The sequence below is a fragment of the Acidimicrobiales bacterium genome, assembly GCA_035547835.1.
GTDB lineage: Bacteria > Actinomycetota > Acidimicrobiia > Acidimicrobiales > Iamiaceae > DASZTW01.
In genome coordinates this window covers 1-57,671 of record DASZTW010000005.1, presented here as the reverse complement: position 1 = coordinate 57,671, position 57,671 = coordinate 1, and the positions used below count along the sequence as shown (strand labels likewise).

At 71.4% G+C, this 57,671-nt stretch carries 53 protein-coding genes (1 of these 53 running past the window's edge); 40 read left to right on the top strand and 13 right to left on the bottom strand.

The features are described from left to right. The 4 genes from coaBC to VHA73_02690 form a co-directional block, all read left to right on the top strand. Window positions 1-1,067: the 3' portion of a bifunctional phosphopantothenoylcysteine decarboxylase/phosphopantothenate--cysteine ligase CoaBC gene (gene coaBC, locus VHA73_02705; GenBank protein HVX16917.1), read on the top strand. The gene continues 178 nt to the left of window position 1, outside the view; only the last 1,067 of its 1,245 coding nucleotides appear in the window; its start codon lies beyond the left edge, outside the window; it ends in the stop codon at window positions 1,065-1,067. Next, the gene (gene metK / locus VHA73_02700; protein ID HVX16916.1) at window positions 1,067-2,260 is read left to right on the top strand and encodes a methionine adenosyltransferase; all 1,194 of its coding nucleotides are present in this window, start codon (window positions 1,067-1,069) and stop codon (window positions 2,258-2,260) included. Before coaBC ends, metK begins: the two co-directional genes overlap by 1 nt. Before the next feature lie 65 nt (window positions 2,261-2,325). Next, on the top strand, window positions 2,326-4,176 hold the full coding sequence (locus VHA73_02695) for a hypothetical protein (protein ID HVX16915.1): 1,851 nt from the start codon (window positions 2,326-2,328) through the stop codon (window positions 4,174-4,176). A 66-nt stretch (window positions 4,177-4,242) separates the two neighbouring features. Next, window positions 4,243-5,286 (top strand): phosphotransferase family protein, encoded by a 1,044-nt coding sequence (locus VHA73_02690; GenBank protein HVX16914.1) that lies wholly within the window; start codon window positions 4,243-4,245, stop codon window positions 5,284-5,286. A gap of 311 nt (window positions 5,287-5,597) precedes the next feature. Here VHA73_02690 and VHA73_02685 read toward each other — a convergent pair whose 3' ends face one another. Genes VHA73_02685 through VHA73_02665 form a run of 5 tightly spaced genes read right to left on the bottom strand, consistent with a single transcriptional unit; the run spans window position 5,598 to window position 9,982 of the window. Then, window positions 5,598-6,896, bottom strand: coding sequence for an alpha/beta hydrolase-fold protein (locus VHA73_02685; protein ID HVX16913.1), 1,299 nt, complete (start codon window positions 6,894-6,896; stop codon window positions 5,598-5,600). 53 nt (window positions 6,897-6,949) lie between these two features. Next, the gene (locus tag VHA73_02680) at window positions 6,950-7,912 is read right to left on the bottom strand and encodes an alpha/beta hydrolase (GenBank protein HVX16912.1); all 963 of its coding nucleotides are present in this window, start codon (window positions 7,910-7,912) and stop codon (window positions 6,950-6,952) included. Then, window positions 7,909-8,727 carry a PhzF family phenazine biosynthesis isomerase gene (locus VHA73_02675; GenBank protein HVX16911.1) on the bottom strand — a complete coding sequence of 273 codons (819 nt, stop codon included), beginning with the start codon at window positions 8,725-8,727 and terminating at the stop codon, window positions 7,909-7,911. The genes VHA73_02680 and VHA73_02675 overlap by 4 nt, the downstream gene beginning before the upstream one ends. Beyond that, on the bottom strand, window positions 8,727-9,290 hold the full coding sequence (locus VHA73_02670; protein HVX16910.1) for a TrmH family RNA methyltransferase: 564 nt from the start codon (window positions 9,288-9,290) through the stop codon (window positions 8,727-8,729). The genes VHA73_02675 and VHA73_02670 overlap by 1 nt, the downstream gene beginning before the upstream one ends. Next, window positions 9,287-9,982: a methyltransferase gene (locus VHA73_02665; GenBank protein ID HVX16909.1), complete on the bottom strand. Its 696-nt coding sequence runs from the start codon at window positions 9,980-9,982 to the stop codon at window positions 9,287-9,289. The genes VHA73_02670 and VHA73_02665 overlap by 4 nt, the downstream gene beginning before the upstream one ends. A 25-nt stretch (window positions 9,983-10,007) precedes the next feature. On the opposite strand from VHA73_02665, the gene def reads away from it, so the two are divergent. The 10 genes from def to VHA73_02615 all read left to right on the top strand — a co-directional run bounded on the left by def (window position 10,008) and on the right by VHA73_02615 (window position 18,087). Then, a complete protein-coding gene (def, locus tag VHA73_02660; GenBank protein ID HVX16908.1) occupies window positions 10,008-10,544 on the top strand; it encodes a peptide deformylase in 537 nt (178 codons plus the stop codon). A gap of 19 nt (window positions 10,545-10,563) precedes the next feature. Further along, a complete protein-coding gene (locus tag VHA73_02655) occupies window positions 10,564-11,454 on the top strand; it encodes a methionyl-tRNA formyltransferase (GenBank protein HVX16907.1) in 891 nt (296 codons plus the stop codon). After that, window positions 11,447-12,679: a transcription antitermination factor NusB gene (locus VHA73_02650; protein ID HVX16906.1), complete on the top strand. Its 1,233-nt coding sequence runs from the start codon at window positions 11,447-11,449 to the stop codon at window positions 12,677-12,679. The genes VHA73_02655 and VHA73_02650 overlap by 8 nt, the downstream gene beginning before the upstream one ends. A gap of 9 nt (window positions 12,680-12,688) precedes the next feature. Beyond that, window positions 12,689-13,162, top strand: coding sequence for a MogA/MoaB family molybdenum cofactor biosynthesis protein (locus tag VHA73_02645; protein HVX16905.1), 474 nt, complete (start codon window positions 12,689-12,691; stop codon window positions 13,160-13,162). Next, entirely contained in the window at window positions 13,150-14,217 is a 1,068-nt protein-coding gene (ribD, locus tag VHA73_02640; protein ID HVX16904.1) for a bifunctional diaminohydroxyphosphoribosylaminopyrimidine deaminase/5-amino-6-(5-phosphoribosylamino)uracil reductase RibD, read from the top strand. Before VHA73_02645 ends, ribD begins: the two co-directional genes overlap by 13 nt. Window positions 14,218-14,373: 156 nt before the next feature. Beyond that, window positions 14,374-14,949: a riboflavin synthase gene (locus VHA73_02635; protein HVX16903.1), complete on the top strand. Its 576-nt coding sequence runs from the start codon at window positions 14,374-14,376 to the stop codon at window positions 14,947-14,949. A 90-nt stretch (window positions 14,950-15,039) separates the two neighbouring features. After that, window positions 15,040-16,365 (top strand): bifunctional 3,4-dihydroxy-2-butanone-4-phosphate synthase/GTP cyclohydrolase II, encoded by a 1,326-nt coding sequence (locus VHA73_02630; GenBank protein HVX16902.1) that lies wholly within the window; start codon window positions 15,040-15,042, stop codon window positions 16,363-16,365. A gap of 21 nt (window positions 16,366-16,386) precedes the next feature. After that, window positions 16,387-16,881: a 6,7-dimethyl-8-ribityllumazine synthase gene (gene ribH / locus VHA73_02625; protein ID HVX16901.1), complete on the top strand. Its 495-nt coding sequence runs from the start codon at window positions 16,387-16,389 to the stop codon at window positions 16,879-16,881. Window positions 16,882-16,945: 64 nt separating this feature from the next. Then, window positions 16,946-17,821, top strand: coding sequence for an ATP phosphoribosyltransferase (gene hisG / locus VHA73_02620; GenBank protein HVX16900.1), 876 nt, complete (start codon window positions 16,946-16,948; stop codon window positions 17,819-17,821). Window positions 17,822-17,832: 11 nt separating this feature from the next. Beyond that, window positions 17,833-18,087 carry a cold shock domain-containing protein gene (locus VHA73_02615; protein HVX16899.1) on the top strand — a complete coding sequence of 85 codons (255 nt, stop codon included), beginning with the start codon at window positions 17,833-17,835 and terminating at the stop codon, window positions 18,085-18,087. A 182-nt stretch (window positions 18,088-18,269) separates the two neighbouring features. Here VHA73_02615 and VHA73_02610 read toward each other — a convergent pair whose 3' ends face one another. Together VHA73_02610 and VHA73_02605 are read right to left on the bottom strand one after the other, a co-directional pair. Continuing rightward, a complete protein-coding gene (locus VHA73_02610) occupies window positions 18,270-20,039 on the bottom strand; it encodes a CocE/NonD family hydrolase (GenBank protein HVX16898.1) in 1,770 nt (589 codons plus the stop codon). Between the two features lie 142 nt (window positions 20,040-20,181). Continuing rightward, window positions 20,182-20,661, bottom strand: a complete 480-nt coding sequence (locus VHA73_02605; protein HVX16897.1) for a hypothetical protein — start codon at window positions 20,659-20,661, stop codon at window positions 20,182-20,184. Between the two features lie 313 nt (window positions 20,662-20,974). Between VHA73_02605 and infC the strand changes: the two genes are divergently transcribed. The 7 genes from infC to pheT all read left to right on the top strand — a co-directional run bounded on the left by infC (window position 20,975) and on the right by pheT (window position 27,743). Next, window positions 20,975-21,634: a translation initiation factor IF-3 gene (gene infC / locus VHA73_02600; GenBank protein ID HVX16896.1), complete on the top strand. Its 660-nt coding sequence runs from the start codon at window positions 20,975-20,977 to the stop codon at window positions 21,632-21,634. 57 nt (window positions 21,635-21,691) lie between these two features. After that, complete coding sequence (gene rpmI / locus VHA73_02595; GenBank protein HVX16895.1) at window positions 21,692-21,886, top strand: 50S ribosomal protein L35; 195 nt, start codon at window positions 21,692-21,694, stop codon at window positions 21,884-21,886. Between the two features lie 90 nt (window positions 21,887-21,976). Beyond that, on the top strand, window positions 21,977-22,342 hold the full coding sequence (rplT, locus tag VHA73_02590; GenBank protein HVX16894.1) for a 50S ribosomal protein L20: 366 nt from the start codon (window positions 21,977-21,979) through the stop codon (window positions 22,340-22,342). A 19-nt stretch (window positions 22,343-22,361) separates the two neighbouring features. Beyond that, window positions 22,362-23,195 carry an RNA methyltransferase gene (locus VHA73_02585; protein ID HVX16893.1) on the top strand — a complete coding sequence of 278 codons (834 nt, stop codon included), beginning with the start codon at window positions 22,362-22,364 and terminating at the stop codon, window positions 23,193-23,195. A gap of 1 nt (window position 23,196) precedes the next feature. Beyond that, window positions 23,197-24,222 (top strand): HAMP domain-containing sensor histidine kinase, encoded by a 1,026-nt coding sequence (locus tag VHA73_02580; GenBank protein ID HVX16892.1) that lies wholly within the window; start codon window positions 23,197-23,199, stop codon window positions 24,220-24,222. 130 nt (window positions 24,223-24,352) lie between these two features. After that, a complete protein-coding gene (pheS, locus tag VHA73_02575) occupies window positions 24,353-25,351 on the top strand; it encodes a phenylalanine--tRNA ligase subunit alpha (GenBank protein ID HVX16891.1) in 999 nt (332 codons plus the stop codon). 16 nt (window positions 25,352-25,367) lie between these two features. Continuing rightward, complete coding sequence (gene pheT / locus VHA73_02570) at window positions 25,368-27,743, top strand: phenylalanine--tRNA ligase subunit beta (GenBank protein ID HVX16890.1); 2,376 nt, start codon at window positions 25,368-25,370, stop codon at window positions 27,741-27,743. Window positions 27,744-27,846: 103 nt separating this feature from the next. On the opposite strand, the gene ilvD is transcribed toward pheT, so the two are convergent. The 5 genes from ilvD to VHA73_02545 form a co-directional block, all read right to left on the bottom strand. After that, window positions 27,847-29,709 (bottom strand): dihydroxy-acid dehydratase, encoded by a 1,863-nt coding sequence (gene ilvD, locus VHA73_02565; protein HVX16889.1) that lies wholly within the window; start codon window positions 29,707-29,709, stop codon window positions 27,847-27,849. A gap of 111 nt (window positions 29,710-29,820) precedes the next feature. After that, a complete protein-coding gene (locus VHA73_02560; GenBank protein HVX16888.1) occupies window positions 29,821-30,975 on the bottom strand; it encodes an S-adenosylmethionine:tRNA ribosyltransferase-isomerase in 1,155 nt (384 codons plus the stop codon). Then, a complete protein-coding gene (locus VHA73_02555; protein ID HVX16887.1) occupies window positions 30,972-31,712 on the bottom strand; it encodes an SDR family oxidoreductase in 741 nt (246 codons plus the stop codon). The genes VHA73_02560 and VHA73_02555 overlap by 4 nt, the downstream gene beginning before the upstream one ends. Window positions 31,713-31,885: 173 nt before the next feature. Then, window positions 31,886-32,533 carry a response regulator transcription factor gene (locus tag VHA73_02550; protein ID HVX16886.1) on the bottom strand — a complete coding sequence of 216 codons (648 nt, stop codon included), beginning with the start codon at window positions 32,531-32,533 and terminating at the stop codon, window positions 31,886-31,888. A 4-nt stretch (window positions 32,534-32,537) separates the two neighbouring features. Beyond that, on the bottom strand, window positions 32,538-33,674 hold the full coding sequence (locus VHA73_02545) for a GAF domain-containing sensor histidine kinase (protein HVX16885.1): 1,137 nt from the start codon (window positions 33,672-33,674) through the stop codon (window positions 32,538-32,540). 127 nt (window positions 33,675-33,801) lie between these two features. Here VHA73_02545 and argC point away from each other — a divergent pair, with 127 nt between their 5' ends. The 12 genes from argC to VHA73_02485 all read left to right on the top strand — a co-directional run bounded on the left by argC (window position 33,802) and on the right by VHA73_02485 (window position 47,062). Then, complete coding sequence (argC, locus tag VHA73_02540; GenBank protein ID HVX16884.1) at window positions 33,802-34,824, top strand: N-acetyl-gamma-glutamyl-phosphate reductase; 1,023 nt, start codon at window positions 33,802-33,804, stop codon at window positions 34,822-34,824. Further along, window positions 34,821-35,990, top strand: coding sequence for a bifunctional glutamate N-acetyltransferase/amino-acid acetyltransferase ArgJ (gene argJ / locus VHA73_02535; protein HVX16883.1), 1,170 nt, complete (start codon window positions 34,821-34,823; stop codon window positions 35,988-35,990). Before argC ends, argJ begins: the two co-directional genes overlap by 4 nt. Continuing rightward, window positions 35,987-36,934 carry an acetylglutamate kinase gene (gene argB / locus VHA73_02530; protein HVX16882.1) on the top strand — a complete coding sequence of 316 codons (948 nt, stop codon included), beginning with the start codon at window positions 35,987-35,989 and terminating at the stop codon, window positions 36,932-36,934. The genes argJ and argB overlap by 4 nt, the downstream gene beginning before the upstream one ends. Continuing rightward, on the top strand, window positions 36,927-38,204 hold the full coding sequence (locus VHA73_02525) for an acetylornithine transaminase (protein ID HVX16881.1): 1,278 nt from the start codon (window positions 36,927-36,929) through the stop codon (window positions 38,202-38,204). The genes argB and VHA73_02525 overlap by 8 nt, the downstream gene beginning before the upstream one ends. Then, on the top strand, window positions 38,204-39,154 hold the full coding sequence (argF, locus tag VHA73_02520; GenBank protein ID HVX16880.1) for an ornithine carbamoyltransferase: 951 nt from the start codon (window positions 38,204-38,206) through the stop codon (window positions 39,152-39,154). The genes VHA73_02525 and argF overlap by 1 nt, the downstream gene beginning before the upstream one ends. Next, entirely contained in the window at window positions 39,154-39,648 is a 495-nt protein-coding gene (gene argR, locus VHA73_02515; protein ID HVX16879.1) for an arginine repressor, read from the top strand. Before argF ends, argR begins: the two co-directional genes overlap by 1 nt. Before the next feature lie 39 nt (window positions 39,649-39,687). Continuing rightward, a complete protein-coding gene (locus tag VHA73_02510; protein ID HVX16878.1) occupies window positions 39,688-40,884 on the top strand; it encodes an argininosuccinate synthase in 1,197 nt (398 codons plus the stop codon). Beyond that, a complete protein-coding gene (gene argH, locus VHA73_02505) occupies window positions 40,881-42,329 on the top strand; it encodes an argininosuccinate lyase (GenBank protein ID HVX16877.1) in 1,449 nt (482 codons plus the stop codon). Before VHA73_02510 ends, argH begins: the two co-directional genes overlap by 4 nt. Then, window positions 42,326-43,108 carry a DNA-3-methyladenine glycosylase gene (locus VHA73_02500; GenBank protein ID HVX16876.1) on the top strand — a complete coding sequence of 261 codons (783 nt, stop codon included), beginning with the start codon at window positions 42,326-42,328 and terminating at the stop codon, window positions 43,106-43,108. Before argH ends, VHA73_02500 begins: the two co-directional genes overlap by 4 nt. Next, on the top strand, window positions 43,105-43,704 hold the full coding sequence (locus VHA73_02495) for an NUDIX hydrolase (GenBank protein ID HVX16875.1): 600 nt from the start codon (window positions 43,105-43,107) through the stop codon (window positions 43,702-43,704). The genes VHA73_02500 and VHA73_02495 overlap by 4 nt, the downstream gene beginning before the upstream one ends. Window positions 43,705-43,868: 164 nt before the next feature. After that, the gene (locus tag VHA73_02490; protein HVX16874.1) at window positions 43,869-45,020 is read left to right on the top strand and encodes an acetyl-CoA C-acetyltransferase; all 1,152 of its coding nucleotides are present in this window, start codon (window positions 43,869-43,871) and stop codon (window positions 45,018-45,020) included. Between the two features lie 143 nt (window positions 45,021-45,163). Beyond that, entirely contained in the window at window positions 45,164-47,062 is a 1,899-nt protein-coding gene (locus tag VHA73_02485) for a DUF4214 domain-containing protein (GenBank protein ID HVX16873.1), read from the top strand. Here VHA73_02485 and VHA73_02480 read toward each other — a convergent pair. Then, the gene (locus VHA73_02480; GenBank protein HVX16872.1) at window positions 47,038-48,009 is read right to left on the bottom strand and encodes an RNA methyltransferase; all 972 of its coding nucleotides are present in this window, start codon (window positions 48,007-48,009) and stop codon (window positions 47,038-47,040) included. The genes VHA73_02485 and VHA73_02480 overlap by 25 nt on opposite strands. Before the next feature lie 110 nt (window positions 48,010-48,119). Here VHA73_02480 and VHA73_02475 point away from each other — a divergent pair, with 110 nt between their 5' ends. The 7 genes from VHA73_02475 to cas1 all read left to right on the top strand — a co-directional run bounded on the left by VHA73_02475 (window position 48,120) and on the right by cas1 (window position 57,222). Further along, window positions 48,120-49,028 (top strand): SDR family oxidoreductase, encoded by a 909-nt coding sequence (locus VHA73_02475; protein ID HVX16871.1) that lies wholly within the window; start codon window positions 48,120-48,122, stop codon window positions 49,026-49,028. 91 nt (window positions 49,029-49,119) lie between these two features. Continuing rightward, window positions 49,120-50,511, top strand: a complete 1,392-nt coding sequence (gene cas7u / locus VHA73_02470) for a type I-U CRISPR-associated RAMP protein Csb1/Cas7u (protein ID HVX16870.1) — start codon at window positions 49,120-49,122, stop codon at window positions 50,509-50,511. Next, window positions 50,511-51,992, top strand: coding sequence for a type I-U CRISPR-associated protein Csb2 (gene csb2 / locus VHA73_02465; GenBank protein ID HVX16869.1), 1,482 nt, complete (start codon window positions 50,511-50,513; stop codon window positions 51,990-51,992). The genes cas7u and csb2 overlap by 1 nt, the downstream gene beginning before the upstream one ends. After that, a complete protein-coding gene (gene cas3u / locus VHA73_02460; GenBank protein HVX16868.1) occupies window positions 51,985-54,759 on the top strand; it encodes a type I-U CRISPR-associated helicase/endonuclease Cas3 in 2,775 nt (924 codons plus the stop codon). Before csb2 ends, cas3u begins: the two co-directional genes overlap by 8 nt. Continuing rightward, window positions 54,759-55,592, top strand: coding sequence for a hypothetical protein (locus VHA73_02455; GenBank protein HVX16867.1), 834 nt, complete (start codon window positions 54,759-54,761; stop codon window positions 55,590-55,592). The genes cas3u and VHA73_02455 overlap by 1 nt, the downstream gene beginning before the upstream one ends. Beyond that, a complete protein-coding gene (gene cas4, locus VHA73_02450) occupies window positions 55,589-56,215 on the top strand; it encodes a CRISPR-associated protein Cas4 (GenBank protein HVX16866.1) in 627 nt (208 codons plus the stop codon). Before VHA73_02455 ends, cas4 begins: the two co-directional genes overlap by 4 nt. Then, entirely contained in the window at window positions 56,203-57,222 is a 1,020-nt protein-coding gene (gene cas1 / locus VHA73_02445; GenBank protein HVX16865.1) for a CRISPR-associated endonuclease Cas1, read from the top strand. Before cas4 ends, cas1 begins: the two co-directional genes overlap by 13 nt. The last annotated feature ends 449 nt before the right edge of the window (window positions 57,223-57,671 follow it).

The window sequence follows — 57,671 nt, the reverse complement described above, 5'->3', positions numbered from 1 at the left end:
CGCTGGCCTCGGAGGCGGCGCAGACGAGCTTGTTCGACGAAGCCGATCCGATTCCGCACACCCGGCTCGGCCAGGCGGCCGACCTGGTGATCGTGGCGCCCGCCACCGCACGGCTGCTCGGTGCGTACACGGCCGGCATCTCCTCTGATCTGCTCACCGCCACGCTGCTCGCCACCCGGGCGCCGGTACTGGTCTGCCCGGCGATGCACACCGAGATGTGGGAGCACCCTGCCGTCCAGCACAACCTCTCGGTGCTGCGCAGCCGTGGTGTCCACGTGGTCGACCCCGAAGCCGGTCGTCTGGCGGGCGGCGACGTCGGCCTGGGGCGGCTCGCGTCGCCGGAGTCGATCATGGCCGCCGCCGAAGCCGTGGTGGGCCCCCGCGACCTCGACGGCGCCTCCGTGCTGGTCACGGCGGGCGGCACCCGAGAGCCCGTCGACCCGGTCCGCTTCCTCGGGAACCGGTCGTCGGGCAAGCAGGGGCACGCGGTGGCGGCCGAAGCAGCGCATCGAGGCGCCAAGGTCGTCCTCGTCACGACGGCACCGTTCGCCGGGCAGCCCCCCGAAGTCGAGGTCGTGCGGGTCGAGACCGCCCAGGAGATGCACGACGCGGTCGTGGCCCGGTCCGCAGCGGCCGATGTGATCGTGATGGCGGCCGCAGTGGCCGACTTCCGGCCCGTCGCCGTGCACCCCGACAAGCTCAAGAAGGCCGACGGCGTCCCAGAGATCCGTCTCGAACCGACGCCCGACATCCTGGCGGCGCTCGGGCAGGCGAAGCAGCCCGGGCAGACCCTCGTCGGCTTCGCTGCCGAGACCACCGATCTGGTCGCCAACGCCGCCGACAAGCTGGCGCGCAAGGGTGCGGACTTCATCGTGGCGAATGATGTGAGCGCACCACAGGTGGGCTTCGAGCACGACACCAACGCAGTCGTCGTGCTCACTGCGAGCGGCGCGCGCCATGATGTGCCGCTGGCGGACAAGCGGTCTGTGGCCCGCACGATCTTGGATCTGGTGGTGGAAGCACGTGCTCCCGCGGCCGGATCCACCGACAACCTCAGGAGTCAGTAGTGACCAGCTGGACCTTCACCTCGGAATCGGTCACCGAGGGCCATCCCGACAAGATGGCCGACCAGATCTCGGATTCGATCCTCGACGCGATCCTCGAACAGGACCCGCAGGCCAGGGTCGCGTGCGAGACGCTGGTGACCACCGGCCTGGCCATGGTCGCGGGCGAGATCACCACCACTGCATATGTGGAGATCCCGTCGATCGTGCGCGAGGCCATCAAGACCATCGGCTATGACCGTGAGTCGGTCGGCTTCGACGGCAACACGTGTGGCGTGCTGACCTCGATCGACCCGCAGTCGCCCGACATCGCCCAAGGTGTCGACACGGCCTTCGAGACCCGCTCGGGCCAATCCGGCGAGGACCTGCTCAACAGCCAGGGCGCCGGCGACCAGGGGATGATGTTCGGTTACGCCTGCGACGAGACCGACGACCTCATGCCGCTGCCGATCTGGCTGGCGCACCGCCTCGCCGAGCGTCTCGCCGAAGTCCGCAAGGCCGGCATCCTCCCGTACCTGCGGCCGGACGGGAAGACCCAGGTCACCCTCGACTACGTCGACGGCGTGCCGACCGCCCTCAAGACGGTGCTCATCTCGACCCAACACGACCCGGGCATCGACGCCGAGACCATGATCAAGCCCGACTTGACCGAGCACGTGATCCGTCCGTTGCTGCCGCCGCAGTTCGCCGACGACGACTTCGACGTCTACGTGAACCCCACCGGCGTGTTCGAGCTCGGCGGCCCCCACGCCGACTGCGGGCTCACCGGCCGCAAGATCATCGTCGACACGTACGGCGGCGCGGCCCGCCACGGTGGCGGGGCGTTCTCGGGCAAGGACCCGTCGAAGGTCGACCGATCGGCGGCGTACGCCACCCGCTGGGTTGCCAAGAACCTCGTGGCTGCCGGCGCCGCCAAGCGCGCCGAGGTGCAGGTCGCGTACGCCATCGGAGTCGCCCACCCCGTGTCGGTCATGGTCGACACGTTCGGCACCGAGACGGTCGACCCCGCCAAGATCACCGCAGCCGTGCGGGACGTGTTCGACCTGCGGCCGGCGGCGATCTTGCGCGACCTCGAGCTGCGACGGCCGATCTACAAGAAGACCGCGGCGTACGGCCACTTCGGTCGTCCCGACAAGGAGTTCAGCTGGGAGCAGACCACGCGGGTCGACGACGTGCGATCCGCGCTCGGGCTCTGAGCGAACAGGCCGAGTCCTCGCCGCCGGACGAGGAGCAGCCGCTGGCCGTCCGGGTCCTGCCCGACGTGCCGGCCATCAACAAGGAGTTCGACTACCTGGTCCCGGGTGACCTCCGGGGCCAGGTGCGCGTCGGGACCCAGGTCCGGCTGGTCCTCAACGGGCGTCCCGTCGGCGGGTGGATCACGGCCGTCGGTGTGGACCCACCTGCTGGCCTCCGCTTGCGGCCGATCACCAAGGTCCGCGGGTGGGGTCCGCCCGCGGAGCTCGTCGAGCTCGCTGGCTGGGCTGCCTGGCGCTGGGCCGGGCGGCGGGCGACGTTCTTGCGCACCGCGTCGCCACCTGTCGCGGTCCGGTCGTTGCCCCCACCGCCGGGACCGGTGGCGCCACTGGTCGCGCCAGGTGGCCCGGCCGACGGGTTGGTGGCCGACGCGCTGTCCGTCGCCGGTGGAGCCGGGGGGCCGCGCCCGGCGGTGGTGCGCTGGCCGCCGGCAAGCGACCCGTATCCGCTGGTGGTCGAAGCGGCGAGCCGTGCGCTGTCGATCGGCGGCCGAGAGCCGGGCGGTGCGGGCCGTCGGCCCACGGCGCTGATCGTCGGCCCCGATGTCGCCGCAGCGCGTCATCTCGGGCTGCGTCTCCGGCGAGGTGGCCTCCCCGTGGCGATCGTCGCCCACGACCGGCCCGGCGCGGCCGCAGGCGGTGAGTGGGCCCGGGCGGCCGCGGGCGGTTGCGTGGTGGTCGGCGCCCGCGCCGCGGCCTGGGCCCCGGCCCCGGACCTGGCGCTCGCGGTCGTGCTCGACGAGCACGACGAGACGTTGCAGGAGGAGCGTGCGCCCACCTGGCACGCGCGCGACGTCGTGGTCGAACGGGCGCGGCGCGCCGGCGCGCCGTGCTTGTTGGTGTCGCCCTGTCCGTCGCTCGAAGCCCGACGAGCCGGCACGGTCCTGGCACCAGGCCGCGCCACGGAGCGAGCAGGTTGGCCGGTGGTCGACGTCGTCGACCGGCGCAGCGACGATCCCACCATCGCCCGTTCGCTGATCTCGCCTCGTCTCGCCGAAGCCGTCGCCAGCGGGGCGCGGGTCGTGTGCATGTTGAACCGCACCGGCCGCTCGCGCTTGTCAGCCTGCGCCGTGTGCGGCGACCTCGCGCGGTGCGAGCACTGCGGCGCGGCAGTGGTCGCCGACGACGATGGCCGCTTCCGGTGCACCCGGTGCGGTACCGCCCGTCCCGAAGTGTGCGCGAGCTGCGGCGCCACCCGCTTCAAGGTCCTGCGACCCGGTGTCACCCGGTTGCGTGAGGAGCTCGAGGCGCTGGCGGGGGAGCCGGTCGTGGAGCTCACCGGCGCCGACTCGGACACGGGTGATCCCGTCACGGCTCGGGTCGTGGTGGGCACGGAGGCCGTGCTGCACCGGGTGGAGTTCGCCGAAGTGGTGGCCTACGTCGACTTCGACCAGGAACTGACCGCGCCGCGCTACCGCGCCGCAGAGCAGGCGCTGGCGTTGCTCGTGCGCGGGGCTCGGCTCGTGGGTGGGCGAGGCGGCGCTGGCCGTGACCCGGCCGGACGACCCGGCCGCCTGCTGGTGCAGACGCGCATCCCCGACCACGTCGCGATCCGCGCCGCGCTGCACGCCGACCCTGACCGGTTGGCGGAGACCGAAGCAGGGCTGCGGGCCGCGTTGCGCTTTCCGCCCGCGGCGGCGCTGGCACTGGTGTCGGGCCCGGCCGCTCCGGCGTTCGCCGAGCGGGCCGCTGCCGCGCTGGCCGGCAGCGTCGATTCGGCGGCCGTGGAGCTGCTCGGTCCCGACGACGGCGCCTGGTTGCTGCGCGCCCCGGACCATCGAGCGTTGTGCGACACCTTGGCCGCGGTGGCCCGCCCGCCCGGCCGGCTGCGCATCGAGGTCAACCCGCCCCGCATCTGAGCGACCGGGCGACAGCGCCGTACAGTCGCGCCTCATGCGCAACGTCGTCTCCCCGAGACCGCCGCGGTGACGGTCAACGACGCGACCGTCGCGGTGGCCGATGCTGGCGCGCTCGCAGCCTGGCTGCGCGCCAACGTCGACGACATCCCCGACGCGCCCGCCGAGCTCGAACTCATCAGCGGGGGGCACTCGAACCTCACCGTCGGCGTGCGGATGGGGGATCGCGACTTGGTCCTGCGCCGGCCGCCGGTCGGCGCGTTCTTGCCTTCTGCCAACGACATGCAGCGCGAGCACACGTTCCTGGCCGCGCTGGCGTCCACTCGGGTACCGACCCCACGCCCGTTCGGCATCTGCGACGACCCGGAGGTGCTCGGCGCGCCGTTCTACGTCATGGAGCGGTTGCACGGCGTGGTGCCGCACGATCCCTCCGCGCTCGCCGGTCTGTCGGAGGTGGACGGGCGGCGCTTGAGCACGAGCATCGCCGACGTGCTGGCCGACCTGCACGCCGTTGACCCGGACGCCGTCGGCCTCGGCGGCGTGGCCAAGCGCACCGGCTACCTGGAGCGCCAGGTCCGGCGTTGGGTCGACCAGTACCGCCGGTCGGTCGACGGCGACCGCGAGCCGGCGATCGAAGAGCTGGCCGCCGTGCTGGAGAAGTCGCTGCCGGCTTCACCGCCGTCGACGATCGTGCACGGCGACTACCGGTTGGGCAACTTGATGGTCGACGTCGCCGACCGGGCGCGCATCATCGGGGTGTTCGACTGGGAGATGGCCACGCTCGGCGACCCGCTCGCCGATGTCGGTTACACGTTGCTGTACTGGGGCAGCCGCGATCGTCCGCTGATCCACCCCAGCCAGGCCTGCGCCGATCTGCCGGGGTTCCTGACCGCCGGTGAGCTCACCGAGAGGTACGCGGCGCAGTCCGGGCGACCGGTCGAGCAGGTCACGTTCTACGTGGTGTTGGCCGCGTTCAAGCTGGCGATCATCGGGCTCGGCCACCGCGCCCTGCAGCGCCGTGCCGGAGGTGGAGCCAGTGGCCCAGAACCCGATTCGCCCAAAGGCCCGTCGCTGCCGGAGTGGGCGTTGGCGCAGTGGCGCGCCGCCCAGTGACCGGGCGGGGTGGTGGTGGCGCCGGAGCGCGACCCACTGACAGGGCGGGCTCGCCGCGTACCGTCGGCTGCAGGCGCGGGCAACCGGCCGTCCGATCGTGATCGCCAGCATCGATCTCGCGTGACGGGCGTCGTTCGCGGGTGGCCACCCCGTCGAGCAGTACGCCCGGTTGCGCGAGCACGATCCGGTCCACTGGCATGCCGAGCCCGACGGATCGGGCTGTTGGGCGGTGGCTGCCGCCGACCTTCATCTCCTGCCCCGAGCACCTCCGGGTTCGCCGTCGCCGAACCTGACCTTCCTTCCGGCGTCGTTCACGACGCGGCGCAGCGGGTGTCGAGCGCGGTGATGGTGACCGGGGTCCGCGCGTGCACGGTGCAGCCACGGGCGGTGCGGATGGTGACCGCGGAGCCCGCGTCGCTGATCGTCAGCGTGGAACCGGATCGCTCGAAGCGCGCGACGCGCGCCGGCGGCCGATCGAACCGGTACGTGAGATCCCACAGCTGCCCGTGGGTGGCGATCGTGTCGTTGTGCCAGCTGGTGGGCTGGGAGGTCACCGGCGCGAACGGCCCCCAGGCGAGCATGGCCCGGATCTCCTCGGCGAACGTCGGGATGTCGTGGCCGCCGAGTTGCTCGCGGTACGTCGAGTGCAGCCCCGCCTGCTCGAGCGCGCGGTGGTAGCTCTGGTTCATCGGGTAGATCACCAGCGACTCCGCGTACGCGCCTGCCCCGCCCTCGCGCGAGCCGCCGTTCAGCATGTCGCGCAGGCCCGGCAAGCTGGTGGCGCCGTAGCCGGTGCTCTGGAAGATGCGGGTGTGGGCGAGGTTCTCCACGAGCTGCGCCGGGCTGTGGCCCTCGAAGTACGGGCTGCCGGGCGGCCCGTCGACGGGTAGCGGGTCATCGTCGCCTTTGAGCGGTGCGAACGCGAGCAGCCCCATGGCCGGCTCGGCGATCGGCGAGAAGTAGCGGAGGTCGACGAAGCCCGAGAGGGTGGAGACGGAGCCGAAGAAGCCGGGCAGCCGCCCGGCCAGGTACACCGCGCCCAAGCCGCCCATCGAGATGCCCATCAGCGCGTGGTAGCGGCGCTGGGGGAGGATCGGGTAGCGGGAGGTGATCGTCGGGAGCACGTCGTCGAGGAAGTACGTCTCCCACGACGGGTTGCCGCGCTGGCCGCCGTTCCACCAGTCGGTGTACCAGCCGCTGCCGCCTTCGGGCATCACGACGATGGCGTTCAGATGCTCGAACTGCTTGACGAGCCCAGTGGCGGTGAACCAGTAGTAGTCGCAGTTCAGCCCGTGCAGGGCGACGAGCAGCGGGTACCGGCGGGACGGGTCGTAACCGGCAGGCAGCATGACCTGGGCGCGCGGCGGGCCCGCGTAGTGCAGCCACTTCGAGTCGACGTGGCCGTGGCGGGCCGGGATCGTGATCGTCACGAGCTTGGGTTTCGCGGTCGTGCCCGTCGCCCGCGTCGCCGCGGCAGCCGCCCGCGGGTGTCCGACCGGCGAAAGGCCGGACAAGGCGCCGAGCATCGCCGCGAGCGCGAGCGCGGCGGTCACGAACATGGCCGCGATGCGGCGCAGCGCGGTTTGGTGCGGTCGACGCGTGAACGACATGAGCGTCAGGTTCGCACCCCGGGCCGCGGTGACCTGCCGGAGGCCCTCGGCCACTACGTCGCCCGGGTCGCGTGGACGAGGTCGCGGATCACGCCGGCCGTGGTCACCGCGCCAGGCTCACCCATGACCACCGTGTAGTGGTTGGTGTGCGGGGCGTCGACCAGCGACGTGTCCGCCCGCGCCGCGAGAAGGGGGTCGACCGCGGCAGGCGGGAGCAGGACTGCGTCGTCGTCGAGCAGCCCACGCGCGGCGCGCACCAGCACGGCCGGGCCCGTGGTTCGCCCCAGTGCGTCGCGCACGTGGTCGTCGACCACCAGCTCGGTGCCGTCGGCCCGGATGGCGTCGGCCACCACGCTGGAGCGCCACGCGAAGCCGGACCCCACCAGGTCGGCCATGAGGCAGGCGCGCTGATCGCGGTCGAGCCCGCCGCGGAAGGCAGGGTGGGCCGCCCATTCGGCGAGGTAGGTGTCGCGGTCGGGGTACGTCTTGGCCAAGCGGGCGAGCGCCGGGCCGAGCACCGCGGTCATGACCTGATCGGGGTCCGCCCCGTGGTCGAACGCCAGCGGGAGCGACACGCCGCCGTCGACCAGCACGAGACCGGCGACCCGTTCGGGCGCGGTTTCGGCGGCGAGCGCCACGACCCACGCGCCCATCGAGTGCCCGACCAGCACGCACCGCTGGACGCCGAGGTGGTCGAGCACGGCGAGCACGTCGGCGGCGTGACGGCGCAGCCCCCACGGCCCGGGAAGCCCGGCGGACAGGACCCGGCCGCGCAGGTCGGGCGCCGCCACGGAGCACGGGCGATCGGTGTCACCCGCGAGCAGGCGGGCGACTTTGGCCCACGACAAGTGGTTGCTCGTGATGCCGTGGACGGCGACCACGGTCGGCGCGCCCGGGTCGGCAGCTCGCCAGATCCCCCCGCGCAGGTCACCGCCGTCGACGGGCAGGGTCAGCGCGTCGGGCTGCGCGACTGCAACCGGGCCCGGTACGTCGTCAGCTCGGCGTGCGGTGGTCATCGCGGATCGACCAGGAAGTCGATCTCCGACACGGTCACCGCTTGGCCGGCCAGGATCACGCGCTCGCCGTCGAGGTGCATGCCGACCAGTCCACCACGCAACGATGCCTGCTCACCGACGAGGTCGACCCGCCCCACCCGCGCGGACCACCACGGCGCCAGCGCGCAGTGGGCCGACCCGGTGACCGGGTCCTCCGGAATGCCGGCACCAGGTGCGAACACCCGCGAGACGCAGTCGATGCCATCGATGTCACCGGCCGCGGTGACCACCAACATGTGGGCGCCGATGCGCTCGATCTCGCGCAGGTCGGGGGCCAGATCGCGCACTTGCTCGGCTGAGCCCAACTCGACCAGCAGGCTGGCACCGTGGCCGAACTCGGCCACCTCGAGGATCTCGCCGCGGCTGATGCCCTCGGTGGGCTCACCCACCCCGAGGGCCACTTCGAGTCCCGCAGGGGCCCGCACGGTACTGGGCCGCGTGGCGGGGAAGTCGAGGGCGATCCAGCCGTCGGCCGAAGGGGTGGCCTCGAGCACTCCGGACCGGGTGTGGAAGCGGGCCGGCACCGCCAGCACGTGCGCCGTGGCGAGCGTGGCGTGACCGCAGAGCGGCACTTCGACGGTAGGGGTGAACCAACGGAGGTCGTAGTCGCCGTCGGCGCGGCGAACCGCGAACGCCGTCTCGGCGAGGTTCATCTCGGCCGCCACGGCACGCATCCACTCGAGGGGCGGTTCCTCGTCGAGCACGCAGACCGCCGCGGGGTTTCCCCTGAAGGGGGTGTCGGTGAAGGCGTCGACCACCCGCAGCACCACACCCATCACGCTTCCTCCACCGGCTCGGCGGCGCCGACCTGGGCGCCGGCCGCCCAACCCTGCCGCCGCACTTCGTACATGCCGATCGCGGCCGCCTGCGCCACGTTGAGCGACCCGACGCGACCCACTTGCGGCACGTACACGACCTGGTCGCAGGCATCGAGCGCGGCGGGCGACAAGCCGCGGTCCTCGTGGCCGATGGCGAGGCACACCGGGCCCGACAGGTCCGTTTCGTGGGCTGGTGTCGCGCCGCCGGCCAGCTCGAGGCCGACCACCAGGTAACCCGCGGACCGGGCGGCCTCGGCGGCCGCCCCGGCGGTGGGGACGCGGTGCCAGTCGAGGTAGCGCTCGGTGCCCAGCGCGATCTTGGCGACTTTCGCCACCTCGGGCCCGGGCGTGTCGGACACGGCCCAGATGTCCTCCACTCGCAAGACGGCGGCGGTGCGGATGATGGAGCCCACGTTGAACGGTTGCTGGAGGCGGTCCAGCACCAGCGCGACCCGCTGGTCAGTGCGGCGCCGCCATGTGCGGTTCAATCGCTTCTGGTCGGTCGAACCGAGTTGCTTCATGTGCTCGATTCTCGCCCGCCCACGGGCCCGGTCGACCGCGGTTTCACGTCGAGCAGCCGGTAGCCGCCCTTTGAGGCGCGCCGGGCGACCTGCCAGCCCTGCTGCGTCAGCCAGCGTGCGAGCGAGTCGGCGCCCAGGTGGCGCTGCACCACCAGGGCCGCGGTTCCGCCGCGCGCCAGCCGACCGAGCCACTGGGTCAGCAGCTCGTGGAGCGCTCGCTTGCCGATCCGGATCGGCGGGTTCGACCACAGCGCCGCCACCTGGAGGTCGGCCGGCACCTCGTCGGGCGCCACCACCCGCACTTGCTTGCTCACCCCCGCCGCGGCGGCGTTCTCGACGCACAGCTCGCGGGCGCGCTCGTTCACTTCGACCGCCCACACCGTGGCCCCGGGCGCCCGCCGCGCCAACGTGACGGCGATCGGGCCGTAACCCGCACCCAGGTCGACCAGGTCGACGGCTCCTTGCGGCAGCGGTGGCCCGTCGAGGAGCAACGCCTTGGTGCCTGCGTCGACCCGTTCGGCTGCGAACACGCCACGATCGGTGACCAGCTCGACGTGAAGGTCGGGAAGCACGAGCCGCACCGTCGACCGGCGCGACCTGGCGGTGGGCGACGCGGTGAAGTAGTGGCTGCCCGCGGCAGCTGGCGGAGGGCCACCTGGGTCTCCGGAGGGGTCGGCAGGTCGGGGCCTCACCGGCCAAACGGTAGCCTTGGAGGTCATGGCACCCCATCAGATTCGCCAGTACGGCGACCCGGTGTTGAAGCAGGTCGCCGCCGAGGTGACCGACATCGACGGCGCGCTCGTCAAGCTGGCCGACGACATGATCGTCACGATGTACGAGGCGCCCGGCCTCGGCCTCGCCGCGCCGCAGGTGGGAGTGCAAAAGCGGATGTTCGTCTACGACACCGGAGACGGCGCGCACACGATCGTGAACCCGCAGATCATCGAGGCAGACGGCGAGTGGGCCTACGAGGAAGGGTGCTTGTCGATCCCCGGTCTGTCGTTCGAGTTGGTGCGGCCCAACCGGGTGCACCTGGTCGGCTACGACCTCGACGGCAACGCGGTGTCGATCGAGGCCGAAGAGCTCGAAGGTCGCTGCTTCCAGCACGAGCTCGACCACCTCGACGGTGTGCTGTTCGTCGACCGCCTCAACGGCGACCAGCGCAAGGAGGCGCGCCGCGCGCTGCGCGAGCTGGTGCTGGCGCGCGACGCAACCCCTGCGGCCGCGCCCTCGCTCGGGCTGCGCCTCGGTTGACCGGTCGCCGGTCGCGCCGGTGACGCTTCCGCTGCCCGATCGGCCGCACCGTCTGGTGTACCTGGGCACGCCGGAGCTCGCCGTGGCGCCGCTCCACGCCCTTGTCGAAGCGGGCTATGAGGTGCCGCTCGTGGTCACCCGCGCGGACAAGCGCCGGGGGCGCCGCGGTGCCGCGGAGCCGAGCCCGGTCAAGGCCGCGGCCGCCGCGCTCGGCTTGGCCAGCACCACCGACGTCGATGAAGCGCTCACCGTGGGCGCCGAGCTCGGGGTCGTCGTGGCGTTCGGTCGGCTGATCAAGCCGCACGTGCTCGCCGCGCTGCCGATGGTCAACCTGCACTTCTCGTTGCTGCCGCGCTGGCGCGGCGCGGCGCCGGTCGAGCGGGCGCTCCTGGCCGGCGACGAGGTGACCGGCGTCTGCTTGATGGACGTGGTCGACGAGCTCGACGCCGGCGACGTGTTCGCCCGCCGCGAGGTGCCCATTGGCCCGCGGTCGACGCTCGAAGAGCTCCGCGTCGAGCTGGTCGACGCCGGCATCTCGCTGCTGCTCGACGGCTTGACCGAGGGCTTCGCCCCACCGGCCCCGCAACGGGGCGAGGTCACGTACGCCGACAAGCTCACTGCCGACGACTTCCACCTCGACTGGCGCCGACCGGCCAACGAGGTCGATCGTGTGGTGCGGGTGGGCAACGCCTGGACGACCGCCGGCGGGCGCCGCTTGAAAGTCCTCGCTGCCCGACCGACCAGCGGGGGAGGCGGGCCGACCCGTCCACCCGGAACCGTGGACGGCACGGTCGTCGCGTGCGGCGACGGTTCTCTGGAGCTCGTGGAGGTGCAGCCCGAAGGGAAGCGCCCGATGGCCGCGGCCGATTGGCGACGCGGCCATCCCGGCGAGGTCGTGCTGGGTGGCTGAGCGCCGCGGTGGCCGTCCGCCCCGACCTCGCCGACCGTCGATCCCCCGGCCCGCACCGAAACCGGCTCGCCGGGACGACGCGCGCCGCGTGGCGCTCACTGCGCTGGCCCGCATCGAGGAAGAGGACGCCTACGCGAACCTCGTGCTCCCGCCGCTGCTGGGCCGCTCGAAGCTCGACCGCCGCGACCGGGCGCTCGTGACCGAGCTGGTGTACGGCACCACGCGCATGCGACGGGCGTGCGACTGGCTGGTCGACCGGTTCGTGCTGCGCGACCTCGATCCCGAAGTGCGCCGCGTGCTGCGACTCGGCGCATACCAACTGCACCACATGGGGGTCCCGCCGCACGCGGCGGTCTCCGCGACGGTCGGGCTGGTCGACGGTCGCGCACGTGGGCTGGTCAACGCAGTGCTGCGACGCGTGGCCGACGACGAAGCCCGCCGCCGCGCCACGGACCCGCCGGCCGCCCTGCCGTGGCCCGACGACGCGACGCGCCTGAGCTATCCCGACCACGTGGTCGAACGGCTGCGCGCCGACCTCGGCGATGCCGACGCGCTCGCCGCCCTCGCACAGATGAACGAGGCGCCGGAAGTGACCACCCGCGCCGACGGCTACGTGCAGGACCTCGCCAGCCAGTGGGTCGTCGACCTGATCGATGCGGGGCCCGGGGACCGGGTGGTCGACGTCTGCGCCGCGCCCGGCGGCAAGGCCACCGGCCTCACCGCGGGGGGCGCATGGGTGGCTGCCACCGACCGCACCGCGAGCCGGGCACGGCTGGTCGCGGCCAACGCCACCCGGCTGGATCTGGCCGGCAAGGTGGGGGTGGCCACCGCCGACGCCTTGCACCCGCCGTTCCCGCCCGCGACGTTCGACCGCGTGCTGCTCGACGCACCCTGCGCGGGCCTCGGTGTCCTGCGCCGCAGGCCCGACGCCCGCTGGCGGGTCGACCCCGAGGCGGTCGACCGCCTCGCCGCGCTGCAACGGCGCCTGCTCGCCGCGGCCGCGCCCCTGGTGCGGCCAGGTGGGGTGCTCGTGTACAGCGTCTGCACGCTGTCGGCCGCCGAGACCACAGGGATCGACGAGTTCGCCGCCGAACAGCTCGACGGCTTCGTGTCCTTGGACCCACCCGCCGCGCCGTGGCGCCCGCACGGCCGCGGCGCCCTGCTGCTGCCGCAGGCCGTGGGCACCGACGGGATGTTCATCTTGCGCCTGCGCCGCGGTCAATAGGCTCCGGCCATGCCCGATCGTTGGCCGGCCAAAGTGATCACGGTGTCCGACAGCGCCGTGGCGGGGGAGCGCGAGGACAAGTCGGGTCCCGCGCTGGTGGCTCGTCTGGGTGAAGCGGGTTACGACGTGGTCGACCACTTGGTGGTGGCCGACGGCGACGAACCGGTCACGGCCGCGCTGCTGGCGGCCACCGAAGGGTTCGCGGGGTTGGTGGTCACGACCGGCGGCACGGGGTTCGGGCCTCGCGACCGCACGCCCGAGGCCACCCGCGCGGTGCTCGAGCGCGACGCGCCTGGGATCGCCGAGGCCATGCGGTTGGTCAACCCGCTCGGGCGCCTGTCGCGAGCGGTCGCCGGCACCCGCGGCGAAGCGTTGATCTGCAACGTGCCCGGATCGACGGCTGGTTCGGTGGAGTGCATCGAGGCGGTGCTCGACATCGTCCCCCACGCGCTGGCGCTCCTGTCCGGCGAATGGCCGCACTGAGGAACGGTGAGCTGGTGACCGGCGCGGGGCGCGACGACACGTCGAGTCGTGGCTCGACGGCCGACGAAAACGGCATGGCCGAGGCGCTCGCCGCGGCCGCCACGGTACGGGCCACGACCAGCCCGAACCCCTGGGTCGGCGCCGTGGTGGTCACAGGCGGCGGATCGCGCTTCGCCGGCGCCACGCAGCCACCCGGTGGCTCGCACGCCGAAGTGGCGGCGCTGCAAGCCGCGCGCGAGGCGGGCGCCGACCCCGCGGGCGCCACCGTGTACGTCACCCTCGAGCCGTGCAGCCACCACGGGCGCACGCCGCCGTGTGTCGACGCGCTGGTCGCCGCCAACGTGGCGCGGGTGGTGGTGGCGGTGGAGGATCCCGATCGGCAGGTATCGGGCGCCGGCATCGCCGCGCTCCGCGCAGCTGGGATCGACGTGACGGTGGGCGTCGGCGCCGATCGCGTCGAGGAGCAGCTGGCCCCCTACCTGGTGCACCGCCGCACCGGCCGTCCCTTCGTGGTGCTGAAGGTCGCCACGACGCTCGACGGCCGCACGGCTGCCCCCGATGGCACCAGCCGGTGGATCACCGGGCCCGAAGCCCGCGCCGACGTGCACCGCCTGCGCGCCGAGTCCGACGCGGTCCTGGTGGGTGCGGGCACCGTGCGGGTCGACGACCCCGCGCTGACGGTCCGCGACGGCGACTGGCCGGGCGGTGACCCGTTGCGGGTGGTGCTCGGCCACGCCCCTGAACGCGCCAAGGTGCACCCTTGCGTCGAGCTGTCGGGGCCCCTCGACGGGGTGCTCGACGAGCTGGGTGGCCGTGGGGTGGTCCAACTGCTGGTCGAGGGGGGCCCGACGGTGGCGGCCGGGTTCCATCGCGCCGGGTTGGTCGACCGCTACGTCTGGTACGTCGCTCCGGCGCTGTTCGGTGGCGACGATGCCCGTCCGGCGTTCATCGGCGCCGGCGCCCCCACCATCGACGCCGTCTGGCGCGGCTCGGTCGCGTCGCTGGATCAGCTCGGCGCCGATGTGCGCGTGGTGATCGACGCGGTGCGCGGCTGAGGCGTTCTGCTGCGGGCGTCGGCGGTCGCGCGACGGTCGCCCGTCCGGCGTTGCGGTGTCGCCGGCCGGGTTCGGGCTGCACGGAGTGGCCGGTGGCCGTCGTCACGGGGCTGCGCAAGTGGGTGATCGACACCGGGAGCCGGTACCGTCAGCGCGGTGTTCACCGGCATCGTCGAGGAGTTGGGCTCGGTCGTCTCGCTCGACGGCGGCCGGCTCCGCGTGGCCGCCCGCAAAGTGCTCGACGGGGTCGCGCTGGGCGACTCGACGGCGGTGAACGGTTGCTGCCTCACCGTCGTGGCCTGGGGTGACGGCTGGTGGGAAGCCGACTTGAGCGAGGAGACGCTTGCCCGGACCGCGCTGGGTGGGCTCGCGCCGGGCGACCCCGTGAACCTCGAGCGTCCGGTGCGCTTGGCCGACCGGCTCGGCGGCCACCTCGTACAGGGCCACGTCGACGGCGTCGGCCAGGTGCGGGTCGCGGCGCCCGATCTCGAGGTCGCGGCGCCGCCCGACATCCTGCGCTACCTCGTGCCGAAGGGATCGATCACCGTCGACGGCATCAGCCTCACGGTGGTCGAGGTCCGCGACGGCAGCTTCACGGTGGCGGTGATCCCGCACACGGCCGAGGTGACCACTTTGGGGGGGAGGGTCCCCGGCGATCCGGTGAACCTCGAGATCGACGTCGTGGCCAAGTACGTGGAGCGACTGGTGGACCCGCATACGACGCCGAGATAAATACGTGACAGTCTGTTACAGAATTGGTACGATCGGGAGGTGCACCTTGCCGTGCACGGACCCGACGACCACGAGCCCAGTGGTGGAACCATGACCGATCCGGTTGACACGCCCACGAACCCCGGCGAGGTGCCCGACGCCAGCCCCGACCACGCGTCTGGCGCCGACGGCGACTCGGGCGCGGCCCGGACGGGCAGCGACTTCGCGTCGATCGACGACGCGGTGGCAGCCATCGCGCGCGGCGAGATCGTGGTGGTCGTCGACGACGAGGACCGCGAGAACGAGGGCGACCTGATCATGGCCGCCGAGCACGCCACCCCCGAGAAGATCGCGTTCTTCCTCCAGCACACCGCTGGCTACATCTGCGCACCGATCACCGCGGAGCGAGCCCGCGAGCTCGACCTGCAGCTCATGGTGGCGAACAACACCGAGGCGCAGCGCACGGCGTTCACGGTCACGGTCGACTACCGCCACGGCACCAGCACCGGGATCTCCGCGTTCGACCGCTGCGCCACCATCCAGTCGATGGTCGACCCCGCCACCCGCCCCGCCGACTTGAGCCGGCCCGGTCACATCAACCCGCTGATCGCACGCGACGGCGGTGTGCTCAAGCGGGCCGGTCACACCGAAGCCGCGGTCGACCTCGCCCGCCTGGCCGGCCTGTACCCGGCGGCGGCCATCTGCGAGATCGTCGACGACAAGAAGATGGGCATGGCGCGGGTGCCCGAGCTCAAGACGTTCGCCCAAGAGCACGACCTGCTGATGATCACGATCGCCGAGATGATCCGCTACCGCCGCCAGAACGAGAAGCTGGTGAAGCGGGTGGCCGAGGCCCGCATCCCCACCCAGTGGGGTGACTTCACGTGTTACGTGTACGAGTCGTTGCTCGACGGCGAGCAGCACCTGGCACTCGTGCGCGGTGCGGTGCAAGGTGAGCACGACGTGCTGGTCCGGGTGCACTCCGAGTGCCTCACCGGCGACGTGTTCGGCTCGCTGCGGTGCGACTGCGGCGTGCAACTCGCGGCGGCCATGCAGCTCATCGCGGAGCGCGGGCTCGGCGCAGTGATCTACCTGCGCGGGCACGAGGGGCGCGGCATCGGCATCGGCCACAAGATGCGCGCGTACCAGTTGCAAGACCACGGCCACGACACGGTCGACGCCAACCTCGAGCTGGGGCTGCCGGTCGACTCGCGCGAGTACGGCATCGGCGCCCAGATCTTGAACGACCTGGGCATCACCACCATGCAGCTCATCACCAACAACCCCGCCAAGTACGGGGGTCTCGAGGGCTACGGGCTGCAGATCACCGGTCGGGTCCCGTCGCTCACCGCGCCGAACCCCGAGAACATCCGCTACTTGCGCACCAAGCGCGAGCGCATGGGTCACCTGATCGAAGGTCTCGACGAGATCCTGTGACCGACGTGCTAGCCAATGGCGATGGCCACCGACGTCGCTGCTGCTGACCGGGAGCAACCCGAGCTCGACGGCACCGGGATGCGCATCGCGATCGTGTGCGGGCGCTTCAACGACCACGTCACCTCACGATTGCTCGACGGCGCGCAGCGGGCGCTGGTGGCGGTGGGAGTCGCAGAGGCCGACGTGAGCGTCACGTGGGTACCGGGCGCGTTCGAGGTTCCGCTGACGGCTCGCACGTGGGCGGTGTCGGGTCGGGTCGACGCGGTGATCGGCCTCGGGGCGGTGATCCGCGGCGAGACCAGCCACTACGACTTCGTGGCCGGCCAGTGCGCGGAGGGCCTCCAGCAAGTGGGGCTCGCCACCGGCATCCCCGCGGTGTTCGGCGTGCTCACCACCGAGAACCTCGACCAGGCGTTGGCACGCTCCGAAGGCCCGGGCGGCCACAACGTCGGCGAGGAGAGCGCCAAGACCGCGGTCGAGATGGTCGCCACGCTGCACGCGATCCGCGACGCGTGAGCTGCACGGCCTCGACCGATTTCGGGTTGGGCAGCGCGCAGCCACGCGCCTACCGTCGACACCCGTGCTGAAGCTCGTCCTCCCGAAGGGATCGCTCGAGAAGGCGACCCTCGAACTGTTCGCCGCTGCCGACCTGCAGGTCAACCGGTCGTCGTCGGTCGACTACAAGGCCACGGTCGACGATCCGCGCATCGACGAAGTGCGCATCCTGCGGCCGCAGGAGATCCCGAGTTACGTGGCCGACGGCCTGTTCGACCTCGGCGTGACCGGACGTGACTGGATCGAGGAGACCTCGAGCAAGGTCGAGTCGCTCAGCGAGCTGCACTACTCCAAGGCCACCGCCCGCCCGATCCGCATGGTGGTGGCAGTCGCCGGCGACTCGCCCGTGCAGCGGGTCGAGGACCTGCCCAACGGCGTGCGGGTGTCCACCGAGTACCCCGACGTCACCCGCCGCTTCTTCGCCGAGCACGGGATCGAGGCCGACATCCGCCTCAGCTACGGCGCCACCGAGGCGAAGATCCCCGACATCGTCGACTGCATCGTCGAGATCACCGAGACCGGCCGCGCGCTGCGGGCGGCCGGGCTGCGCGAGATCGGCCAGATCCTCCAGTCCTACACCGAGCTGATCGCCAACCCGGCCGCGTACGCGGACCCGGTCAAGCGCCACGCGATGCACCAGATCCGTACATTGCTGCTCGGGACGCTCGACGCCCGCGGCCGGGTGCTGGTGAAGCTCAACGTCGGCGACGCCGACCTCGCCGAAGTGATCGACCTGTTGCCGTCGATGCGGTCGCCCACGGTGTCGAAGTTGTACGGCGAGGAGGGCTACGCAGTGGAGACCGTGGTGGCCAAGCGCGAGATCAACACGCTGATCCCGGCGCTGAGCGACGCGGGCGCGTCGGGCATCCTCGAGTTGCCGATCGCCAAGATCGTCCCGTAAGGGGTCACCGCATGGCGGCCACGTACCCCTTCGAGTCCCGCCGCGGCGAGGTCACCGCGTTCGACGGCCACGCCGGGCGCGGCACGGTCACCGACCGCGATGGGCTCGACTGGTTCTTCCACTGCACCCGCATCGCCGATGGTTCGCGGGTGATCAACCTCGGCGCGCTGGTTGCGTTCGACGTGGTGGCCGGCAACCTCGGCGAGTGGGAGGCCGCCAACGTGCGGCCGGCCCCGGCGAGGGGCTCCTCGCCGCGACCCGCCTGAGGACCTGCGCGGGTAGGTCGCGTGGCGGATCGTCGAGTCGGGGGCGTCCGAGGCCAGGACGCAGGACGACGGCCTCCACCAGTGAGCCGAGGACGAGGACGCCGACGCGGGCGTCATCGGCCGGCGAGACGCTGCGCACGCCTGTCCGCGCAGGTCCTGAGTGTGTCGCCCTGCCCGGGCGCTCAGCCGCCGAGCGCGGCGCCCAGGTCGCTGCCCGGCAGCACCGGGAAGCGCAGCACGGCACCCGAGCCGGCGCCGACCTTGACGAGGTTCACGCCAGGGAGGGTGGGGAGCGACGCAGCCGACTCGCCCACGATCTCGAGCCGGATGCGGTGGCCCGCCCGGAACACGTTGCCGATCGGCCAGAACTCCACCTGGTAGCGGCGGAACTGGCCTGGCGTGGCGGGCTGCTTGGTCTCGTAGCGGCCGTACGGCTCCACGATGGCGCCTTGGCCGTCGTGCAGCGACTTGCTCGCGTCGACGCCCGGGAACGACGAGTTCAGCCTTCCCGCCATCAGCGGATGGGCGATGCCATCGGGGCCGACGTCGGAGATGACCGCCCAGATGCCGGTCTCGGGTGAGGTCGAGGCGAGCTGGATGTCCAGCGCGGCCGGCCCGGCGGCCGTGACGTCGCGGCGCAGCGGCGCCGTGGAGTACGTGAGGCCCAACGTGTCGGAGATCTGCATGTCGGTGAGCACCGGGAGCTGCGCGGTGAGGGCGTTGAGCCCCATCGCCCCGACGATGGCGGCGTTGGGCGGGTCGGTGCTGGTGCTCACCGATGGCAGCGAGATGTACGCCTGCGTGGCGGCCGGGCCGGTACGCCCGAGGGTGAGGGTCCCGTCGTTGAGCGAGGTGGCGCTGCCGCTGCGGGTGGGGTCGAGCGAGAGCGCCGCCCACTGGGTGCCGGGCACGGGCCAGTCCGAGGCGTCGAGGCGGGTGTACTGACCGTCGAGGTAGGTCTGGCGGTCGCCTTGCGACAGCAGCATCTGCACGTTCGGCTGGGTGTCGATCCCGTTGTGGACACCGCGCACGTAATGGTCGAGCCAGGCGTTGGCTTCGGGCACGCCGTCGTCGGTGCCGACCGGTGCGCCGTCGTGGCCGCCCACCACGAGCAGGTGCGCGCCGTCGCCCCGCAGCGCCTGGTACGCCTGGAACGCGCCCCGCGACTCGACATCGAAGAAGCCGTCGATCATCAGGATCGGGAGATGGTTGACATCGCCGCGAAAGCCGCGCTGGCGCCACCACGAATCGAGGGTGGGGTGCAAGAAGCCGCCCGAGACGCCGGCGTCGAGCAGGCCCCCGACGACGCCGAGGCCCGAGGCCGGGTTGCGCTGGAGACGATCGGAGGCTTGGGCGAGCGCGGGCGCCCCGATCAGCGCCATGACGCCTGCGCCCGGCACGATGTTGCTGATGCCGCCGGGCACCAGCAGGTCGCGGTACAGCTCGAGCGTGCCGGACCGCAGCACGGCGGCCTTCACGCAGGGGAGCTGGAGGTGCAGCGAGTTGTAGATCGTGATGGCGCTGGCCGAAAAGCCGTTCAGGGCGAGGCTGTGGTCGCTCCAGGGTTGGTTGCACGCCCAGCGCAGGACTTCGGCGACGTCGGCCTGGGTGCGGGGGCCGAGGGCGTCGAACTGCCCGTCGGAGTCGCCGGTGCCGCGGATCTGGACCAGCAGCGAGTTGTAGGCGGAGCCGACCGCGAGGGTGCCGGAGTTGCGGCCATAGGGGCTGAACTCCACGACGGTCGGGCGGGGGACGAGCGGCGCGGCGCCGGTGAGGGTGGTCTGCAGTGTCACGCCGTCGGAGGCCGTGAAGCGCACGTCGCGGCTGGCGGTGCCGGCCGCGGCGCGCTCGGCCGACGCGCTGGCGGGCGCCGGTGGCGCGAGGGCGGTGGTGCCGGCGATCGCGGCCCCGAGCGCGACGAGCGCCGTGACCGCAGCGATGAAGCGACGCATGTGGTGCATTGGACGGAGACCCCCCAGGCGTTCAGGACGCCGCCATATTAGCGAACATCAGTGTTCGTGGATAGCCCGGGCGCCGGTGATCGGGCCGGGTCAGGCGGCCCAAGGGAGCGGGCGCGGTGGACGCTGCGGCCGCTCAGGCTTCGCCGGGCTCGGGTTCCTGGCCCGCCTCGGACTCGCCGTCAGCCGGGGCCTCGGCGGACGGCGCGCTCGCAGCGGTACCGGCGTCGGCCGCGCCGGAGATCTGCACGAAGGCGAGACGGATCTGCGCCAGCGCGTCGCGCAGCACCGCGCCGTCCTCGCCGAGTTGGTCGCCGACCGCGTCGAGCAGCGCCGCGAACGCGTCGATCGCCACGCGCGACTCGGGCAGGTTCGGCGGCTCGGAGCCGAGGTGGATGGCCGCCAGCTCGTACAGCCCCATCGCGTGGTTGGCCACCACGACGGCCGCCGGCACGCTGGCGAGCTGGCGGCGGACCTCGGCCATCTCCTTGGCGATGGCCTCCGCCTGCTCACGCGATTCGGGGTCGAGGGTGGGCGGCGCGTCGGCTCCGGCGCCGCCGCCGTCGGGGCCGTCGTCGCCGACCGGGTGTTCGCCGCCTGGGGTCCACAAGCTCATGAGGGTCGCTTCCGCTCGGGGTCGGGCTGATCAACGTGGCGCCGCCGACGCCGGAGACTTGTGGGGAATCGACGGCGAGTTGCTACCCTAGGCGCGCACAACATGAGGGAAGTGGGGTTGCGCCATGCTCCCCCACCTGGCCACCCCGGTCCTGCGGATCGAGGAGTGCGCCGGGTCGATGCACCGGATCCGCGGCTTGGCCGCGGTTTCGCGGATGTCGGCTTTCCGGCGTCCGCGTGTTTTCGTTTTCGGGCGCCATCAGCCCTGTCCATCACGTCGAGGAGAAGACGTTTCGCATGAAGAGTGACCGGCCATAGCTCCGCCACCCAGCAATGGTGAACCCCGGATCAACGAGCGCATCCGTGCCCGTGAGGTCCGGCTCGTAGGGCCCGACGGATCGCAGATCGGCATCAAGCCCCTGCCCGACGCCCTGACGATCGCCCGCAGCCTCGAGCTCGACCTCGTCGAGGTGGCCGACCAGGCCAACCCGCCGGTGTGTCGGATCATGGACTACGGCAAGTACAAGTACGAAGCGGCGCAGCGAGCCAAGGAATCTCGGAAGAAGGCCACCAACGTGGTGGTCAAGGAGATGAAGTACCGCCCCAAGATCGGTGGCGGCGACTTCGACACCAAGACCCGCAAGGTCGAGAAGTTCCTGGGCGAAGGCCACAAGGTCAAGGTCACCATCATGTTCCGTGGCCGCGAGGTGGCACACCCCGAGCTGGGGCAGCGGATCCTCGACCGGATCGCCGAGGCGGTCGAGCACGTGGGCCGAGTCGAGATCTATCCCCGCCTCGACGGGCGCAACATGACCATGGTGCTGGCCCCCGACCGCAAGGCACAGGCTGCCCACGCCGCCGCCCAGCGACGCGAGGCGGCGGCCAACGGTCGGGCGCCGGAAGGTGACCAGCCAGCGGTCCCGGCCGACGAGGCGACCGGTCCCGCAGAGCCGACCCCCACCGACCCCAACTGATTTCCGGCCCTGGCCGGCACGAACGGCCGGTGACGGCCAGCGACGACGGAGATGTCCATGCCAAAGATGAAGACCCACCGAGGCGCGAAGAAGCGCATCAAGGTGACCGGATCCGGCAAGTTGATGCGCCGCAAGGCCAACTTGAACCACATCCTCGAGAAGAAGGCCCCGAAGCGCAAGCGCCACCTGGGAGAGACCACCGAGCTCGCCCACGGTGACCGCGACCGCATGAAGAAGCTGCTCGGCCTCTGATCCGAAGGCCGCCGGGCGCACCGATCGCCCCGGCTGGCCCTGTCGGCGCAGGCCGGCACCTCCCCTCACGCACGCAAAGGAGCAACAACGATGGCCAGGGTCAAGCGCGCCGTCAACGCCAAGAAGCACCGCAAGGCCGTCCTCGGACGCGCCAAGGGCTACTACGGGAACAAGAGCCGGTCGTACCGTGCCGCGAACGAGCAGGTCATGCACTCGTTGCAGTACGCGTTCCGCGACCGTCGCGCCCGCAAGGGCGAGTTCCGCAAGCTGTGGATCCAGCGCATCAACGCGGCCTGCCGGGCCAACGGGATCAGCTACAGCCGGTTCATCAACGGGCTGCACGTGGCGGGGGTCGAGGTCGACCGCAAGATCCTCGCCGACCTCGCCGTCACCGACCCGAACGCGTTCGCCGCGCTGGTGAAGGTGGCGAGCGAGGCGCAACCCGCCGCGTCGTGAGGTCCCGCTGACCGATCCGGTGGCGCGCCGCCTCGGCTCGCGCAATCCCCGGCTCGCACGCCTGCGCCACCTCTCGCGTCGGCGGCGCCGGCGTGTCGAGGACGGCGCGTTCGTCATCGAGGGCCCGACCCTCGTGCTCGAAGCGCTCGAATCGGGGATCACCCTGGAGGAGGTGTTCGTCGCCTCCGATGTCCTCGCCGGCGACGCCGCCTCGGTGCGTGCCGTCGAGGCGGTCCGGGCGGCCGGGGTCCCGCGGTGGGACGTCGATGCCGGCGTGCTCGCCACGGCGGTCGACGTGGTCACGCCGCGCCCGATCGTGGCGGTGGCACGCATCCCCGAGGGGTCCGCACCGCTGCACGAGGCCGATCTGGTGCTGGTCCTCGACGCGATCGCCGATCCCGGCAACGCAGGAACGCTCGTCCGGCTCGCAGAAGCCTCGGGGGTGGGCGTGGTCGCATTTGGCGGAGACGCGGTCGACCCGTACGGGCCGAAGTGCGTGCGGGCGTCGGCGGGCTCCGTGTTCCGGGTTCCGGTGGCGCAAGGACCGACGGCTCGCTTGCTCGACCAGCTCCGGGCGGCCGGCCACCAGGTGTGGCTCACCGAGGCGAGCGGCGCGACCGTCTACGACCAGGTCGACTTCACGGGCCCCACTGCGTTCGTGCTCGGCAACGAGGCCCATGGGGTACCAGACCAGCTTCGAGCCCACGCCACCGGTAGCGTGTCGCTTCCGATGGAGGGCCATGTGGAGTCGCTGAACGTGGCGGTTGCCGGGTCGATTCTGTGCTTCGAAGCCGCGCGCCAGCGCCGAGCGGCGCGCGCGGGTCGCGGCGAGCCGGACGGGTTGGTCGGTTGACGTGAGCGGCGAGCTGCAGCACGTCTTGTTGCCCGACGCGGTGGTGGTGGTCGACGGTCTCGGTGTGGTCGTCGACGTGAACGACCTCGCCGTCGACCTGTTGGGCCGGGGTCGCGAGCTGCTCATCGGGTCCGAGGCCGCCGTGGTCGTGCCGTTGCAGTCCACGACGGGCCGCTCGGCGTGGACCCGGGGCCCGGTCGACGCCGCCCAGCTGCACTTGCGCACGTTCCTCCTGCATCCGCCCGGCCACGAGGCGTTCCCGGTGCAAGCCGCCGCGATCGCCCGGTCCACCAACAACGGCAACGCCGATGGCGTGATCGTGTCGTTGCGCCGCGAGCGCCAGGCTGCCGATGCCATGGAAGTGGTCGCCACCGTGAGCCACGAGCTCCGGTCGCCGCTCACTGCCGTGAAGGGCTACACCTCGCTGCTGCTCAACCGCTGGGGTCGCCTCGGCGACGACCAGAAGCGGTTCATGCTCGAGCAAGTCCACCACGACGCCGACCGCGTCACCCGCCTGGTGACCGAGCTGCTCGACATCAGCCGGCTGGAGACCGGCCGGCTCACCTTGCACCGCCAGCGGGTCGACCTGGTCGAGCTGGCCCGGTCGGTGGTGGCCAAAGTTCGCCTCGAGTACCCCGACCTCACGTGCACGTTCGAGTTCCCCGACGACTTCCCGCCGGTGTTGTGCGATCCCGACAAGATCGAACAGGTCCTCACCAACCTGGTGGAGAACGCCGTGAAGTACGCCAGTCCCGTGGGTCTCGCCGTACGCGGGAAGGTGGCCGACGGGCACGTGACGGTGTCGGTCGGCGACCACGGCGAGGGGATCCCCGCAGAGGACCTGCCTCGGATCTTCGAGCGGTTCTTCCGGGCGGGCCACAACAAGCCGAGCGGAACCGGACTCGGGCTGTGGATCAGCAGGGGGTTGGTCGAAGCGCACGGGGGGCGGCTCACCGCCGAATCCACGGTCGGGCGGGGCAGCACGTTCCGCTTCGAGCTGCCCATCCGGCCGCCGGCTTCGTCCTGACCTACGCCGGGCGCCGCCCAAATCGATTGGACGCCACCGGGAACGCTCCGACAGGGTTGCCGGCACCATGGGACCGACCAAGCGAGCACGGTATGCGCCTCAATGACCTGAGCCGTGGCGGGGCGAAGCGGTGATCGACGAGATCCGCGCGCTCGGAGCCGCGGCCGGCTCACGCATCGCGGCGGCCACGACGCTCGACGAGCTGCGCGAGCTCGACGCCGAGTACCTCGGCAAAGGCTCCGAGCTCACCCGCGTGAAGCGCGAGATGGGCGGCCTCGAGCCGGAGCAGCGCAAGGCGGTCGGCCAGGCCCGCAACGCGGCCGTCGGCGCGATCGAAGCCGCGCTGGCCGACCGGCGTGCATCGCTCGACGCGGCCGACCGGCAGGCCCGCATCGACGCCGAGCGTCTCGACCTCACCGAGGTCCGCACCCGCCGCCGGGCCGGTCACCTCCACTTGGTGACCCAGGCCATGGAGGACCTCGAGAACGTGTTCGTCGGGCTCGGGTTCACGGTTGCCGAAGGCCCCGAGGTCGAAGACGAGTGGCACAACTTCGGGGCCCTCAACTTCCCACCGGGGCACCCGGCCCGCGACATGTACGACACGCTGTACGTCGACCTCGGCGAGCCGGGCGATGTCGTGCTGCGCACCCACACGTCGCCGGTGCAGATCCGGCTGATGGAGGGCAGCGCGCCGCCGATCTACTCGGTGATGCCCGGCCGGGTGTTCCGCTCCGACACGGCCGACGCCACCCACATGCCCGTCTTCCACCAGATCGAAGGGCTGGTCGTGGACCGGGGCATCACGTTCGCCGATCTCGCCGGAACGATCGACGCGTTCACCAAGGCGTACTTCGGCGGCGACTTCAGCTCGCGGCTGCGGCCGTCGTACTTCCCCTTCACCGAACCGTCTGCCGAGTTCGACATCATCCGGCCCGACGGCAGCTTCCTCGAGCTCGGCGGGTGCGGCATGGTGCACCCCAACGTGTTGCGCAACTGCGGCATCGACCCCGATGAGTACTCCGGCTTCGCGTTCGGCTTCGGCATCGATCGCATGGCCATCACCCGTCACGGCGTCGACGACCTCCGCGACCTGTTCACCAACGACATCCGCTTCCTGGAGCAGTTCTGATGCGGGAGCAGATCTCATGAAGGTGCTCCTGTCCTGGCTGCGCGAGTTCGCGCCGATCGAAGGGTCGCCGGACGAGATCGCCGAGGTGTTGAGCGACCTCGGCCTTGCCGTCGAAGAGCAGCGGGTGGTCGGCGAAGGGCTCGACGGCATCGTCGTGGCCCGCGTCGAAGGCCTCCGGCCGCACCCCAACGCCGACAAGATCCAGCTGGTCGACGTCGACCCGGGGCGCGCGCTGCGTCCCGAGGGCGAAGCCACGCTGCAGATCTGCTGCGGTGCGTTCAACATGGCCGTCGGCGACCTCGTCCCCCTCGCCACCCTCGGCACCACCATGCCGGGCGGCATGAAGATCGAGCGACGCAAGCTGCGCGGCGAGTGGTCGAACGGGATGTTGTGCTCGGCCGCGGAGCTCGACCTCAGCCACGAGGGCGCCGGGATCCTCATCCTGCAGGCGGGCGTCGAGCCCGGCGAGCCGGTCGCCGGCGCGCTGGGTATCGGATCCGACGTGTTGTACGACCTCGAGGTCAACCCGAACCGGCCCGACGCCATGTCGGTGGCAGGTGTGGCACGCGACCTCGCAGCCCGCTTGGGCGTGCCGTTCAACTTGCCCACGCCCGAGGTCCGCGAGACCGCCGCGGGCGATGCCGGCGCGGGCGTCCACGTCGAGATCGTCGACCCCGAAGGGTGCGGTCGCTTCACCGCCAAGATCCTGCGAAACGTCACCGTGGGCCAGTCACCGGCGTGGATGGCCAGCCGCCTGACCCTGCTCGGGATGCGGCCGATCAACGCGCTGGTCGACATCTCGAACTACGTGATGTTGGAGCTCGGCCAGCCCAACCACCCTTACGACCTCGACTTGGTGGCCAACGGCACGTTGCGGGTGCGGCGGGCGGCCGGCGGCGAGCGCCTCACCACGCTCGACGACGTGGAGCGCGAGCTCGACCCCGCCGACTTGTTGATCTGCGACGGTGACGACCGAGCCGTTGGCATCGCCGGGGTCATGGGTGGCGCGTCGTGTGAGATCCACGACGGCACCACCCGGGTGCTGGTGGAGAACGCCTGGTTCTTGCCGATCGCCGTCGCCAAGACCGGTCGCCGGCTCGGGCTGCGGACCGAAGCGTCGGCTCGGTTCGAGAAGGGCACCGATCCCGAGGTCATCGACGTGGCGGCCGCCCGCTTCTGCCAGCTCGCACAGGAGATCTGCGGCGCCGAAGTGGTCGAGGGCATGGTGGACGCCCGCGGTTCGCTCCCGCACCGCCCGCCGGTCGCGGTCCGTCCCGATCGCGTCAACGCGCTGTTGGGCACTGAGCTGTCACCCGATCAGATGAAGGAGCTGCTCGACCCCATCGGGTTCACCACCACGGTGGGGGCCGACGGCCTCACGGTGGAGATCCCGCCGTGGCGTTACGACTCCGAAACCGAGATCGACGTGGTCGAAGAAGTCGCGCGGCTCTACGGCTACAGCCGCATCCCGGCCACGGTGCCGACCGCGGCCCGCTTCGGCGAGCTGACCACGCGGCAGCTCGAGCGGCGCCAAGTCCGCCGGGTGCTCGCCGGGCTCGGCCTCAGCGAAGCCATGCCGTTGTCGTTCCTCGCGCCCGGCGACCTGGTCCGCGCCGGCCTCCCCGACGACGGCATCGCGCTCCTCAACCCACTGGTCGCCGACGAGTCGATCCTGCGTACGAGCTTGCGGCCCGGCCTGCTGAAGGCGGTGGCGCACAACACCAGCCATCGCAACACCGGCGTGGGCCTGTGGGAGATCGGCCACGTCATCGGTACGCCTCCAGCCGGTCAGCTGCTGCCCGACGAGCGCGAGCACTTGGCCGTCGCGCTGTCCGGGCAGGAGGCGCCCGCGGCGGTCGAGGTGTGGCACGTGCTGGCCGAGGCCCTGGCCGTCGGCGAGGTCGACTTGGCCAACACCCCCCTGCCGGGGCTGCACGCAGGCCGCTCCGCCGCGGTGTCCGTCGGGGGAGAGGTGATCGGCGCAGTGGGCGAAGTCGCGCCCGAGGTGCTCGACGCCTTCGAGATCCCCGAGCGAGTGGCGTGGCTCGAAGTCGATTTGGGCCGCTTGCAGGATCTCCCGCACGGCGACCGCACGTACCGGTTGGTGTCGAAGTTCCCGTCGTCCGACCTCGACTTGGCGTTCGAGGTCGCCGACGAGGTGTCGGCGTTGGCCGTGGCTGCCACCATCCGATCGACCGGCGAGCTGGTGCAGTCAGTCGAGCTGTTCGACGTGTTCCGCGGCGCGCAAGTCGGCGAGGGCCGGCGCAGCTTGGCCTACCGCGTCCGGCTGCAAGCCCCGGACCGCACGCTCGACGACCGCGACTTGGCCACCGCCCGCGACCAGCTCGTAGCCGCCGTCGAGCAGACCCACGGCGCCACCCTCCGCGCCTGACCCCCCACCCCCAACCCGACAACACCCGGAGTGGGTGGGGATGTGGTTGCCCGGGCCGGCGGTTCTCCGCCCAGTTGGGGTCGAAGGGGCGATCAGGGGGTGGTCAGCGAGCGGGGTCCGACAAGCGTGAGAGGTCGCGCACGGCGCCCTTGTCGGCGCTGAGCGCCAGGGCGGCGTAGGCGCGCAGCGCCTGGCTCACCACGCGGTCGCGGCCGGTCGGCTGCCAGGGGTGCTCGGACGCCTCCATCTTGCGGCGGCGGTCGGCGAGCTCGTCGTCGCTCACCGCCAAGTTCATGGTGCGGGCATGCACGTCGATCTCGATCGTGTCGCCTTCCTCCACGAGGCCGATCAGGCCGCCGGCCGCCGCTTCGGGCGAGACGTGCCCGATCGACAGGCCCGACGTGCCACCGGAGAAGCGACCGTCGGTGATCAGCGCGCACTCCTTGCCGAGGCCGGCGCCCTTCAAGAACGCGGTCGGATACAGCATCTCCTGCATGCCGGGCCCACCAGAGGGGCCTTCGTAGCGGACCACGATCACGTCGCCGGGTCGCACGTGCTCACCGAGGATCAAGTCGACGGCGGCTTCTTGGCTGTCGACCACCCGCGCCGGGCCGCTGAAGCGGAAGAGCTCCTCGTCGATCCCCGCCGCCTTGATGACCGCACCGTCGGGCGCCAAGTTGCCCCGCAGGATCACCAGGCCGCCTTCTGGGAGGTAGGCGTGGTCGATGTCGCGGATGCAGCCGGTGGTCGCGTCGGTGTCGAGGCTCTTCCAGCGGTTGTCGGTGCTGAACGGTTCAGTGGTGCGCACGCCGCCGGGCGCCGCGTAGAACAGCTCGACGGCCTCGGGCGTCGGGTTGGCGGCGCGGATGTCCCACCGGCCGAGCCAGGTGTCGAGGTCGGGTGCGTGCACTGCGTGGACGTCGCGGTGGAGCTTGCCGCCCCGGTCGAGCTCGCCGAGCAGCGCGGGGATGCCGCCGGCCCGGTGCACGTCTTCCATGTGGTAGTCGGAGCTGGGCGCGACTTTCGACAGGCACGGCACCCGCTGCGACACGGCGTCGATCGCCGCCAGGTCGAAGTCGTGCCCGGCTTCGCGGGCCGCCGCCAAGATGTGCAGCACGGTGTTGGTGGAACCGCCCATGGCGACGTCGAGCGCCATGGCGTTCTCGAACGCCTGCCTGCTGGCGATGTTGCGCGGCAGCGCCGACGCGTCGTCGTGCTCGTACCAGCGGCGGGTGAGGTCCATGACGACCCGGCCGGCTTCCACGAACAGCTGGCGCCGGGCCTCGTGCGTGGCGAGCGTGGACCCGTTGCCGGGCAGCGACAACCCGAGCGCCTCGGTGAGGCAGTTCATCGAGTTGGCAGTGAACATGCCCGAGCACGAGCCGCACGTCGGGCACGCCGACCGCTCGACTTCGCCGAGGCCTTCGTCGTCGACTTCGTGCGACGCGCTGGCGGAGATGGCGGTGATGAGGTCGGTGGCGGCTCGGGCGACGCCGTTGACCACCACGGCTCTGCCCGCCTCCATCGGCCCGCCGGACACGAACACGGTGGGGATGTTGAGCCGTAGCGCGGCGTTGAGCATGCCGGGCGTGATCTTGTCGCAGTTGGAGATGCACACCAGCGCGTCGGCGCAGTGGGCGTTGACCATGTACTCGACCGAGTCGGCGATGATCTCGCGGCTCGGGAGGCTGTACAGCATGCCGCCGTGGCCCATGGCGATGCCGTCGTCGACGGCGATGGTGTGGAACTCCTTGGTGACCCCGCCGTTGGCCCGCACCGACTCGGCCACGATGTCGCCCAAGTTCTTGAGGTGCACATGGCCGGGCACGAACTGCGTGTAGCTGTTGGCGATGGCGACGATGGGCTTGTCGAAGTCAGCGTCGGTCATGCCCGTCGCCCGCCACAACGCGCGGGCCCCGGCCATGTTGCGTCCGTGGGTGGTGGTGCGGGACCGCAGCTCAGGCATGGATCCAGGCTACGGCCCGACTCGCCGAAGCGCCGATTCGGATCTCGCCGGTCCCGCTGCGACGCGCCGCGGCGGTCGCAGCCACCGCGGTGGCCTGGCCGCCGCTGGAGGTCAGGGCAGGACCAGGTGCAGGTCGCCGAACTCGTGCCACAGGTACGGGCCGGCCAGCGCCGCGTCGTAGCTGCGTTGCAGCAGGTCGCGCCCGGTCACCGCCTCCATCAACGCCAGGTGCGAGGCCTCGGGTTCGTGCCAGCCGGAGATGATTCCATCGATGGCCCGCACGCCCCGTTCGGGGGTGATCACCAGCTCGGTCCAACCGCCGCCGGGGTGGACGACCCCGCGGTCGTCAGCCGTGGTCTCGAGGGCTCGGGTGGCGGTGGTGCCGACGGCGACCACGCGGCGACCTTCCCAGTGTGCGTCGTTCACCACTTCGGCGGTGGCCGCCGGCACTTCGTAGCGCTCGGCGTACGGAGGCTCGTGGGCCTCGAGCGACGACACGCCGGTGTGCAAGGTGATCGGTGCGAACCGCACGCCTCGGGCGCGCAACCGCGCGACCAGCTCGGCGGTGAACGGTCGGCTGGCTGACGGCATCTCGGCGGAGCCGGGCACCTCGCCGAACACGGTCTGGTACGCGCGGATCGGCCAGGCGTCGTCGATGCAGCCGTAGCGGATCGGCCGGCCGTTGCGACCGAGGTACTCGGTCAGCGGCGCGCCGAGGTCGAGGTGCGCCACCCACAGCCGGTGCGGCGCGGGGGTGTCGACGGGGTACGTGCTGAGCAGCTCGACCTTGCCGCCGCCGACGAGGTCGATCGTCTCCCCACCTCGCCCATCGAACCAGGGCCGGGAGCCGGCGCCGCACGCGCGGCGGACTTCGACGGTCCACAGACCGCCGGGCAGCTCGGTCGACAAGTGCACGATGCGACCGTCGGTGGTCCGCACGGCCGCGGGGAGCGTCGCCGACCGGTTGACCACGAGCGCGTCGCCTTCGTCGAGCAGGTCGGGCAGGTCGGACACCGTCGCATGCACGATCGTGCCGGTGTCGCGGTGGCTGACCATCATGGGCGTGGCGTCCCGCCGGCCGCCACGGGCTTCCACGGGTGCGGGCGCGATGCGGGCCGGGTCGAGCGTGAAGTCGACGTCCGACCAGCCCTGGGGTCGACCGGCCGCGGCGGCCGCGCGGGAGGACTCCGTCCCCGGCTCGGCGCTCGTCGCGGGGAGGGCGGTCGACGCGGCGGTGGCGGTCGGCGTGGGTGTGGGGGCCGTCATGCCGGCACCTCCTGTCGGTGGTGGGCCGCCTGGTAGCGCCCGCTCGGGAACGCACCGGCGACGAGGTCGACGATGGCGGGAACCCGCACCGCGGGCAGGGGGCGGTCGGAGATGTCCTCGCCGGGGAACGCGGCCTGGTGCATGTCGGTGCGCAGGTCGCCGGGGTCGATCCGCAACACGCGCAGCTCGGGGTGCTCCTCGGCGAGCACGGCGAACAGTTGCTCGAAGGCGGCTTTTGACGCGCCGTACGTGCCCCACCCGGCGTACGCCTCGGCGGCTGCGTCGGACGTGATCGCCACCACGACCGCGCCGGACCGCAGGTGGGGGAGCAGCACCTGGGTCAGCGCCAGCGGCGCCACGACATTGGCCTCGAGCACGTCGCGGACCGCGTCGAGCGCGACTTCGTCGACGGGCGGCAGCGGCGACGGACCCAGCGCACCGGCGTTGTGGACGACGAGGTCGAGGCCGCCCAGCTCGCCTGCCGCCGCGGCCAGGTGCTCGCGATGCCGGGGCGACGTGATGTCGCCGGGTATGGCGCGCACGACGCGGTGCGACGCGAGCTCGGTGGCCGCGGCGTGCAAGGTGGCGGGGTCGCGCCCGTCGATCACCAGGTGCCAGCCATCGGCGGCGAGGCGGCGGGCCAAGGCGAGGCCGAGGCCGCGCGATGCGCCGGTGACCAGTGCTGTGGCGGGGTGCGAAGCCGGGGTGGTGGCGGTGGGTTCCGGGTTGGTGGTCATGCGTCGAACGGTACGGATCGCCATCCGCCCCGCCATCGGCCGCTGGTGGGGACTTTCCTCGGTCGGAGGTCCTAGGACCTCACCCGCCGGGCGCCGGGCGGCGCGCTCGCCGCAGAGCCGCCCCGGCATCGCTGCCGGTGGGTCTCAACCGTCGCCCCGTCAGCACTTGGCGGTCAGCCGTCGCCGGTCAGGCCGTTGCGGACCGCCCACAGCGCAGCTTGCGTGCGGTCGGCCAAGTGGAGTTTCGACAGCACCGAGCTCACATGCGTCTTCACGGTCTTCTCTGACACCACCAGCGCGGCCGCGAGCTCGCGGTTCGACAAGCCGCGACCCAGCAACCCGAGCACTTCTCGCTCGCGCGGGGTCAGCTCGTCGAGCCCGGCGACGGTGTGCGGGCGCGACACTTCGGCCAGCACCGGCTCGGCGACGCCAGGTCCCAGCACGGCGCCGCCGCGGTGGACCGTGCGGATCGCGGCCTCGAGCTCCGCGGGGGCCGCGTCCTTGAGCAGGTAACCCGACGCCCCGGCGCGCATGGCCGGCACCACACGGTCTTGGCCCGCGAAGCTCGTGAGCACCAGCACCCGTGGCGGCGCCGCCAGCGCGTGCAGGCGTTCGATCGTGCTGACGCCGTCGGCCCCGGGCAGCACGAGGTCGACCAGCGCGACGTCAGGGCGCAGCTCGGCGGCTTGCGCGACCGCGGCGTCGGCGTCACCTGCTTCGCCGACGACGTCGATGCCGGGCCGCGTGGCGAGGTACGTCCGCAGGCCTTGGCGCACGATGGGATGGTCGTCGACCACCAGCACCCGGATCACCGCGCTCACCTCGTCACCCACGAGGCACCCGCGCTTCCACGCCGGTGCCGTGGCCGGGCGCGGAGCGGATCGACAACGTGCCGCCGACGGCCTCGGCCCGCTCGCGCATCGAGGTCAGGCCGAGGTGGCGCGCCGCGACGCCGGGTTGATCAGGGTCGAACCCGGCCCCGTCGTCGACCACACGCACCCGCAGCTCTGGGCCGTCGGGCGCCAGCTGGACCTCGACGTTGCTGGCGCTCGAGTGGCGCACGACGTTGGTGAGCGCTTCTTGCACGATGCGGAAGACCTGCCGCTCGGTCTCGGGCGAGAGCACGATCGCCTCGTTGGCCACCAAGGCGGCGTGCAGGCCGTGGGCCCGCCGGTACACGTGGAGGTAGCGTTCGAGGCTGGCCACCAGCCCGTCGTCGTCGAGCGCGGCGGGCCGGAGTTGGAACACGAGCGACCGCAACTCGTCGAACGCCAGGTCGACCAGGCGCCGGGCCTCGTCGAGGGGTGCGGCGGCGGCCTCGGGGTCGGTGCCGAGGGCCGACGACGCGGTCTCGAGCGTGAGGCGCAGGCTGAACATGGTCTGCGTCATGGCGTCGTGCAGTTCGCGGGCGAGCCGGTTGCGTTCCGCGGTGACGGTGAGCTCGCGGCTCTGCTCGTAGAGCCGGGCGTGCTCGATTAGCACCGCGGCGTGCTGGGCCAGCCCCACGACGCTGGCTTGGTCCTGAGTGGAGAAGCGGGCGCCGCCTTCGTCGTTGGCGAGGTAGAAGGCGCCGACCACCGTGCCGCGAAACACGATCGGCACCGCGAGGAACGGCTGCATCTCCGGATGCGCTTCGGGCCACCAGCCGCCGAAGCGGGGGTCGGAACGCACGTCGTCGGTGCGGTGGGCGGCCGCTTCCTCCAACATGGCACCGAGCACACCGTGGGTGCGGGGGAGCGGCCCGATGTCGTCGATGGTCTCGTCGGACATGCCGTCGGTGATCCAGCACGCGAACCCACCGTCGCCGTCGGGTGTGCCGAGGGCGGCGTAGTCGGCACCGCCGAGCCGGCGAGCGGCAGCCACGAGTTGGTGCAGCACGCCGTCGAGGGACAAGTCGCCGGCCATGCCGAGCAAGGCCTCGCTGACGGCTGCCAGCGCGTCGTCCGATGGTGGTAGGGCCATGTCCGCGGCACGGTACCAGCGGCTGGCGGGGCTGCCCCGGGCCGCGCCCAGGAGCGGTCGTTGGTTGGCGTCGCCGCGGCACCGGAATCGCTTTGCATGATTATGCAGGACCTCGTATTGTTGGGGGATGGCGAAGGTCGGCATCATCGGTGGGTCGGGGTTCACGGGCGCGGAGCTGTTGCGCCTGCTGGCCGCGCACCCTGGCATCGAGGTCGTCGCCGTCACGGGCGACACGCAAGCCGGCGCACAAGTGGCCGACCTCTACCCGAGCTTGCGCGGGGCTTACGGCGACCTCACGTACCTGCCGTACGCGCCCGAGATGGTCGAAGGACTCGACCTCCTGTTCTGCGGTCTGCCGCACGGCGCCTCGCAGGCGATGATGCCCGACCTGCTCGACCGGGTGGCCCACGTGGTCGACCTCGCGGCCGACTTCCGGTTGGCCTCGGCAGGCGACTACCCGACCTGGTACGGCGAGGCGCACACGGCCCCCGAGCTGCTGAGCCGCTTCGCGTACGGACTTCCCGAGCTGCACCGCGACGAGATCGTGGCCAGAGGTCACGTGGCAGTTCCGGGCTGCTACCCGACCGCCGCGATCTTGGCGTTGTGGCCGCTGGTGCACGCCGGCCTGGTCGACACCACCGGCATCATCGTCGACGCGGCCAGCGGCGTGTCGGGAGCGGGTCGGGCGCCCAAGCCCACCAACGCGTTCTGCGCGGTCGACGAGGACTTCGTGGCGTACGGCGTGGGCGGCCATCGCCACACGCCCGAGATGGAGCAGCAGCTCGGCGCCACCGTGCTGTTCACGCCTCACCTCGCGCCGATGAACCGGGGCATCCTCGCCACTTGCTACGCCCGGCCGGCCCACGGTGCTGCGGTGTCGACCGAGTCGTTGCGACAAGCCGTGGCCGACGCATGGGCTGACGAGCCGTTCGTCGTGCCGGTCGCCGAGCCGCCGCACACCAAGGCCACCCTCGGCGCCAACACTGCACAAGTGAACGCCGTGTTCGACGACCGCACCGGTCACGTGATCGCCATGGCCGCGATCGACAACCTCACCAAAGGGGCGTCCGGCGGGGCGGTGCAGTGCGCCAACTTGTTGTTGGGCCTCGACGAGACCATGGGCCTGCCGACCGTCGGGATGATGCCGTGAGCGTCACCGCCGCGAAGGGGTTCACCGCCGCCGGCGTGGCGGGCGGCGTGAAGGAGTCGGGTGACCGTGACCTCGCGCTGGTGGCCACGGCCGACGGCAACGCCGTGGCCGCAGCTGCCGTGTTCACGTCGAACGCCATGACCGCCGCGCCGGTGGTCACCTCCCGTGCCCACTTGGCGGCCACGTCGGGCCGTGCGGCCGCAGTGGTGCTCAACAGCGGCAACGCCAACGCCGCCACCGGGGGGCCAGGGCTGCGCGACGCGCAGGCGATGTGCGAGCAGGTGGCCCACGAGTTGGGCTGTGCACCTGATGAGGTTCTCGTGTGCTCGACGGGCTTGATCGGGATCCCGCTGCCGATCGACCCCATCGTGGCGGCGATCCCGGCGTTGGTCGCTGCCCGCGCCGCGTCGCCTGAGGCCGGCGCCGATGCCGCCGAGGCCATCCGCACCACCGACACCGTCCGCAAGGAATCCGTGGCCCGCGCCGGCGCGGCCGTGGTGGGCGGCATGGCCAAAGGCGCGGCCATGCTGGCGCCGAACATGGCCACGATGCTGGCGGTGCTCACCACCGACGCCGGCGCCGAACCCTCCACGTTGCAGCGCGTGCTGCAAGCCGCGGTCGACGGCAGCTTCAACCGCCTCAGCGTCGACGGCTGCCAGTCGACCAACGACACCGTGATCCTGCTGGCGTCGGGCGCGGCGGGTCCCGTGGCCGACGACGACCTCGCCGCCGCCACCACCGCTGTGTGCCGTGACCTTGCGCTCGCCATGGCCGGCGACGCGGAGGGCGCCACGAAAGTCGTGCACCTCACGGTCACCGGCGCAGCGTCCGACGTGGAAGCGGCCGTGTGCGCGAGGAGCATCGCCGAGAGCCAGCTCGTGAAGTGCTCGTGGTACGGCCAGGACCCGTACTGGGGTCGGCTGGCGAGCGAAGCGGGCTCGGCCGGGGTGACGTTCGATCCTGATCGGGTGGCCGTCCGCTACGGCGGGATCACGGTGGCGAGCGGTGGCGTCACGGTCGACCACGACGAAGCCTCCGTCGCCCGGCACATGGCCGAGCGCGAGCTGGTGATCGAGGTCGACCTCGGCATCGGGTCGGGCACCGGCGAAGTGATCACCAACGACCTCACCCACGCGTACATCGACGAGAACATGGGCACGTCGTGACCGCCGCTCCCGATCCCGCTTCGTCCGGCTCCGCCGGACCCACCGCACCCCCGCCCGCCCCCAGCGCAGACGAGCGCGCCGCGGTGCTGATCGAGGCGCTGCCGTACATCCACCGCTTCCGTGGCACCACCGTCGTGGTCAAGTACGGCGGCAATGCCATGACCGACGCCGCGCTGGCCGAACGGTTCGCCGAGGACATCGTGCTGATGCGCGCGGTGGGCATCCGACCCGTGGTGGTGCACGGCGGCGGGCCCCAGATCGGCGACCTGCTGGCGCGGCTCGGCAAAGAGACGGAGTTCCGCGACGGCTTGCGGGTCACCGATGCCGAGACGCTCGATGTCGCGCGCATGGTGCTCGTGGGCAAGGTCAACCGCGACATCGTGTCGGCCATCAACCGGCACGGCCCGGTGGCCGTCGGCGTGTCGGGTGAGGACGCCGGGCTCATCACGGCCGAAGCCCGCGATCCGCGACTCGGCTTCGTGGGCGACGTGGTCGACGTCCAGCCGGCCATCATCGAGCGGCTGCTGGCCGAGGACCTCATCCCGGTGGTGTCGACGATCGGTGCCGACCTCGAAGGCCAGGCGTACAACATCAACGCCGACACGGTCGCGGGCGCGGTCGCCGGCGCGCTCGGAGCCGAGAAAGTGATCTACCTCACCGACATCGCCGGCCTGCTCGCCGACCGCGACGACCCGTCGTCGCTCATCACCACGGTCACGACCGGCCGACTCGCCGAGCTGCTGGCCGACGGCACGTTGGCCGGCGGGATGATCCCCAAAGTGCGGGCGTGCGTCGACGCGGTGGAGGCGGGTGTGGGCTCGGCCCACATCCTCGACGGCCGCCGCCCGCACGTCGTGCTGCTCGAGCTGTTCACCGACGCGGGCGTCGGCACCATGATCTGCGCCGACGAGACGGCGCCGCACCCAGGAGCCACCAATGGCTGAACGTCCGGGCCGCCGTCGCGTGCTCACCGCGTCGAAGCCGTCGAAGCCGTCGAGTCCGTGGTCCGAGTTGCTCATGTCGAACTACGGCGTGCCCCCCGTCGAGTTCGTGAAGGGCAGCGGCTCGCGATTGTGGGACGCGGACGGCAAGGAGTACCTCGACTTCCTCGGCGGCCTCGCGGTCACGTCGCTCGGCCACGCCCACCCGGCAGTGGCAGAAGCGGTCAGCTTGCAGGCCCGCACGCTGGTGCACGTGTCGAACTTGTTCGGCACCCAACCGGTGCTCGACGTGGCTGCGACGCTCGACACCTTGATCGGCGACGGCTCGCCGGCCGGCGGTCGGCTGTTCTTCGCCAACTCCGGCGCCGAGGCGAACGAGGCCGCCATCAAGTTGGCGCGCCGCCACGCGGGCGGCATCGTCCCGACCGGCGACGGTGGTTGGGCGGGCCGCTACAAGATCGTGGCCGCGCACGACGGCTTCCACGGCCGCACGATGGCGGCGCTGGCAGCCACCGGCCAGCCCGCCAAGCAAGAGCCGTTCCTGCCGCTGCCCGACGGGTTCTTGCACGTGGCGTGGAACGATCTCGACGCGCTCGACGCGGCGATCGACGATTCCGTGGCGGCGTTGCTGCTCGAGCCGATCCAAGGCGAAGCGGGGGTGAACCCGGCGAGCCGCGACTACTTCCGAGGGGCACGTCGGCTCACCGAGGAGCGCGGTGCACTGTTCATGGTCGACGAAGTGCAGACCGGTCTCGGGCGCACGGGCCGCTGGTTCGGGTTCCAGCACCACGATGTCGAGCCCGACGTGGTCACCATGGCCAAAGCGCTCGGCAACGGCGTACCGATCGGTGCCTGCTGGGCGCGGGCCGACGTGGCCGACAGCTTCCGGCCCGGCGATCACGGCTCCACGTTCGGGGGCCAGCCGCTCGCCGCGGCGGCCGCCCGCGCGGTGCTCGAAGTGATGCAGGCCGAAGACGTGCCCGGGCGCGCCTTGCGTGCCGGCGCGGCGCTGACAGCCCGGCTCGAAGCCCTGCCGCAAGTGGTGGCGGTGCGCGGTTCGGGCTTGTTGCTCGGTGCGGAGCTCCGCGGCCTCGACGCCCGTGAAGTCGCCGCCGCGTGCCTCGCCGCAGGCTTGGTCGTCAACGGCGTGACCGGCACCGCGCTGCGCCTCGCGCCGTCGTTGTTGGTGAGCGACGACGAGATCGACCAGGCGGTCGGCATCCTCGCCGTGGTGCTCGCCGCTGCAGGATCGGGAGACGGGGAGGAACGGTGATGCGTCACTTGCTCGAGATCGACGACCTGACGGCGGCCGAAGTCGGCGAGATCGTCGCGCTGGCCGAGTCGCCCGAGCGTCCGCAGTTGCTGGCCGGCCAAGGTGTGGGCCTGGTGTTCGAGAAGCCGTCGACCCGCACCCGGCACTCGACCGAGATGGCGGTGGTGCAGCTCGGCGGTCACCCGGTGACCGTGCAGGGGGCCGAAGTGGGGATCGACACCCGCGAGTCGGCCGAGGACATCGCCCGGACCCTGTCCGCGTACCACGCCGCGATCGGCGCCCGCGTCTTCGAGCACCACAAAGTGGAGCGGTTGGCAGCCGCCTCGTCGGTGCCGGTCGTGAACTTGCTGTCCGACTTGGCCCACCCGCTGCAGGCGCTGGCCGACTTGTTGACGTTGCGGGGCGAGTTCGGCGACGTGGCGGCCCGCACGATCGCCTATGTGGGCGACCCGAACAACGTGTTGCAGTCGCTGGCGCTGGTGTGCGGGTACACGGGCATCGCGGTGCGGGTGGCGTCCCCGGCCAGCCATCCGGTGCCCGAGGCGATGGTCGACCGGGTCCGCCTCGCCGGCGGCGACTTCACAGTGGGCCTTCGGCCCGAGGAAGCGGTCGAGGGCGCCGACGCGATCTACACCGACACGTGGACGTCGATGGGCCAGGAGAGCGAAGCCGAGCAGCGCCGCCGCGAGTTCGAAGGCTTCACCGTCGACGACGCCCTGCTCGACCGGGCCGACCCGGGTGCCGTGTTCCTGCACTGCCTGCCGGCGCACCGTGGCGAGGAAGTCACTGCCGCGCTGATCGATGGTCCCCGCAGCCGGGTCTTCACCCAGGCCGCCAACCGTATGCACGCCGCAAGGGGCGCGCTCGCCTGGTTGTTGCAGGCGTCGAGCAGATCGGCGTCGTCGACCACGGTCGGCGCGGCGGCCGGTCCGGCGGCGGAGGCGGGCTGATGACGGCCAAGCGCGACGCGGAGCCGGCCCGGCTCACCAAGACCCAGCGCCAGCACCGGGTCGAGAAGCTGCTCGAGCAGCACGCCGTCGCGAGCCAGGCCGAGCTGGTCGAGCTGCTGGAAGGCGAAGGTGTGGCGGCCACGCAGGCGACGGTGTCGCGCGACCTCGACGACCTGGGCGCCATCAAAGTGCGCGGTCCGGGCGGCGACAGCGTGTACGCCATCCCGGAGCTGCCGTGGGAGCGCAAGGCGCCCGACGACCACTTGCGACGCATGTTCACCGAGTGGGTCCACGAGGTGTCGGCGTCGGGCAACTTGGTGGTGTTGCGCACCCCGCCGGGTTCGGCGCACGTGGTGGCCTCGGCCCTCGACCGCGCCGATCTGCCCGACGTGCTCGGCACCGTGGCGGGAGATGACACCCTGTTGGTCGTGGTGCGTGAGCACCCCGGCGGCGCCGCAGTGGCGCGCCAGCTCTCGGGGCTGGCGAACTTGTGAGTGGGTCGGGCGCGCCCGACCGCGAGAAGGAGTAGGTCCGTGGCGAAAAGGGTCGTGCTGGCGTACAGCGGTGGACTGGACACGTCGGTCGCTGTCCGTTGGATGATCGAGCAGTACGGCTGCGAGGTGATCGCGCTCGCGGTCGACGTCGGCCAGGTGTCGGAGGACTGGGAGGTCCTCAAAGGCCGCGCCAAGGCCGCCGGCGCGGTCGACGCGGTGGTGGTCGACGCCCGCGAGGAGTTCGCAGAGGACTTTGTCGCGCCGGCCTTGGCGGCCAACGCCATGTACGAGAACCGCTATCCGCTGGTGTCCGCGCTGTCGCGCCCGGTGATCGTCAAGCACCTTGTGGAGGCCGCCCGCAAGTTCGGCGCCGACGGCGTGGCGCACGGTTGCACCGGCAAGGGCAACGACCAGGTGCGCTTCGAGGTGTCGACCCGCGCGCTCGCGCCGGACCTCGAGGTGCTGGCGCCCGTGCGGGGCTGGGGGATGACCCGCGAGGAGTCGATCTTGTACGCGTACGACCACGAGATCCCGATCAACGCGACGAAGGAGAAGGTGTACTCGATCGACGACAACCTCTGGGGCCGCGCAATCGAGTGCGGCGAGATGGAGGACCCCTGGGCCGAGCCGCCCCAAGGGGTGTGGTCGATGACCAAGCCGAGCGCCACCGAGCCCCGCGACCTCGTGATCGGCTTCGAAGGTGGCCGCCCGGTCGCGATCGACGGTGAGCGCCTCGGCATGCTCGAAGTGATCGCCCGCCTCAACGACGTGGTCGGTTCCTACGGTTGGGGCCGCATCGACATGGTCGAGAACCGCCGCGTCGGCATCAAGAGCCGCGAGACGTACGAGTGCCCGGCCAGCTTGGCGCTGATCATGGCGCACCAAGACCTCGAGTCGATCTGCCTCGAGCGTGACCTCAGCCGTGAGAAAGCGCGCCTCGAGCCGCGCTACGCGGAGCTGATCTACGACGGCCTGTGGTTCTCGCCGCTGCGGGAGGCCTACGACTCGTTCATCGCGTCGAGCCAGCGGTTCGTCACCGGTGACGTGCGCCTGCACTTGTCGCCCGGCAACTGCCAGGTGACCGGCCGCCGCAGCCCGCACAGCCTCTACGACTACGGGCTCGCCACGTACGACGCCGAGGACAGCTTCCGCCACGAGGACTCCGCCGGTTTCGTGCGCCTCTGGGGACTCGGCATCAAGACGTGGGCCGCCCGGCAGGGGAGCAAGGAACCGTGACCGGCACCGAGGCCGAGGGCGCCGACGCGCCGGGCGGCGCACCCGCGGGCGGCAACACGTTGTGGCACGGCCGCTTCGAGGGCGGACCGGCCGAGGAGCTGCTGGCGTTCACGGTGAGCTTGCCGTACGACCAGCGGTTGGCGCTCGACGACCTCACCGGCTCGCGGGCCCACGTCCGCGGGTTGCACCGCGCGGGCATCTTGTCGGTCGAGGAGAGCGCCGCGGTGCTGGCCGCGCTCGACACCGTGCAAGCCGAGCTGCTCGACGGGTCGTTCGCGTTCGGTCCCGCGGATGAGGACATCCACACCGCCGTCGAGCGGCGCGTCACCGAGCTGGCCGGTCCCGCCGGCGCCAAGATCCACACCGGGCGCAGCCGCAACGACCAGGTGGCCACCGACCTCCGGCTGTACACCCGCCGGGCCCTCGCCGAGGTGGCCGACCGTGTCCTCGCGCTCGAGCACACCTTGCACGACCGCGCCCGGGAAGCAGGCGAGGCGTACCTCCCCGGCTACACGCACCTCCAGCGCGCGCAACCGGTGTTGCTGGCGCACCACTTGCTCGCGCACGCATGGGCGTTGTCGCGCGACCTCGACCGGATCGTGGCCTCTGCTCGGCGGCTCAACGTGTCGCCGCTTGGCGCGGGCGCGCTGGCCGGCTCGTCGCTCCCGCTCGACCCGGCGGGCGTTGCCGACGAGCTCGGTTTCGACGCGCCGTTCGCCAACTCGCTCGACGCGGTGAGCGACCGCGACTTCGTGGCGGAGTCGCTGTTCGACCTCGCGCTGGTGGGCATCCACCTGTCGCGCCTCGGCGAAGAGCTGATCTTGTGGTCGAGCGAAGAGTTCGGGTTCGTCCACTTGCCCGACGCGTACTCGACCGGCTCGTCGATGATGCCGCAGAAGAAGAACCCCGACATCGCCGAGCTGGCGCGCGGCAAGTCGGGTCGGCTGCTCGGCAACCTCACCGGGTTCCTGGCCACGCTGAAGGGCCTTCCGCTGGCGTACAACCGCGACTTGCAAGAGGACAAAGAGCCGCTGTTCGACTCGGTCGACCAGATCCTGCTCGCGCTGGGTGCGCTGCGCGGGTTGCTGGCCACCGTCACGTTCGACACCGACGCCATGCAGGCCGCCGCCGACTCCGCGTACCTGGTGGCCACCGACCTGGCCGAGTACCTCGTCGAGAACGGCACGCCGTTTCGCGACGCGCACGCCGTGGTCGGCGGCCTGGTGCGCGACTCGCTCGAGCGCAAAGTGCCGCTGGCCGAGCTGGTGGCCGCGCACCCCGCGTTCGGCGCCGAAGCGGTGCAGCTGCTCGACCCAGGCGTGGCCGTCACGCGGCGCTCGAGCCCGGGTGGCGCCGGCCCTGGTCCCGTCACGCAGCAGTTCGTGCGGTTCGCCACGCAGCTCGAGATCGACCGCGAGCGGGTCGACGACCTCGAGTCGCAGTGAGCCCGCGCGGGTCGGGAGCGCGGCCGTTGCCCGCGGTGTTCTACGACCGCGACCCTCGCGAGGTGGCGCCCGACCTCCTGGGCAAGTTGTTGGTGCGGGTCGAGGACGACGGCGCACGCACGGTGGGGCGGATCGTGGAAGTCGAGGCGTACTGCGGCGCCGACGACCCCGGCAGCCACGCGTATCGGGGTGAGACGCCGCGCACGCGGACGATGTTCGGCCCGCCGGGCGGCTTGTACGTCTACTTCTCCTATGGCATGCACTGGTGCGCGAACGCGGTGTGCCGTCCGGACGGGACCGCCGGGGCGGTGCTGTTGCGGGCGCTGGCGCCAGTCGACGGCGTGGACCGCATGCACGCCCGGCGCGGGCCCGCCGCTCGTCGCGACCGCGACTTGTGCAGCGGGCCCGCGAAGTTGTGCCAGGCGCTCGGCGTCGACCGCCGCTTCGACGGCACCGACCTGACCGCCGCCACCTCACCGCTGATGGTGTTCCACGATGAGACGGTCGCGGGGTCGGGATCGAGCGTCCGGGCCGCAACCGCCGCGGGTGGCGGGCTCGGCGGAGTCGGGGGTGGTGCCGGGAGCCGCGGGCTCGGCGTTGCCGGGGCGGCCGGGTCCGAGCGCGCGGCCAGGATCGGCAACAGCGTGCGGGTGGGCCTGAGCGCCGGCCGCGAGCATCCCTGGCGGTGGTTCGTCGAGGGCGACCCGAACGTGTCGCGCGGCCCCAGGTCGCTCGCCGCGCCCGTCACGGAGCGCAGGCAGGGGGGCCGCTGCCGATGACCCCGCCGGCCGCGAGGTTGCTGGCCTCGGGCGATCCGGCGCTGATCCCCGGCAGCGAGCTCGCCGTCGCTCGGGCGCGGGTGCTCGACGCGGTCGGGCCGACGGCCGACCAGCGGCGCCCGTTCCTCGAGCTGCTCGCCGAGCACGACGACGCGCTGGTGCGCTCGTGCCTGCCGGGTCACCTCACCGGCTCGGCGTTCGTCGTCGACGCGTCGGGCGAGCGGGCGCTGTTGCTCTTCCACGCCAAGCTGGGCCGCTGGCTCCAGCCCGGCGGGCACGCGGATGGCGAGGCTGACTCGGCGGCGGTGGCGCTCCGCGAAGCCACCGAGGAGTCCGGGATCGAGGGCCTGCGCGTGGCGGTCCCGGCGATCGACCTCGACATCCACGAGGTCGCGCCCCCAGGCGAGCCGGCTCACTTGCACTTCGACGTGCGGTTCCTGGTGGTGGCGCCGCCCGACGCCGAGGTGCGGATCAACCACGAGTCACGCGGCGCCCGGTGGGTGACCGCCGCCGAGTTGGCGACGGCCGACGTCGACACCGGCCTGCGTCGCCTCGCCCGCCGCGGCTTCGCCCTCGCCGCCACCCTCACCCCCTGACCCCACCACCACCCGTTCTGCGCGTGGAAAGTGACCGCAGCGGTGGGAATGCAACGCGCGGAACGGGATGGTGGGCGGGGCGGGGTGCCCCGTGGCGGGCTCGCTGGTGGCGACATGGCGGACGTAACCTGCGGCGTCGTCGTCACTCGCGAGGGAGCACCGCCATGGCCGAGGCCTACATCGTCGATACCGTCCGCACCCCGGTGGGCCGCCGCGGCGGGTCGCTGAGCCAGGTCCACCCGGCCGATCTCGGCGCCCACACCCTGAAGGCGCTCATGGCCCGCACGGGCATCGACCCGGGTGCGGTCGAGGACGTCGTGTTCGGTTGCCTCGACACGATCGGCCCGCAAGCTGGTGACATCGCCCGTTCGTGCTGGCTGGCGGCCGACCTGCCCCAGCACGTTCCGGGCGTCACGATCGACCGGCAGTGCGGTTCGAGCCAGCAGGCGGTGCATTTCGCCGCGCAGGCCGTGATGAGCGGCACCAGCGACGTCGTGGTGGCCGGCGGGGTGCAGAACATGTCGGCCATCCCGATCAGCTCGGCCATGGTCGTCGGTGAGCAGTTCGGGTTTGCCGACCCGTTCACCGGTTCGGAGGGTTGGGCCAAGCGCTTCGGCGACCAGGAGATCAGCCAGTTTCGCGGCGCCGAGATGATCGCCGAGAAGTGGGACATCTCGCGCGAGGACATGGAGGACTTCGCGATCGAGTCGCACACGCGGGCGCTGCGGGCCATCGAGGAAGGCCGTTTCGAGAACGAGATCGCGCCGCTCAACGGGCTGTCGGTCGACGAGGGGCCGCGTGAGCCCAACGTCGACAAGATCCGCTCGTTGCCGGCGCTGGTCGAGGGCGGCCGCCTGACCGCCGCCGTGTCGAGCCAGATCTCCGACGCGTCGGCCGCCATGCTCGTGGTCAGCGAGCAGGGGCTGAAGACGCACGGTCTCACCCCCCGGGCGCGCATCCACCACTTGTCGGTCCGCGCGGATGACCCGGTGTGGATGCTCACCGCGCCGATCCCCGCCACCGCCCATGCGCTCGAGAAAGCCGGCATGAAGCTCGACGACATCGACCTGGTCGAGATCAACGAGGCGTTCGCGTCGGTCGTGCTGGCATGGCAGAAGGAGACCGGCGCCGACCTCGACAAGGTCAACGTCAACGGCGGCGCCATCGCCCTCGGCCACCCGCTCGGCGCGACGGGTGTGAAGCTGATGACCACACTGCTCAACGAGCTCGAGCGCACCGGCGGCCGCTACGGCCTGCAGACCATGTGCGAGGGCGGCGGACAGGCCAACGTCACGATCATCGAGCGCCTCGGCTGACCCATCCCTGCACGGCGCTGGGTCGGTGGTGATGACCGCCGGGCCCGACTCCGGTCCGGGCGACGCGGCGGGCACCGATAACCTTGCGGCGTTCGTCGATCGGGGGCGCCCGGCTGGGTGGCCCACAGCAGGTGAGGTGGAAGGTGTCCCGATTCGTCGCCCGGCGGTGCGCAAGCGTGCTCGCTGCGGGGCTGCTCGCGCTCGCGTACGTGGCTGCGCCCTCGGCCGCGTCGGCCCGTCCCGCCACTGCAGCCCGACCGGCCACCTCGTCGCGACCCGCCGTCACCGCGGCGCCGTCCGCCGCGCCCACCGCCGCGACGCCCTCGCTGCCGTCGCCGCCGGATGCCGCGGACTTCGGCGCCAACCCCACGTCGCTCGGCTACGGCCTGCAAGTGCCGGTGCGCGAGAGCGGGTCGGGCACGCAGCCCACGACGACCTTCCCGCGCAAGATCCCGACCGCACGGTTCCGGGCTGAGCAACAGGCCGCACTTCGAGCGAACGCCACGTCGGCGCCGATTCAGACGGTGGTCGGCGGGCGCCACTCGACGTTCGTGCTCATCTTCATGCCCGTGAGCGACACCGTGAACTTCCCGACTGATGCGCAGGATGCATTCATCCGCGCCGCCACTGCGTGGGCGAACCAGGTGTACAGCCCGGTGCAGATCGGCGTGCAGGTGCACTGGGAGGATCTGACCAGCCAGACCGGCGACAGCAGCATCCTCGGCGCGGCGGGCCCGACCAACTTCTACGTGCCCGACATCCCGGGGGCCCCCGCCTACCCCAGCGCGCTGGCTGACGCCCTGGCCGGCCGCGACTTCGATCCCTCGCTGCCGGAGATCGATGCCACGTTCAACTCGGCGTTCGGTTCCGCCGGCAGAGGTTGGTACTACGGGTCGGACCCGGCGGGAGTCGGGAACAACATCGACCTCCAGTCGGTGGTGACCCACGAGCTCGGGCACGGTCTGGGGTTCTTGTCGAGCTTCGACACAGCGACGGGCGATCCCCAGGGCTGCAAAGTACCCGGCACGGGTTGCCATGCCGACACGCCGACCGTGTTCGACGAGTTCGTCGGGGTGGGCTCCAGCGCGAGCACGCCGCTGCTGTCGTATCCGAACAACAGCACGGCACTGCTCAACCAGGAGGTGTCGGGCAACATCTACTGGGCGGGCACGTGGGGCACGGTGATGGGTGGCTTCCAGCACCCCAAGCTCTACTTCCCGTACCCGTGGCAGGGCGGCAGCAGCGGGTCGCACCTCGACGAGAGCACGTACCCGGCGTCGAGCAAGGACGCCTTGATGACGCCGACGCTCAGCAGCGGTGAGATCGAACGGTCGGTGGGCCTCGACGGGCCGATCACCGCCGGCATGCTGCTCGACCTCGGCTGGACGCACCAGAGCGACTACGAGGCGCTGGTGCGGGCCACGTACCCCGACTTCCTGGGCCGGCAGGTGGGCACGACGGAGCTGCCGAACTGGCTCAACCTGTTCGCCCAAGGGGTCACGGCCAGCCAGTACCTCCGCACGTTGACCACGTCGACCGAGTGGCTCGACGGGATCTTCACCGGCTTCTACCAGAACACGCTCGGCCGCTCGCCGTCGCGCAGCGAGCTCGACAAATGGGAGAACCTGGTGCGCCACAGCGGGGTCACCATCACCGCAGCGGGCGCCAGCTTCTACGCGTCGCCGGAGTACTTCCAGACGAAGGCCGGCAGGATCCTCACCACATGGGTCAGCTTGCTGTACCAGGCGATCCTCGGGCGCGGCGCGTCGAGCAGCGATCAGCAGTTCTGGGCGTCGCAGGCCGTGACCAAGGGCCGCCAGTGGGTCGCGCTGCAGATCTACCAGTCGCCCGAGAACCGCCAACGCCGGGTCCGCGCGCTGTACGTCAAGCTGCTCGGCCGCCAGCCCGATGCGGGCGGGCTTGCCGGGTGGAGCCAGTCGCTGCTCACCAGGGACGACCTCGTGCTGGCGCAGAGCCTGGCGTCGTCGGAGGAGTACCTCGAGCGGGCCCAGGGCCGCTACCTGTTCTCCGACGAGTCCTGAAGCCAGTGGAGCGCCACCGCCGCGGCGGTGGCGACGTTGAGGGAGTCGACGCCGTCGGCCATGGCGATGCGGACCGGTCGCGCCGCCGGCAAGGTCGCAGCGGCCTGCAGCGTGGTGGGCGTCAGCCCTGGGCCTTCGGCGCCGAGCACCAACGCCACCCGCGGTGACGCCCGGTCGAGGGTGGTCAAGTCGGGCGCATCCGGGTCGGGGGTCAGCGCCAACACGTCGAAGCCGGCGGTCGTGAGGGCCGCCAGCGCCCGGTCGGGCCAGTCGCCTGCGGCGAAGCGGGCGTGCGGCACGCGCAGGGCATGGCCGAGCGACACGCGCACGCAGCGGCGGTAGAGCGGGTCCGCGCAGCGAGGGTCGACCAGCACGGCGTCGACCCCGAACGCCGCGGCGTTGCGGAACAGCACCCCGAGGTTCTCGTGGTCGTTGAGCCCTTCGAGCACGAGCACTCGCCGGCGGCGCGTGTGGTCGAGCGACGCGCCGGCGGGCGGGCGAGTCGTGCCGTCGCCGCCGGCAGGGTCGGTCGTGGGCTCGCCCACCCTCGCCCGGCTGGCCACCTCGCTGATCGTCGCGAACGGGTCGGGCAGGGGGAGCCGGTCGGCCGACGCCACCACGCCGCGGTGGATTCGGAAGCCGACCACCGCGTCGAGCACCGCTTGTGATGCCACCAACGTCGGCACCTCGGTCCGCCCGGCCTGTGCCAGCGCGTGGAGCACGCGGGTGAGCTGGCGCTCCGACACCAGCACCGATCGGATCGGGTGTACCGACACGAGGAGCTGTTCGAGCACCAGCTGCCCCTCGGCGATGAAACGGCCGTGCGGGCTGGGCGGCCCGCCCTCGGGGTCCTCGAAGCGACGTCGGAGCTGCGCGTCGGACAGACCGATGTAGTCGGCCACGAGCGGGTCGTCGGGCGACGTGATCCGGCGCGGCTCGCGGGGCATGGCTCCAGCTTCGCGGCTCGCGCTCGGATCCCGGGCCTCGGTCGGCTTCGGGACCTGACGGGGCGTCAGGTACGTTGGGCGGCTCACCATCACGACCACGAGGAGCACCCATGGGCATCTGCGACGGACGGGTCGCGATCGTCACCGGCGCGGCGCGAGGGCTCGGCCGGGCGCACGCGCTCGAGCTCGCCCGCCAAGGCGCGAACGTGGTGGTCAACGACGTCGGCGCAGAGCTCGACGGGTCCGGCGGCTCGACCGGACCCGCCGCGGAAGTGGTCGCCGAGATCGAAACGCTCGGGTCGCAGGCCGTCGTGAACGCCGACGACGTCGCCGACTGGGCGGGCGCCGAGCGGCTGGTGCGCCAAGCCGTCGACACGTTCGGCCGCCTCGACGTGGTGGTCAACAACGCCGGCATCGTGCGCGACCGCATGTTCGCCAACGCCACCGAGGACGAGTTCGACGCGGTCGTGCGGGTCCACCTCAAAGGCCACTTCTGCGTGGCTCGCCACGCGGCCGGCCACTGGCGCGACCAGGCGAAGGCCGGCGAGACGGTCGATGCCCGCATCATCAACACGTCGTCGGGCGCGGGCCTGCTCGGCAGCATCGGCCAAGCCGTGTACTCCGCCGCCAAAGGCGGCATCTTGGCGCTCACACTCGTGCAGGCAGCCGAGCTCGGACGCTATGGCGTGACCGCCAACGCGCTGGCCCCGGCCGCGCGCACCCGCATGACCGAGGACGTCTTCGCCGCCACCATGGCCAAGCCGGGCGAAGGCGAGTTCGACGCCATGGACCCCGCCAACGTGTCGCCCTTCGTGGCCTGGCTGGCGTCGCCCGACAGTGCCGGCGTCACCGGCCGCGTCTTCGAGGTCGAGGCCGGCAAGATCGGCGTGGCCGACGGCTTCCAGCACGGTCCCACCGTCGACAAGGGCGCCCGCTGGGACCCCGCCGAGGTGGGCGCCATCGTGCGCGAGCTGCTCGCCGACGCGCCCCCGCCCGCCCCCGTCTACGGCGCCGGCTGACCGGGCCGGCGCGCCGCGACGCGCCGCGATCTGTCCTCGCTGCACGAGGGCGGACCGCCTGCTCGAATTCGGGTGCCTGCGGACGGCCGGCATGGCCGACGCCGATCGGCTGTTGTCACTCGGCCAAGCGCCGATTCGACCGGGAACGTTCTCCCCTTGTGTGGCGCCACCGGGCGACGATCTCAGCGGTGTGGTTACATCGCGCGCGGGCGGAGAAGCGGCGGGTTGCTCCAGCGGCCGGGGCCGTCACGACCCACTCATATGTGCAGAGGACGGCCTTCGGAGAGGAGCAATCATGGGCACGATAGATGCAGGTCGGCTCGCCGACGCATGCAGCGACGACGGGTTCGACGCGGGGATCAGGATCGTGACCGAGCTGGAGCCGGTGGCGGGGCCCGGTGCCCCAGTGAAGCCGCCCATCTACGCTGGCATGGAGTACCAGCACGACAAGCGGTGGGAGTCGACCGATGCCGACGCGCCCACCGATGTCATCGTGCTTGACAACGTGCCCTCGCAGGCGAACCGGCTGGAGGACGCTGTCCGGCGAGCTGCTCCCGCGGTTGGAGTTCCCGAGATCGTGCTCGATCTGTCGAGTGTCGGCGAGTTGCCGCCCCACCTCCCTCGCCGCATCTCGAGCTGGCAGTTCCCGCATCGCAATGCGGATGCGTATCTGCGCGATGCCGAGCTCGACGGTGTCGACTTCCTGAAGACCGATATCGGCCGGGCGATCTTCGACGCCACCGCGTGGAATGCAGGATCGTTGATGGCATGGACTCCCCAGGGACTCCTGTTCGGCTTCTGGCAGTCGCACCTTGGCAAGAAGCGCTCGAACGCGAAGCACGCGCGGGCGTGGGTCTCAGAGATCATCGGTTGGTCGCCAGCCGCGAGCGAGACGAGGACCCAGGGTCTCAAGGGTGACCCGCTGAACCTCAACTCCGACGACCCAATGACGTTCAATCCGAACGATCAAGTCGACTGGGAGATCGGCAAGACCAAGCTCGCCGGCGGCGAGACGAAGAAGCTCTCTGAGATAGGCCATGGACAGGTGCTGGTCGGTGGTAGCGATGCGGCACGTGCGGCGGTCTCGTTCGCTCGCATCACGCAAACGGCCACAGTGTCGTTCGCGCAGCTTCGTCGGGTCAGCCTCGGCGGCGACGCCGATCCCGCAGCCGATGCCGCGGCGCGGGCGTTGCTCGTGGCCTTGGGCCTGTTCGCCCACGTGCGCGCCTTTGGTCGCGCGTTCGAGTTGCGCTCTGTCGCCGACCTTCGCCCGTCGCTTCCTGCAGCGATGTGGCTCGGTGCTGCGGTCGACGATGCGGTTGAGCTCCCAGACTCCGATGCTGCGGCGGGCCTGCTGGCGGCGTGCGTCGAGCAGGCACGCAAAGCCGGTGTGCCGCTCGACGGCTGGGGGCGGGAGCCGCTGCTGCTGACGCCCAAACCGAACCTCGCCGCTGCCATTCGTTCGACCTGGCCGCTCAACTGATGCTTGCGATAACGGTCGAGTTGCTGCACGGCACGTATCGTGCGGACCCTTCGGGGCTGGCGCCAACGGGGCGGGCACTCGAGGGCGAATGGCCGCCGTCGCCCATGCGTTTGCTCGCCGCGCTGACGGCGGCTGCGGGCACCGATGTCGAGGTGGAGGGCCTACCTCCCCGGCGGTTGGGGACCGACGGGGCAGAGCTGGCCTTCTTGGAGACAGCCGGCGCGCCCGCGATCTACGCAAGCCACGGTGCTGGCGAAGTTCATCACCAGCGCCTGCAGAGCAGGTATGTCGTCAAACATGCCGGCACGGCGTCGAAGAACCAGCACCTTGAGTACGTCGGCCGGGTGGGGATGGAGGTGCGACCGGGCTTCAAGGTGACACCCTGCGTTCCCGAGGTCACCTATGCATGGGATATCGACGTGCCACCGTCGGTCCTTGCGGCGTTGCGCTATCGGGCGGCCCGCGTCGGCTATCTCGGCTGCGCCGACTCACCTGCTCGAGTGACCGTCGCAACGACGGCCCCCGATGGGGAGCCGGCGCTTTGCCCGGCCGATGACGGCGCGCTGTTGGTGAGCGTCCCGCGCGAGGGCTCCGTCGCCGCCATGGACGCGCACTATCGGGCGTGGGTCGGTAAGGACGGCGGCGCGTCCGTGCAGCGCGCACAATTCCCGGCACTGCGCCACGTCATCCGCTATGAGGCGGCCGGCGAACGCGAGAGCGCAACGCCTACGCCACAGCCCACGCTGTTGTGCGTGCGGTTCGCGGATCCGGAAGCCGCTGTCGGCGCGTCGATCTCCGGTCGCCGCGTCGCAGCGGTCACCGAGGCCTTCAAGGCGGCCGTGTTGCGGCTGTTCCAAGATCACGTCGACGAGCCGCCGCCGGTGCTGACCGGCCATGGCATGGAGGGCTCTGGGTACCACCTCGCTTACTACCTCGCCCTGCCGAACGTGGGCGCCCCCCACGCGACCGGGCGCATCCACGGCCTCGCGCTCTGCCTTCCACCGGGCACAGATCCCAAGCTGGTGGACGCATGCCGTGGTGTGCTCGACCGCATGGACCATCTCGTCGGTCGCGGCTTCCAGCGGGTTCCGTGCAGCCTGTGGGCGGGCGAACGCCGCCCTTGGGCGACCAATCCCGGCCGCTGGGTGCAGACCGCCCAGGTCTGGGCGACGGCCTTCCCGGCCGTGTACGAGCGACGATCGACTGACCTCGACAACGCAGAGGTCAGTGGCTGGTGCCGCCACGCTGGCATCGAGACAGCCGTCCGCGAGGTTCGTGTGAGCCGAGTTCCCATCCTGGCCGGCGGGGTGGACCTGGCCCCGGTGGAGGTCAATCGGGTTGGGCGGCCGGGCAAGCCGTATGCGCACCTCGAGCTCACGTTCGCGGAGCCGGTTCGAGGACCTGTCGTCGTGGGTGGAGCGCGCCAACGTGGCTTGGGCCTGTGCGCGCCGATACGCGGTGAGGGGCTGTCCGGTGGCTGACCTTCCGACGTTCGACGACTTCTATGCGGCCGTCAACGGCCGCGCTGCATTCCCATGGCAGAGCCGCCTGGCCGCGAGGCTGGCCGATGGTGGCAGCTGGCCCGAAGAGGTCGGGGTGCCGACGGGGCTCGGGAAGACGGCGTGTCTCGACATCGCCGTCTGGTGGCTCGCATCGCAGGCGCCGCTGCCGCCCGCCGAACGGACTGCTCCGACGCGGATCTGGTGGTTGGTGAATCGTCGCCTGCTGGTCGACACCACCTACGACCATGCGACGCGGATCAGCGACCTGTTGCGGGACCCTTCGGCGGTGCCGGAAGGCGAGGCACCCCGGGAGACCCAGGCGATCAAGGCGCTGGGCGGCGTCGCGGCCGCACTTCGGTCGCTCTCCGCCGATCCCGCCGCGCCGCCACTCGAGGTGGTCCGCCTTCGCGGCGGCGCTGCGACGGGGCGCCCGACTGATCCCAGCCAGCCGGCCGTGATCCTCTCGACGCTTCCCATGTACGGGTCGCGCCTGCTCTTTCGCGGGTACGGCTCGTCGCGTTCGATGCGGCCGATCGACGCCGCGCTCGCCGGCACCGATTCGTTGGTGCTGGTCGACGAAGCCCATCTCGCGCAACACCTCATGAGGCTCTTCGGCCCGTTAGCGGAGTGCGAGGCGCCCGCGGAAGCGGTGCTTCCTGCGCTGCGTGCCCGTCCGACGGTCGTGTCACTCACCGCGACGGGCGGAGCGGTCAGCGATCGATTTGACCTCGACGAGACTGATCGCGCGAACCCGGAGGTGCACCGGCGACTGACCGCGAAGAAGAACGTGCGATGCGAGGTCCATGGCCCAGCCAGTGACAAGGAGCTCGCCGGCCATCTCGGTGACGCCGGGGCGCGGCTGCTACTCGACTGTGACGCGCCCTCGTCGATGGTGGTCTTTGCCAACACCCCCAAAGTGGCGAGGCAGGTGCGCGCACGCCTGGGCGCGGCGTTGCGCAAGGAGTCGATCGACGCCGAGATTCTGCTTCTCACTGGCCAGATGCGCGAACGAGAGGCGGTCGCCATCCGCAAGCGAGTGCTTGATCCCGGTTCCGGTGCGGCCGCGGGACGCGCAGACGCGCCACGGGAGCGACACCTCGTCGTCATCGCAACACAGACGCTGGAGGTTGGAGCCGACGTCGACTTCGAATTGCTGGTGACCGAGGCGTGCGGCGTGCGGGCGCTGACTCAGCGGCTCGGGAGGCTCAACCGCTTGGGCAAGTGGGACCGAGCCCAGGCCACCTACGTGCATGCGCCGCCGCGGCCGATCCGCGGAGAGGAGACGGGCTGGCCCGTGTACGGCACGGAGCCAGAGACCGTGCTGCGTCAGCTCGAGGAAGCCAGTGACCCGTCGGGGGTGGTCGACCTGCAACCAGGTCGTGTCGCTGCGATCCTCGGTGAGCCTGGCGACGAGCCCGGTGACGCGCCGGAGATCATGCCCGCCTTGCTGTGGCAGTGGTCGAAGACGTCGTTCCCGCCGCCCGGCGAGGCGCCAGTCGAGCCGTACTTCTCCGGCCTCACTGGTCCGCACTACCGCGTGTCGGTGTGCTGGCGGGCGTATGTGCCCGGCGACGGTGACCGGCTCTGGCCCCGGGTGCGGGACGCCGAGACGATCGACCTGCCGATCGGTGAGGCGAGGACGGCCCTCGGCGATGGCGCTGTCGCCCGCCTGACGTCAGACCGCGTTCGTGTCGAGCACGTGGCCCCGGACGCGCTACGGCCTGGCGACACGGTCATCTTGCCCATCGACGGCGGCATGCTCGACGACTTCGGCTGGGCTCCCGACGCCACCTCACCTGTCTGTGACGTGACGCTCTCCTCCGAGGGTCTGCCACTCGACGCCGCAGCGCTGAAGAGGCTGGTCGGCGAGGACCTCGGCGGGCTGGTGCGGGCGGTCGTCGAGCCTCCCGACGAGGATGAAGTCTCGCCGGACGAGCGCGTCGCCGAGTTGGTCGAGCGCCTCAGGGCGGCCCAAGCCGACGGCATGTCGGAGACCGAGTGGGCAGAACTGCTCGACCGCCTGGAACCTGATGCCGTCCTCCCTGTCGACGAGATCCCCCGCATCCCGATCCGGGAATCGGCGCTCGAGCCGCTCGCAGATGAGCTCGACGAGCTGTCCCTGAGCGACACCGCCGTGCTGCTGCACGAGCACGGGCGCGGCGTTGGCGGTCGAGCGGGTGCGGTCGCAGCCGCGATCGGCGTTCCGGCGCAGCTCGCCGATGTCGTGGCTCAGTCGGCCCGCTTCCACGATGTCGGCAAGGCCGACGAGCGGTTCCAGCGTTGGCTTGCCCCGGGTGCGACGGACACGGCCCCTGTAGCCAAGTCCCATCGACCGCGCGCATGGTGGGGCCGCGACCGGGTTGCCGCCGGCTGGCCACAAGGTGGGCGGCACGAGGCGCTGTCTGGCCGGCTCGTTGAGGAGTGGCTGGAGCAGGCCACTGATGGGTGGGCCGGCGTGGACCGAGATCTCCTGATCCATCTGGTCGTGACGCATCACGGATGGGGTCGCCCTCTGCTGCCGCCCGCAGACGACCAAGCGGGCGGAAAGGTGACGTTCGAGCTCGACGGAACAGAGGTATCGGCCGACGCCGATCTGTCAGCCACCGATTGGCAACAACCGCGCCGCTTTCGTGCCCTCACCGACCGGTACGGAACTTGGGGCGTGGCGCTCCTTGAGGCGATCGTCCGCCAAGCCGACCAGTCCGTCTCGGCGGGCGGCTGGGCGCCCGACCAGGAGGTCCTGTAGTGGCTGAGCGGATCTGCCCCGGCTTGCCGGCCGAGTGGCTCAACGGTTGGCTCGCGGCCCTCGGGGCAACGGTGGCCGTACCTGGCATGACGTTGCGCTGGACCGACGATGCCGAGCCGGTTGCGGTGCTCGCGCTCGACGGCGATGTCGATCCTGCGGAGGCACTGGCCGATGCATGGCCGACGCCGGAGTGGATAGAGGGGTTGCCGATCGCGAACCTCACTCGACAAGACGGGGTTGAGCAGTGGCGCAGCGCCGCGAGAGCCAGTCGGTCTGGGGGGGATGCCTGGACCGTGACTTCGATCGGGACTGATGCGGCGGACCTGGAAAAGCTGACCCCCAGCCGCCTATTTGTCGCTGCGCCGGGCCCTGGTCGTTTCCTCTGCCATCGTGTCGAGCTCGTTGCGGGCAAGATCGAGGATGCGGCGCGAGAGGTCGACATGACACTTCGAGGCGTGGCACCGCGGCGAAGGTCGAATGGGCTCGGTTTCGACTTCCGCCGCGTGGCGTCATCAGCTGATGAGGCCGAGAAGTGTGTCACGCCATGTGTGGAGGTTCTGGCCTTCCTTGGCATGTGGTTCTATCCAGTGTGCGGTCACGAACGGCTGCGACACCCCACCGCCGTCACTCGCGCGAATCCGTCGAATGGGCCATTCTCGTGGATCGCCTGGACGGCAGCGTTGGATCGCGATGCCATCGACGCCATCCTGGACGTCGCCCGCGACGATCGGCATGCCTCGCGGCTCGGGATCAGCGCAGCGTGGGAAAGCGTCAGCCTCCGGGTCGAGGGCGCCGACCCGACTCGGGCATTCGCGTCGCGGCGGATCCGGTGACCGTCGAGGCCGAGGTGGTCGTGCCGATCTCGGCGATCGAGCACTACGAGTACTGCCCCCGGCAGTGCGCACTGATCCACGTTGACGGCGTCTGGGCGGAGAATCGTGCGACAGCCGCGGGTACGCGGTTCCACCGCCGTGTCGATCATGCCCCACATCGGCAGGAGCGTGGGCACCTCACGCTTCGGTCGATCCCGCTCTGGTCCGAAGTGCTGGGGCTCAGCGGTCGAGCGGATGCCGTTGAAGTGGGCCCGGGGGACCGGGTGTTCCCGGTGGAGTACAAGAGCGGCATCCGGCATCGCCGCGCGGCGGACCTGCAGCTCTGCGCACAGGCACTGTGTCTCGAGGAGATGACCGGAGTTGTGGTCAACCTTGGCGCGGTCTGGTACGGAGGGCCTCGCCGCCGCGTGCCGGTGACCTTCGACACGACGCTTCGTCGGACGACGATCGCGGTCATCGAGGCGATTCGCCGCGACGTGGTGGATGGTCGGTTGCCGCCACCCCCCGATGATGAACGCTGCGGCGCTTGCCAACTCGAACCGATCTGCCTACCCCACACTGTCGCCTGTGCGGTCGACGTCGCTGCGTACGTCGACATGGAGGTCTTGGCGTGCGGTACTTGAGCTCGGTCTACGTGGCGGGGCACGAGACATCGATCGCGCGATCGGGGCGCTCGCTGATCGTTCGCCGGGGTGCTGACAAGGAGCGCGTGCCACTTGAGGGCATCGATTCAGTGGTGATGCTCGGCGCGGTGCACGCGACGATGGACGCGCTTGCGGCGTGCGTCGACCACCATGTCCGGGTGGCGGTACTTCGGCGCAATGGGCGACTGCGCTTCACGGTCGGCCCGCCCGCGTCGGGCAACGTCCACCTCCGGGTTGCGCAGGTCTGCGCCGCGACCGACGATGCCGCGGCGTTGCGGCTGACGAAGCTGTTCATTGCCGGCAAGTTGCAGAACAGCCGCCGCGTGATGATGCGGTGGGCCCGCGATGCTCCATCGAGCTCGGCGAGGCGTCGCATCGGCGATCGCGCTGATCTGATCGCCGAGCGGCTTGGGAGGCTGTCGACCGCGCCGACGGCCGATCATGTCCGAGGGATCGAAGGCGACGCTGCTCGCGTCTACTTCACGGCGCTCGGCACAGTCTTGTCCGACACGCCATGGCGTTTCGCGAGCCGGAGCCGTCGGCCGCCCCGGGACCCTGTCAATGCTCTTCTCGGTTTCGCGTACGCGCTGGTGGTGACCGAACTGGTCGGTGCCCTCGAAGCGATCGGGCTTGATCACCAGGTGGGCTTCCTCCACCGCGTGCGCTCTGGTCGGCCGTCGCTCGCACTCGACCTCGCCGAGGAGATGCGGCCGCTGACCGACAGATTCGTGGTCGGCATGTTGAGACGGCGGGAGATCGGCGCGGGCGATTTTGTGTGGACCCCGGGCGGCGCTTGTTATCTTGCCGACGAGGGGCGCGCCAAGTTCCTCCGGCGTTGGGAGCAGGCCAAGCAAGTTGAGCTAGCTCATCCCGTTGTAGGACGCGCTGTCGAGCGTTGGGCGCTGCCAAGTGTGCAGGCGACCCTCCTGGCTCGTCATCTGCGAGGCGATCTTCCGACGTACCCGCCGTTCGTGATCCCGGCGTGACGTGGACGTATTGATCGCGTACGACATCGCTGACACTGCCGGTCCAGGTGGTGCGCGGCTCCGGCGCATCGCTGAGGTGTGCTGCTCGTACGGGACCAGGGTGCAGCTGTCGGTCTTCGAATGCCGGCTCAGCCCCGACCGGTACGAGCGGCTGATGGGGGAGATTCATGATGTCATTGATCCAGCGCTCGACAGCGTGCTCGTGTACCGCTTTCCCGGTCGTCTAGCTGAGTCACGAAGGCACATCGGCCGGAAAAGACCCTTGTACCGCGAGCTGGGCGAGCCCTGGATCCTCTGATTGCGAACCTCCGGTGATCCTTGAAATCTGAAGGCTCGTAGCCACTCTCTGTGGTCGCGGTGCCCACGGGGCCATGCCGCTGGCCGCGTTCCGCCACGCAGAGAGCCGATAGCCGTGTCGCGGGGGCGAGCGCCCCCGCCTTCGTTGAGCG

Bases quoted from the DNA above. Each gene is read 5' to 3' on its own strand.
- VHA73_02685 (HVX16913.1), bottom strand. From the start codon at position 6,896: ATGTCGTTCACGCGTCGACCGCACCAAACCGCGCTGCGCCGCATCGCG.
- VHA73_02680 (HVX16912.1), bottom strand. From the start codon at position 7,912: ATGACCACCGCACGCCGAGCTGACGACGTACCGGGCCCGGTTGCAGTC.
- VHA73_02675 (HVX16911.1), bottom strand. From the start codon at position 8,727: ATGGGTGTGGTGCTGCGGGTGGTCGACGCCTTCACCGACACCCCCTTC.
- VHA73_02670 (HVX16910.1), bottom strand. From the start codon at position 9,290: ATGAAGCAACTCGGTTCGACCGACCAGAAGCGATTGAACCGCACATGG.
- def (HVX16908.1), top strand. From the start codon at position 10,008: ATGGCACCCCATCAGATTCGCCAGTACGGCGACCCGGTGTTGAAGCAG.
- VHA73_02645 (HVX16905.1), top strand. From the start codon at position 12,689: ATGCCCGATCGTTGGCCGGCCAAAGTGATCACGGTGTCCGACAGCGCC.
- ribD (HVX16904.1), top strand. From the start codon at position 13,150: ATGGCCGCACTGAGGAACGGTGAGCTGGTGACCGGCGCGGGGCGCGAC.
- VHA73_02630 (HVX16902.1), top strand. From the start codon at position 15,040: ATGACCGATCCGGTTGACACGCCCACGAACCCCGGCGAGGTGCCCGAC.
- ribH (HVX16901.1), top strand. From the start codon at position 16,387: ATGGCCACCGACGTCGCTGCTGCTGACCGGGAGCAACCCGAGCTCGAC.
- VHA73_02615 (HVX16899.1), top strand. From the start codon at position 17,833: ATGGCGGCCACGTACCCCTTCGAGTCCCGCCGCGGCGAGGTCACCGCG.
- VHA73_02610 (HVX16898.1), bottom strand. From the start codon at position 20,039: ATGCGTCGCTTCATCGCTGCGGTCACGGCGCTCGTCGCGCTCGGGGCC.
- VHA73_02605 (HVX16897.1), bottom strand. From the start codon at position 20,661: ATGAGCTTGTGGACCCCAGGCGGCGAACACCCGGTCGGCGACGACGGC.
- rpmI (HVX16895.1), top strand. From the start codon at position 21,692: ATGCCAAAGATGAAGACCCACCGAGGCGCGAAGAAGCGCATCAAGGTG.
- rplT (HVX16894.1), top strand. From the start codon at position 21,977: ATGGCCAGGGTCAAGCGCGCCGTCAACGCCAAGAAGCACCGCAAGGCC.
- pheT (HVX16890.1), top strand. From the start codon at position 25,368: ATGAAGGTGCTCCTGTCCTGGCTGCGCGAGTTCGCGCCGATCGAAGGG.
- ilvD (HVX16889.1), bottom strand. From the start codon at position 29,709: ATGCCTGAGCTGCGGTCCCGCACCACCACCCACGGACGCAACATGGCC.
- VHA73_02560 (HVX16888.1), bottom strand. From the start codon at position 30,975: ATGACGGCCCCCACACCCACGCCGACCGCCACCGCCGCGTCGACCGCC.
- VHA73_02555 (HVX16887.1), bottom strand. From the start codon at position 31,712: ATGACCACCAACCCGGAACCCACCGCCACCACCCCGGCTTCGCACCCC.
- VHA73_02545 (HVX16885.1), bottom strand. From the start codon at position 33,674: ATGGCCCTACCACCATCGGACGACGCGCTGGCAGCCGTCAGCGAGGCC.
- argC (HVX16884.1), top strand. From the start codon at position 33,802: ATGGCGAAGGTCGGCATCATCGGTGGGTCGGGGTTCACGGGCGCGGAG.
- VHA73_02525 (HVX16881.1), top strand. From the start codon at position 36,927: ATGGCTGAACGTCCGGGCCGCCGTCGCGTGCTCACCGCGTCGAAGCCG.
- argF (HVX16880.1), top strand. From the start codon at position 38,204: ATGCGTCACTTGCTCGAGATCGACGACCTGACGGCGGCCGAAGTCGGC.
- argR (HVX16879.1), top strand. From the start codon at position 39,154: ATGACGGCCAAGCGCGACGCGGAGCCGGCCCGGCTCACCAAGACCCAG.
- VHA73_02495 (HVX16875.1), top strand. From the start codon at position 43,105: ATGACCCCGCCGGCCGCGAGGTTGCTGGCCTCGGGCGATCCGGCGCTG.
- VHA73_02490 (HVX16874.1), top strand. From the start codon at position 43,869: ATGGCCGAGGCCTACATCGTCGATACCGTCCGCACCCCGGTGGGCCGC.
- VHA73_02480 (HVX16872.1), bottom strand. From the start codon at position 48,009: ATGCCCCGCGAGCCGCGCCGGATCACGTCGCCCGACGACCCGCTCGTG.
- VHA73_02475 (HVX16871.1), top strand. From the start codon at position 48,120: ATGGGCATCTGCGACGGACGGGTCGCGATCGTCACCGGCGCGGCGCGA.
- cas7u (HVX16870.1), top strand. From the start codon at position 49,120: ATGGCCGACGCCGATCGGCTGTTGTCACTCGGCCAAGCGCCGATTCGA.
- csb2 (HVX16869.1), top strand. From the start codon at position 50,511: ATGCTTGCGATAACGGTCGAGTTGCTGCACGGCACGTATCGTGCGGAC.